This window comes from Nonomuraea zeae (assembly GCF_005889725.1).
In the GTDB taxonomy this organism is placed as follows: Bacteria; Actinomycetota; Actinomycetes; order Streptosporangiales; family Streptosporangiaceae; genus Nonomuraea; species Nonomuraea zeae.
This window is the reverse complement of record NZ_VCKX01000045.1, coordinates 1-56,728: the sequence shown is the minus strand read 5'-3', so window position 1 is coordinate 56,728 and position 56,728 is coordinate 1. Positions and strand designations below refer to the sequence as shown.

Annotated in this window: 51 protein-coding genes and 1 other RNA gene; 31 read left to right on the top strand and 21 right to left on the bottom strand. The window is 71.1% G+C overall.

Annotated features, from left to right (window positions below):
* Positions 1-794, bottom strand: a 794-nt coding sequence (locus ETD85_RS17115; protein ID WP_206058360.1) for an SDR family oxidoreductase, incomplete at its 3' end; no start/stop codon positions are given.
* Between the two features lie 103 nt (positions 795-897).
* On the opposite strand from ETD85_RS17115, the gene ETD85_RS17110 reads away from it, so the two are divergent.
* The 5 genes from ETD85_RS17110 (at position 898) to rhaS (ending at position 6,650) form a co-directional block, all read left to right on the top strand.
* A complete protein-coding gene (locus ETD85_RS17110) occupies positions 898-1,848 on the top strand; it encodes an AraC family transcriptional regulator (protein ID WP_138690705.1) in 951 nt (316 codons plus the stop codon).
* A 143-nt stretch (positions 1,849-1,991) separates the two neighbouring features.
* A complete protein-coding gene (locus ETD85_RS17105; protein WP_138690704.1) occupies positions 1,992-3,488 on the top strand; it encodes a sugar ABC transporter ATP-binding protein in 1,497 nt (498 codons plus the stop codon).
* Positions 3,485-4,525 carry an ABC transporter permease gene (locus ETD85_RS17100; protein ID WP_138690703.1) on the top strand — a complete coding sequence of 347 codons (1,041 nt, stop codon included), beginning with the start codon at positions 3,485-3,487 and terminating at the stop codon, positions 4,523-4,525. Before ETD85_RS17105 ends, ETD85_RS17100 begins: the two co-directional genes overlap by 4 nt.
* A 59-nt stretch (positions 4,526-4,584) precedes the next feature.
* Positions 4,585-5,568 (top strand): ABC transporter permease, encoded by a 984-nt coding sequence (locus ETD85_RS17095; RefSeq protein WP_138690702.1) that lies wholly within the window; start codon positions 4,585-4,587, stop codon positions 5,566-5,568.
* Positions 5,565-6,650 (top strand): rhamnose ABC transporter substrate-binding protein, encoded by a 1,086-nt coding sequence (rhaS, locus tag ETD85_RS17090; protein WP_138690701.1) that lies wholly within the window; start codon positions 5,565-5,567, stop codon positions 6,648-6,650. Before ETD85_RS17095 ends, rhaS begins: the two co-directional genes overlap by 4 nt.
* 42 nt (positions 6,651-6,692) lie before the next feature.
* On the opposite strand, the gene ETD85_RS17085 is transcribed toward rhaS, so the two are convergent.
* On the bottom strand, positions 6,693-7,361 hold the full coding sequence (locus ETD85_RS17085; RefSeq protein WP_138690700.1) for a response regulator: 669 nt from the start codon (positions 7,359-7,361) through the stop codon (positions 6,693-6,695).
* Positions 7,358-8,656, bottom strand: a complete 1,299-nt coding sequence (locus ETD85_RS17080) for a sensor histidine kinase (RefSeq protein WP_206058359.1) — start codon at positions 8,654-8,656, stop codon at positions 7,358-7,360. The genes ETD85_RS17085 and ETD85_RS17080 overlap by 4 nt, the downstream gene beginning before the upstream one ends.
* Positions 8,657-8,791: 135 nt before the next feature.
* On the opposite strand from ETD85_RS17080, the gene ETD85_RS17075 reads away from it, so the two are divergent.
* Genes ETD85_RS17075 through ETD85_RS17065 form a run of 3 tightly spaced genes read left to right on the top strand, consistent with a single transcriptional unit; the run spans position 8,792 to position 12,095 of the window.
* The gene (locus ETD85_RS17075; RefSeq protein ID WP_138690699.1) at positions 8,792-9,709 is read left to right on the top strand and encodes an ATP-binding cassette domain-containing protein; all 918 of its coding nucleotides are present in this window, start codon (positions 8,792-8,794) and stop codon (positions 9,707-9,709) included.
* Positions 9,706-11,277, top strand: a complete 1,572-nt coding sequence (locus ETD85_RS17070) for a DUF1349 domain-containing protein (RefSeq protein WP_138690698.1) — start codon at positions 9,706-9,708, stop codon at positions 11,275-11,277. The genes ETD85_RS17075 and ETD85_RS17070 overlap by 4 nt, the downstream gene beginning before the upstream one ends.
* Entirely contained in the window at positions 11,274-12,095 is an 822-nt protein-coding gene (locus ETD85_RS17065) for an ABC transporter permease (protein ID WP_240779196.1), read from the top strand. Before ETD85_RS17070 ends, ETD85_RS17065 begins: the two co-directional genes overlap by 4 nt.
* 61 nt (positions 12,096-12,156) lie before the next feature.
* On the opposite strand, the gene ETD85_RS17060 is transcribed toward ETD85_RS17065, so the two are convergent.
* Positions 12,157-12,792, bottom strand: a complete 636-nt coding sequence (locus tag ETD85_RS17060; RefSeq protein WP_138690697.1) for a GNAT family N-acetyltransferase — start codon at positions 12,790-12,792, stop codon at positions 12,157-12,159.
* 235 nt (positions 12,793-13,027) lie between these two features.
* Here ETD85_RS17060 and ETD85_RS17055 point away from each other — a divergent pair, with 235 nt between their 5' ends.
* Positions 13,028-13,690: a L,D-transpeptidase family protein gene (locus ETD85_RS17055; RefSeq protein ID WP_170246717.1), complete on the top strand. Its 663-nt coding sequence runs from the start codon at positions 13,028-13,030 to the stop codon at positions 13,688-13,690.
* 25 nt (positions 13,691-13,715) lie between these two features.
* Here ETD85_RS17055 and ETD85_RS17050 read toward each other — a convergent pair whose 3' ends face one another.
* The 5 genes from ETD85_RS17050 to ETD85_RS17030 form a co-directional block, all read right to left on the bottom strand.
* Positions 13,716-15,161: an FAD-binding oxidoreductase gene (locus ETD85_RS17050; RefSeq protein ID WP_138690695.1), complete on the bottom strand. Its 1,446-nt coding sequence runs from the start codon at positions 15,159-15,161 to the stop codon at positions 13,716-13,718.
* 89 nt (positions 15,162-15,250) lie between these two features.
* Positions 15,251-16,843 (bottom strand): NADH-quinone oxidoreductase subunit NuoF family protein, encoded by a 1,593-nt coding sequence (locus ETD85_RS17045; protein WP_138690694.1) that lies wholly within the window; start codon positions 16,841-16,843, stop codon positions 15,251-15,253.
* 61 nt (positions 16,844-16,904) lie between these two features.
* Positions 16,905-17,753 carry a hypothetical protein gene (locus ETD85_RS17040; protein WP_138690693.1) on the bottom strand — a complete coding sequence of 283 codons (849 nt, stop codon included), beginning with the start codon at positions 17,751-17,753 and terminating at the stop codon, positions 16,905-16,907.
* 66 nt (positions 17,754-17,819) lie between these two features.
* Positions 17,820-19,274: a DUF1996 domain-containing protein gene (locus ETD85_RS17035; protein WP_240779195.1), complete on the bottom strand. Its 1,455-nt coding sequence runs from the start codon at positions 19,272-19,274 to the stop codon at positions 17,820-17,822.
* Positions 19,271-19,915 carry a DUF4142 domain-containing protein gene (locus tag ETD85_RS17030; RefSeq protein ID WP_138690692.1) on the bottom strand — a complete coding sequence of 215 codons (645 nt, stop codon included), beginning with the start codon at positions 19,913-19,915 and terminating at the stop codon, positions 19,271-19,273. The genes ETD85_RS17035 and ETD85_RS17030 overlap by 4 nt, the downstream gene beginning before the upstream one ends.
* A gap of 117 nt (positions 19,916-20,032) precedes the next feature.
* On the opposite strand from ETD85_RS17030, the gene ETD85_RS17025 reads away from it, so the two are divergent.
* The 4 genes from ETD85_RS17025 to ETD85_RS17010 all read left to right on the top strand — a co-directional run bounded on the left by ETD85_RS17025 (position 20,033) and on the right by ETD85_RS17010 (position 26,577).
* A complete protein-coding gene (locus ETD85_RS17025; RefSeq protein WP_138690691.1) occupies positions 20,033-20,578 on the top strand; it encodes a sigma-70 family RNA polymerase sigma factor in 546 nt (181 codons plus the stop codon).
* Entirely contained in the window at positions 20,578-20,775 is a 198-nt protein-coding gene (locus ETD85_RS17020; protein WP_138690690.1) for a zf-HC2 domain-containing protein, read from the top strand. Before ETD85_RS17025 ends, ETD85_RS17020 begins: the two co-directional genes overlap by 1 nt.
* 85 nt (positions 20,776-20,860) lie before the next feature.
* Positions 20,861-21,664: a tryptophan 2,3-dioxygenase gene (locus tag ETD85_RS17015; protein WP_206058358.1), complete on the top strand. Its 804-nt coding sequence runs from the start codon at positions 20,861-20,863 to the stop codon at positions 21,662-21,664.
* A 38-nt stretch (positions 21,665-21,702) separates the two neighbouring features.
* Positions 21,703-26,577 carry an NAD-glutamate dehydrogenase gene (locus ETD85_RS17010; protein ID WP_138690689.1) on the top strand — a complete coding sequence of 1,625 codons (4,875 nt, stop codon included), beginning with the start codon at positions 21,703-21,705 and terminating at the stop codon, positions 26,575-26,577.
* Between the two features lie 126 nt (positions 26,578-26,703).
* Here ETD85_RS17010 and ETD85_RS17005 read toward each other — a convergent pair whose 3' ends face one another.
* The 4 genes from ETD85_RS17005 to ETD85_RS16990 form a co-directional block, all read right to left on the bottom strand.
* Positions 26,704-27,549 (bottom strand): ABC transporter permease, encoded by an 846-nt coding sequence (locus tag ETD85_RS17005; protein WP_138690688.1) that lies wholly within the window; start codon positions 27,547-27,549, stop codon positions 26,704-26,706.
* Positions 27,546-28,448 (bottom strand): ABC transporter ATP-binding protein, encoded by a 903-nt coding sequence (locus ETD85_RS17000; protein WP_138690687.1) that lies wholly within the window; start codon positions 28,446-28,448, stop codon positions 27,546-27,548. Before ETD85_RS17000 ends, ETD85_RS17005 begins: the two co-directional genes overlap by 4 nt.
* Before the next feature lie 87 nt (positions 28,449-28,535).
* Positions 28,536-29,018: a Clp protease N-terminal domain-containing protein gene (locus tag ETD85_RS16995; protein ID WP_138690686.1), complete on the bottom strand. Its 483-nt coding sequence runs from the start codon at positions 29,016-29,018 to the stop codon at positions 28,536-28,538.
* Between the two features lie 193 nt (positions 29,019-29,211).
* Complete coding sequence (locus ETD85_RS16990; protein ID WP_138690685.1) at positions 29,212-30,228, bottom strand: DUF8094 domain-containing protein; 1,017 nt, start codon at positions 30,226-30,228, stop codon at positions 29,212-29,214.
* A 47-nt stretch (positions 30,229-30,275) separates the two neighbouring features.
* On the opposite strand from ETD85_RS16990, the gene prfB reads away from it, so the two are divergent.
* Complete coding sequence (gene prfB, locus ETD85_RS16985) at positions 30,276-31,391, top strand: peptide chain release factor 2 (RefSeq protein WP_138690684.1); 1,116 nt, start codon at positions 30,276-30,278, stop codon at positions 31,389-31,391.
* Here prfB and ETD85_RS16980 read toward each other — a convergent pair.
* The gene (locus ETD85_RS16980; RefSeq protein ID WP_138690683.1) at positions 31,377-31,568 is read right to left on the bottom strand and encodes a hypothetical protein; all 192 of its coding nucleotides are present in this window, start codon (positions 31,566-31,568) and stop codon (positions 31,377-31,379) included. The two genes, prfB and ETD85_RS16980, sit on opposite strands and share 15 nt — an antisense overlap.
* Before the next feature lie 202 nt (positions 31,569-31,770).
* Here ETD85_RS16980 and ftsE point away from each other — a divergent pair, with 202 nt between their 5' ends.
* From ftsE to ssrA, 5 genes are all read left to right on the top strand, one after another.
* Positions 31,771-32,460 (top strand): cell division ATP-binding protein FtsE, encoded by a 690-nt coding sequence (gene ftsE, locus ETD85_RS16975; RefSeq protein WP_020541427.1) that lies wholly within the window; start codon positions 31,771-31,773, stop codon positions 32,458-32,460.
* Positions 32,461-32,480: 20 nt separating this feature from the next.
* Positions 32,481-33,389, top strand: coding sequence for a permease-like cell division protein FtsX (gene ftsX / locus ETD85_RS16970; protein WP_138690682.1), 909 nt, complete (start codon positions 32,481-32,483; stop codon positions 33,387-33,389).
* 47 nt (positions 33,390-33,436) lie between these two features.
* Positions 33,437-33,904, top strand: a complete 468-nt coding sequence (gene smpB, locus ETD85_RS16965; RefSeq protein WP_138690681.1) for an SsrA-binding protein SmpB — start codon at positions 33,437-33,439, stop codon at positions 33,902-33,904.
* A 20-nt stretch (positions 33,905-33,924) separates the two neighbouring features.
* Positions 33,925-35,781, top strand: a complete 1,857-nt coding sequence (locus tag ETD85_RS16960; RefSeq protein ID WP_138690680.1) for a penicillin-binding transpeptidase domain-containing protein — start codon at positions 33,925-33,927, stop codon at positions 35,779-35,781.
* Positions 35,782-36,071: 290 nt separating this feature from the next.
* Positions 36,072-36,455, top strand: a transfer-messenger RNA (tmRNA) gene (gene ssrA, locus ETD85_RS16955).
* Between the two features lie 445 nt (positions 36,456-36,900).
* Here ssrA and ETD85_RS16950 read toward each other — a convergent pair.
* On the bottom strand, positions 36,901-37,392 hold the full coding sequence (locus tag ETD85_RS16950; protein WP_138690679.1) for a peptidoglycan-binding domain-containing protein: 492 nt from the start codon (positions 37,390-37,392) through the stop codon (positions 36,901-36,903).
* A 205-nt stretch (positions 37,393-37,597) separates the two neighbouring features.
* Here ETD85_RS16950 and ETD85_RS16945 point away from each other — a divergent pair, with 205 nt between their 5' ends.
* The 4 genes from ETD85_RS16945 to ETD85_RS16930 all read left to right on the top strand — a co-directional run bounded on the left by ETD85_RS16945 (position 37,598) and on the right by ETD85_RS16930 (position 41,521).
* A complete protein-coding gene (locus tag ETD85_RS16945) occupies positions 37,598-38,578 on the top strand; it encodes a winged helix-turn-helix domain-containing protein (protein ID WP_138690678.1) in 981 nt (326 codons plus the stop codon).
* 122 nt (positions 38,579-38,700) lie between these two features.
* The gene (locus ETD85_RS16940; RefSeq protein WP_138690677.1) at positions 38,701-39,564 is read left to right on the top strand and encodes a hypothetical protein; all 864 of its coding nucleotides are present in this window, start codon (positions 38,701-38,703) and stop codon (positions 39,562-39,564) included.
* Entirely contained in the window at positions 39,561-40,202 is a 642-nt protein-coding gene (locus ETD85_RS16935) for a hypothetical protein (protein WP_138690676.1), read from the top strand. Before ETD85_RS16940 ends, ETD85_RS16935 begins: the two co-directional genes overlap by 4 nt.
* 143 nt (positions 40,203-40,345) lie before the next feature.
* Positions 40,346-41,521 (top strand): phospholipase D-like domain-containing protein, encoded by a 1,176-nt coding sequence (locus ETD85_RS16930; protein ID WP_206058357.1) that lies wholly within the window; start codon positions 40,346-40,348, stop codon positions 41,519-41,521.
* 37 nt (positions 41,522-41,558) lie between these two features.
* On the opposite strand, the gene ETD85_RS16925 is transcribed toward ETD85_RS16930, so the two are convergent.
* From ETD85_RS16925 to ETD85_RS16915, 3 genes are read right to left on the bottom strand one after another with little or no spacing between them, the layout of a single operon-like run.
* Positions 41,559-42,812: an RNA polymerase sigma factor gene (locus ETD85_RS16925; RefSeq protein ID WP_449290109.1), complete on the bottom strand. Its 1,254-nt coding sequence runs from the start codon at positions 42,810-42,812 to the stop codon at positions 41,559-41,561.
* Positions 42,809-43,198, bottom strand: coding sequence for a YciI family protein (locus tag ETD85_RS16920; protein ID WP_138690675.1), 390 nt, complete (start codon positions 43,196-43,198; stop codon positions 42,809-42,811). Before ETD85_RS16920 ends, ETD85_RS16925 begins: the two co-directional genes overlap by 4 nt.
* Positions 43,195-43,611, bottom strand: a complete 417-nt coding sequence (locus ETD85_RS16915) for a hypothetical protein (RefSeq protein ID WP_138690674.1) — start codon at positions 43,609-43,611, stop codon at positions 43,195-43,197. Before ETD85_RS16915 ends, ETD85_RS16920 begins: the two co-directional genes overlap by 4 nt.
* A 261-nt stretch (positions 43,612-43,872) precedes the next feature.
* Here ETD85_RS16915 and ETD85_RS16910 point away from each other — a divergent pair, with 261 nt between their 5' ends.
* Positions 43,873-45,294, top strand: a complete 1,422-nt coding sequence (locus ETD85_RS16910; protein ID WP_138690673.1) for a hypothetical protein — start codon at positions 43,873-43,875, stop codon at positions 45,292-45,294.
* Positions 45,291-46,454, top strand: coding sequence for an ARPP-2 domain-containing protein (locus ETD85_RS16905; protein ID WP_138690672.1), 1,164 nt, complete (start codon positions 45,291-45,293; stop codon positions 46,452-46,454). The genes ETD85_RS16910 and ETD85_RS16905 overlap by 4 nt, the downstream gene beginning before the upstream one ends.
* Here the strand turns inward: ETD85_RS16905 and ETD85_RS16900 are convergent.
* Entirely contained in the window at positions 46,399-46,806 is a 408-nt protein-coding gene (locus tag ETD85_RS16900) for a hypothetical protein (RefSeq protein ID WP_138690671.1), read from the bottom strand. The genes ETD85_RS16905 and ETD85_RS16900 overlap by 56 nt on opposite strands.
* A 99-nt stretch (positions 46,807-46,905) precedes the next feature.
* Between ETD85_RS16900 and ETD85_RS16895 the strand changes: the two genes are divergently transcribed.
* The 5 genes from ETD85_RS16895 (at position 46,906) to ETD85_RS16875 (ending at position 53,680) form a co-directional block, all read left to right on the top strand.
* On the top strand, positions 46,906-47,874 hold the full coding sequence (locus ETD85_RS16895; RefSeq protein ID WP_138690670.1) for a GlxA family transcriptional regulator: 969 nt from the start codon (positions 46,906-46,908) through the stop codon (positions 47,872-47,874).
* Positions 47,875-47,941: 67 nt separating this feature from the next.
* The gene (locus tag ETD85_RS16890; RefSeq protein WP_138690669.1) at positions 47,942-49,489 is read left to right on the top strand and encodes a serine/threonine-protein kinase; all 1,548 of its coding nucleotides are present in this window, start codon (positions 47,942-47,944) and stop codon (positions 49,487-49,489) included.
* A 25-nt stretch (positions 49,490-49,514) separates the two neighbouring features.
* Positions 49,515-52,478 carry an AfsR/SARP family transcriptional regulator gene (locus ETD85_RS16885; RefSeq protein WP_138690668.1) on the top strand — a complete coding sequence of 988 codons (2,964 nt, stop codon included), beginning with the start codon at positions 49,515-49,517 and terminating at the stop codon, positions 52,476-52,478.
* Positions 52,479-52,551: 73 nt separating this feature from the next.
* A complete protein-coding gene (locus tag ETD85_RS16880) occupies positions 52,552-53,154 on the top strand; it encodes a hypothetical protein (protein ID WP_138690667.1) in 603 nt (200 codons plus the stop codon).
* Positions 53,138-53,680, top strand: a complete 543-nt coding sequence (locus ETD85_RS16875; protein WP_138690666.1) for an OmpA family protein — start codon at positions 53,138-53,140, stop codon at positions 53,678-53,680. Before ETD85_RS16880 ends, ETD85_RS16875 begins: the two co-directional genes overlap by 17 nt.
* A gap of 93 nt (positions 53,681-53,773) precedes the next feature.
* Here ETD85_RS16875 and ETD85_RS16870 read toward each other — a convergent pair whose 3' ends face one another.
* Both ETD85_RS16870 and ETD85_RS16865 read right to left on the bottom strand, forming a co-directional pair.
* Positions 53,774-54,913: a S1C family serine protease gene (locus ETD85_RS16870; RefSeq protein ID WP_138690665.1), complete on the bottom strand. Its 1,140-nt coding sequence runs from the start codon at positions 54,911-54,913 to the stop codon at positions 53,774-53,776.
* Positions 54,914-54,931: 18 nt separating this feature from the next.
* The gene (locus tag ETD85_RS16865; protein WP_138690664.1) at positions 54,932-56,374 is read right to left on the bottom strand and encodes an AMP-binding protein; all 1,443 of its coding nucleotides are present in this window, start codon (positions 56,372-56,374) and stop codon (positions 54,932-54,934) included.
* A gap of 80 nt (positions 56,375-56,454) precedes the next feature.
* On the opposite strand from ETD85_RS16865, the gene ETD85_RS64660 reads away from it, so the two are divergent.
* Positions 56,455-56,728: hypothetical protein (locus tag ETD85_RS64660; protein ID WP_206058356.1), on the top strand; the 274-nt coding region annotated here is incomplete at its 3' end.

Genomic DNA, 56,728 nt, shown 5'->3' with positions numbered 1-56,728 from the left:
GGGGTGGGGGCGGTGCGGAATCGGGCGGCGTGCTCGGCGACCCATTCCCCGAACGTGCTCGGCGCGCTCTTCGTGACCTCCTCGACCGTCCCGGTGACGGGGGCCGGGCGGGTCACCAGGTCGTGCTGGGCCTGGAGGATGCCGTCCACGGCCTGGGGAGGCCAGCCGGTGGCCAGCAGCTCGGCGCGGGTGTGCTCGGGGGAGACCTCCAGCCAGCGCGCCGGCAGCCCCGTGATCTCGGAGATGACGCGGACCTGGTCGGCCTGGGTGATCGGCTCCGGTCCTGTCAGCTCGTGGACGGCGCCGTGGTGCCCGTCGTCCAGCAGCGCCCGTACGGCCACCGCCGCCACGTCCCGCTCGTGGATCAGGGGCATGGCGGCCGGCCCGTGCGCGCCGCGTACCACTCCCGCCCTGACCTGCCTGGCCCACCGCAGGGTGTTGGCCGCGAAGGCGTGCGGGCGCAGGACCGTCCACTCCAGCCCGGACTCCTCGATCAGCCGCTCGACCTCGCGTTCGTGGTCGCGTACCGCGGCGGAGGAGAGGTAGACCACCCGGCGGGCCCGCCCGGCGATGGCCTCGATCACTTCCCGCGCGCCCTCAGCCGTGGCGAACGGCCACACCAGGAACACCGAGCCAACCCCGTCGAGTGGCAGTGAGGCGGGCTCCCTCAGGTCTGCTCCAGGGCTGGAGCTCCTGGACAGCGCCCTGACCTCCGCGCCCTCCGCCCGCAACTGCCGGGCCACTTCGCCGCCCACCGTGCCGGTCGCCCCGGTCACCAGAATCGTGCTCACCATGCACTCCCTTCATCAAGAAACAACCGTAGGAGTAGCTGGCGAGATGGCCAATGCGTGTGAGACGCGGAATTCATGCGCGATCGTCTTGTGAGAGGATCCCGTCATGGACGTACTCAGCGACGTGATCGCCCTCATGCGCACCGGCCGGGCGCGCTCGGCCCGGGTCGAATGGCAGGCGCCCTGGGGGCAGCGGTTCCCGTCCGTGCCGGGCTCGGCCGGGTTCCAGGTCGTCCTGCAAGGGTCGGCCTGGCTGCTGCCGCCTGACGGCGAGCCGATCGCGTTGTCGGTGGGCGACGTGGTCTTCTTCCCGCACGGTCACGGCTGCGTTCTGGCCGACTCGCCGTCCACCCCCGTGGCCGAGCCCGAGTGCGACCCGCTGGACGACGGGCTGGGCCTGTTCGCCTCGGCCTCGATCGACGGCCCCGCCACCACGGTGCTGCTGTGCGGCGGCTACCGGCTCGACCCCGGCATGGCCCACCCGATCCTGCGCGAGCTGCCCGACGTGATCCACCTGCCGGCCAGGCTCGGCCTGCACGCCGAGCTGCGCGCGGCCGTGGAGTCCTTGGGCGCGGAGATCCGGCATCCGCGGCTGGGCGCGGACACGGTGGTGACGTCCCTCCTCGACATGCTGCTGCTCTACATCCTGCGGGCCTGGTTCACCACGGAGCCCGGCCACTGCGAGGTCGACGGGTGGGCCCAGGCGCTGACGGACCCGGTCGTCAGCGTGGCGCTCGACGCCATCCACAGAGACCTCGCCCATCCGTGGACGGTCGAGGAGCTGGGCGCGCGGGCGGGGCTGTCGAGAGCGGCCTTCTCCCGCCGGTTCAGCACGCTGGTCGGCCGGCCGCCGCTCGCCTACGTCACCTGGTGGCGCCTGGCCACGGCGGCCCGCCTCCTGCGCGCGTCCGGCGCGCCGCTGGGCGAGATCGCCACCGAGGTCGGCTACGGCTCGGAGTTCGCCTTCGCCAACGCCTTCAAGCGGGAGCACGGGATGGCTCCCGGGCGTTACCGCCGCGAGGTCTGCCCGCCGGCGGTGTTTTCTTCCCGTGAGTGATGGGGTTAAAACGTAACAAATCAGCGCAGGTGAAAGGGCGAGAGCGTATGCGGAAATCTCCTCGTAACCAACCATTGACGCCGGGGCGTTGGCTGATCTACCGTCCTCCCACCGCTTAAAACGATTTTTCCGGGAGTGCGGCGATGGAAGTATCTCCCGTTCTATCCCTCTTACGGGTCAGCAAGGCGTTCGGCGCGGTCCAGGCCGTACGCGAGGTGTCCCTGGACCTGTTCCCCGGCGAGGCGCACGCGCTCGCCGGGGAGAACGGCGCGGGCAAGTCCACGCTCGTGAAGATCCTCTCCGGCGTGCACCGGCCGGACTCCGGGCGGATCCTGCTGGACGGCGAGCCGGTGGAGTTCGGCGGCCCCGCCGACGCGCAGCGCGCCGGAGTCGCGGTGATCTACCAGGAGCCGACCCTGTTCCCCGACCTGTCGGTCATGGAGAACATCTTCATGGGCCGCCAGCCCCGCTCCCGCCTCGGCATCGACCGGCGGGCCATGCGCGCGAGCGCCGCCGAGCTGTTCGCCGGGCTCGGCGTGCGGCTCGACCCCGACCAGCCGGCCCGCGGCCTGTCGATCGCCGACCAGCAGCTGGTCGAGATCGCCAAGGCGCTGTCCCTGCGGGCCAGGGTGCTCGTCATGGACGAGCCGACCGCCGCCCTGTCGGGCAAGGAGGTGGCCCGGCTGTTCGGCGTCGCGAAGGCGCTGCGCGAGCAGGGGTGCGCGCTGCTGTTCGTCTCGCACCGGCTGGAGGAGATGTTCGAGCTGTGCCAGCGGGTCACCACCCTGCGCGACGGCGCCTTCGTGGCGAGCGACCTGATCTCCGGCATCACCCCCGACGACCTCGTACGCCGCATGGTCGGCCGGGATCTGGACGCGCTCTTCCCGAAGCAGGAGACGGACGCCGGCGAGGTGGCGCTCCAGGTGCGTCGGCTCACCCGCGAGGGCGCCTTCACCGACGTGTCCTTCGAGGTGCGCCGCGGCGAGATCGTCGCGCTGGCCGGGCTGGTCGGGGCCGGGCGCAGCGAGGTGGCGCGGGCCGTGTTCGGGATCGACCGGTGGGACGCGGGCAGCGTGGAGGTGGACGGGCGGCGGCTGCGGCCCGCGAGCCCGACGGCCGCGATGGCGGCGGGCCTGGCGCTGGTGCCCGAGGACCGGCGGCAGCAGGGGCTCGTCATGGACCTGTCCATCGAGCGCAACATCGGGCTCGCCGGGCTGGCCGCCGTACGCAGGGGGCCGCTGATCTCCCGGCCGGCCGAGCGGGAGCGGGCCAGGGACTGGGCGGTGCGGCTGCGGCTGAAGTTCGGCCGGCTGACCGACCCGGTGAACGTGCTGTCCGGCGGAAACCAGCAGAAGGTCGTGCTGGCCAAGTGGCTGGCCCGCAAGCCGTCCGTGCTGATCGTGGACGAGCCCACCCGGGGCATCGACGTGGGCACCAAGGCCGAGGTCCATCGCCTGCTGTCGGAGCTCGCGGCCGGCGGGGTGGCGGTGCTGATGATCTCGTCGGAGCTGCCCGAGGTGCTGGGCATGGCGGATCGGGTGCTGGTCATGCACGAAGGGCGGCTGGTCGCGGAGATCGGCCGGGCGGAGGCGACGGAGGAGAGCGTGATGGCGGCTGCCACCGGGCGGGGTGCCGGGTGACCGCGACCGCGGCGGGCGCGGAGACCCGCCGTGGCAACGGCGGGCGGCGGCTGGTCGACCGGGTGGCCCGGGTGCGCGAGCTGGGCATCGTGGTCGCGCTCGGCGTGCTGTTCGGCGTGACCGGCGCGGTGAACCCGAGCTTCCTGACCTACGCCAGCCTGCGCGACATCCTGCTCAACTCCGCGATCGTGGCCATGCTCGCGGTCGGGCAGACCCTCGTCGTCATCACCAGGAACGTGGACCTTTCGGTCAGCTCGGTGGTCGGGCTGACGGCGTTCGGGGGCGCGCTGGTCCTGGCCGACGATCCGGGCGTGCCGATCCCGGTGGTGATCGCCGGGTGCGTGCTGCTCGGCGCGGTCTGCGGGGCGGTCAACGGCCTGCTCGTCGGCGTGGCCAAGGTGCCCGCGCTGGTGGCCACGCTCGGCACCCTGTACGCCTTCCGCGGCATCGACTACGCCTGGGCGGGCGGCCGGCAGGTGAACGCCGCCGACATGCCCGAGGGCTTCCTGTCCCTCGGCACCCGCTCGGTGCTCGGGATCCCGCTCCCCGCGCTGGTCGCCCTGGCCGTCCTGCTGGTCGTCGGCTGGATGCTGCGCAACCTGCGGGCCGGTCGCGAGCTGTACGCCATCGGCTCCAGCCCCGAGGCCGCCGTGCTGGCCGGGATCAGGGTGCGGCGCAGGATCGTCGCGGCCTTCGTGGCCAACGGGGCCCTGGCCGGGCTGGCCGGGATCATGTGGGCGGCCCGCTTCGGCACCGTGGACGCCACCGTCGCGACGGGCAAGGAGCTGGACGTGATCGCGGCCGTCGTGGTGGGCGGCGTGGCGATCTTCGGCGGCAGCGGCACGGTGTATGGGGCGGCGCTCGGGGCGCTGCTGCTGGCCGGGATCACGAGCGCGCTGGCCGTGCTGCGGGTGGACGCGCTCGCGCAGACGGCCATCAACGGCGCGCTGCTGATCGCCGCCATCGTCCTCGACCGGGTGCTCGCGCTGCGGGTCGCCGCCGCACTCCGCCGCAGGAGGTTCCACGATGCCCGCTGATCGGCCCTGCGTGAGCGAGGGTCCCGCTGACCGGCTCCGCGCGCCCGGGAGGTTCGTCGATGGCCGCTGACCTCGCCAGGGTGGCCCGCCGGTGGGAGGGGCTGATCCTCGTCCTGCTCGTGGGCGTCGTGCTCTGGGCCTCGCTCGGCGTGGACGGCTTCGCCAACGGCTCCAACGTCTCCTTCCTGCTCCTCGACACCACCGAGATCGCCCTGATGGCGCTCACCATGACGCTGGTGATCGTGGCGGCCGAGATCGACCTGTCGGTGGCCTCCACGCTCGGCCTGTCCTGCGCGGTGCTCGGCTGGCTGTGGAACGCGGGGCTCCCGATCGAGGCGATCATGCCGATCTGCCTGCTGGTCGGCGCGGCCTGCGGGGCCGTCAACGGCCTGCTCGTCACCCGGCTGGGCCTGCCCTCGCTGGCGGTGACGATCGGGACGTTCGCGCTGTTCCGCGGCCTGGCGTACGTGATGCTCGGCGACCAGGCGGTGGCCGACCTGCCCCCGGCCTACACGAGCCTCGCCACGGCCGCGCTCGGCCCGGTCCCGCTGGCGACCCTGCTGGTCGTGGTGCTGGCGGCGGTGGCGGCCGTGGTGCTGCACGCGACCGGGCTCGGCCGCTCGATCTTCGCGCTCGGCTCGAACGTGGACGCCGCCTACTTCTCGGGCATCCGGGTCAAGCGGATCAAGCTCTGGCTGTTCGTGGCCTCCGGGGTGATGGCCTCGCTGGCCTCCCTCGTCTACACGTTCAGGTACGCCAGCGCGCGGGCGGACAACGGCGTCGGCCTGGAGCTGGCCGTGGTGGCCGCCGTACTGCTCGGCGGGGTGTCCATCTTCGGTGGCCGCGGCACGCTGCCCGGCGTCCTGATGGCGGTGCTGCTGCTCGGCGTCGTACGCAACGCGCTGATCCTGGCCGACGTGGCCAACGAGGTGCTCAACTTCGTGACGGGACTGCTACTCGTCGCATCCGTGCTGGCGCCGAACTTGGGGGCGTTCTGGCGGCGGCGCACAACTCCACAAGTGGAAGGGAAGTCCGTTTCATGACAACGCGCACCCCTTGGCGGCCCACGGCGCTCATCGCGGGACTCGTCCTGCTGACCGCTTCCTGCGGTGGTGGCACCACGAAGAGCGACGTGGCGCAGCAGTCCTCCGCGCCCGCCGCCACCGCCGCGTCGTCGGCCGCGGCCGATCCGAACGCCCCGCTCAAGCAAGGACTGAAGATCGCGTTTCTGCCCAAGCAGGTGAACAACCCGTACTTCACGATCGCCGACAACGGCGGCATCGAGGCCGCCAAGGAGTTCGGCGGCGAGGGCAAGGAGGTCGGCCCGTCCGACGCCAGCGCGTCCTCGCAGGTGTCCTACATCAACACGCTGATGCAGCAGAAGCAGGACGCCATCGTGATCTCCGCGAACGACCCCAACGCGGTCGTCCCCGCGCTCAAGCAGGCCAGGGCCGCCGGGATCAAGGTCGTCAGCTACGACTCCGACACCGCCGCCGAGGGCCGTGACGTGTTCGTCAACCAGGCCGGCGCCGAGGACCTCGGCCGGACGGAGGTGCAGCTCCTGGCCGAGCAGATCGACCACAAGGGCAAGATCGCCGTGCTCTCGGCCACGCCGAACGCGACCAACCAGAACACCTGGATCGAGTTCATGAAGGACGAGCTGAAGAAGCCCGAGTACAAGGACATGGAGCTGGTCAAGGTCGCCTACGGGAACGACGACGACCAGAAGTCGTTCACCGAGACCCAGGGCCTGCTGCGCTCGTACCCGGATCTGGCCGGCATCATCTCGCCCACGACCGTCGGGATCGCGGCCGCCGCCCGCTACCTGTCGGACTCCCCGTCCAAGGGGAAGGTCAAGCTGACCGGCCTGGGCACCCCCAACCAGCTCAGGAAGTTCGTCAAGGACGGGACCATCGAGGCGTTCGAGCTGTGGAACCCGGCCGACCTGGGCTACCTGGCCTCGTACGCCGCCGCCGCGCTGGCCTCGGGGCAGATCACCGGCGCCGAGGGCGAGAAGTTCAAGGCGGGCAAGCTCGGCGAGTACACCGTCGGGGCCAAGGGCGAGGTGCTGCTCGGCAAGCCGACCGTGTTCAACAAGGACAACATCGACAAGTTCGACTTCTGACCACGGGCGGCGGTCGTGGGCGCGCCCCGGGTCAGGGCGCGCTCACGGCCGGCCGCGCGGCACGACCAGCCCGGTCTCGTACGCGGCCACCACGGCCTGCGTCCGGTCCCGCAGGCCGAGTTTGTTCAGCACCCGGCTCACATGCGTCTTGACCGTCTCCTCGGTGACCGTCAGCCGGGCCGCGATCTCGGGATTGGACAGGCCCTCGGCGACGAGCCGCAGCACCTGCGTCTCGCGCGGGGTGAGCGCGGACAGCGCCTTGGCCGGCGCATCGGACCTCGGGCCGAAACGGGTGAACTCGCTGATCAGCCGGCGCGTGACGGCCGGGGCGAGCAGCGCCTCACCTGCGGCGATGACGCGGACCGCGTCGAAGAGCCGCTCGGCGGTGACGTCCTTGAGCAGGAAGCCGCTGGCTCCCGCGCGCAGGGCGTCGTAGACGTACTCGTCCAGGTCGAACGTCGTCAGGATGAGCACCTTCGGCCCGCCGTCGCCGGTGAGCCGCCTGGTGGCCTCGATGCCGTCCATGACCGGCATGCGTACGTCCATGAGGACCACGTCGGGCGCGAGCTCGCGGCAGATCCGCACCGCCTCGGACCCGTCGGCGGCGGTGCCGACCACCTCGAAGTCCTGCTGGGTGTCGAGCAGCTCGGCGAACCCGGTGCGCACGACCAGGTGATCGTCGGCGATGACGATCCGGACCACGGCGCTCATCCGGCTTCCTCGCCCCGCCCCGGCAGCCGGGCCTCGACCAGGAAGCCGCCACCGGGCGCCGGGCCGGTGCGCAGCTCGCCCCCGACGGCCACGGCGCGCTCGCGCATCCCGGACAGGCCATGACCGCCGCCCGCGTCCACGGAGGCCGGCCCCGGGCCGTTGTCCCTGACGGACAGGCACAGCTCGGCGCCGGTGTAGTCGAGCTCCACGTCCACCGCGGCGCCGGGCGCGTGCCGCCGCGCGTTGGTGAGCGCCTCCTGGACGATCCGGTACGCGGCCAGCTCCACGCCGGGGTCGAGCACCACGGGCGAGCCGCGCAGGATCAGGCGGGTGCTCGTGCCCGACGCCTCCCGAGCCTCGTCGATCAGCTCGTTGAGCTCGTGGAGGCGCAGGCCGGGCTGGGGCCGCCAGGCCGCCTCCGCGTCGGCGTCCGCGCGCAGCACGCCGAGCAGCCGCCGCATCTCGGTCAGCGCCGCCCTGGCGGTGTCGCCGATCGCCAGCAGCCGCTCCTGGCCCGCCGCCGGCATGCCGGGGACGGCCAGCCGGGCGGTCTCGGCCTGCACGGCGACCATGGAGATGTGGTGGGCGACGACGTCGTGCAGCTCCCTGGCGATGCGGGCGCGCTCGCCGCGTGCCGTGTGCTCCAGCAGGGTGTCGGCGATGACCTGGCGGGCGGCGGTGTCGGCGAGGGACCGGCCGCGCACGCGCACGGCGATGCCCGCCAGCGCCGCCGCCGTCGCCAGGCAGGCCAGGAGCAGCGAGTAGGCGCGCAGCCGCCCGCCCGGCTGATCGGCCGCGCCGAGCATCATCGCCAGCAGCGGGTACGGCACCGTGACGAGCACGGCGGCCACCGGAGATCCGTGCCGGCCGAACCGGTAGCCGGTGACCAGCTGGGCGACCAGGCCGGCCGCGGTCAGCGAGTGGAAGGCCAGCATCGACAGCACGCTCGCCCCGGAGGTCAGGAGCGCCGCGGCGACCGGCTGCGCCCACATGAGCGGCAGCGGCAGCGTCGTGGCCAGGGCCAGCAGCGGGAAGACCAGGAAGAGCAGGGGCGCGCCCGAGTCGCCGGCCTCCGGGGCGTCTCCCGAGGGGACGGGCATCGTGCCCACCGGCACGCTCTCCGTCTGCCCGAGCGCCGTCGCGCCGCCCGCCTGCGTGATCGACTCCACCACGGCCAGCAGCGCCAGCAGCACGCCGGCCGCCATCGGCAGATGAGCGGTCACGAACGGGAACGCGGCGGCAGCCCGGCGTGCCCACCCGGCCAGCCTGCCGCTCCGCTCCAGCGCTCGCTCCACGAAACCCATTGTCACGGGCTTACGGAGTCCTGGCATCCCTTGTGTGAGGGATGGGGCGTAGCTGGAGCCAGTGACGCGGCAGATCACTCCGCCGCGTGACGACCGCGACCGCCGCCGCTGCCTAGTCTGCCTGGCGTGGAAGCAACCATCGAAGTCACCGGCCTGCGCAAGCGGTTCGGCCGGACCCAGGCGCTGGACGGCATGTCCTTCACCGTGCTGCCGGGTCAGGTCACCGGGTTCGTCGGGCCCAACGGCGCGGGCAAGTCCACCACGATGCGGGTGGTGCTCGGCCTGGACTCGGCCGACGAGGGCAGCGCGCTCGTGGGCGGGCGGCCGTACGCGAGCCTGCGCCGCCCGCTGAGTCACGTCGGCGCGCTGCTGGACGCCGGCGCGCTGCAGCCCAGCCGCACCGCGCGCAACCACCTGCTCTGGCTGGCCCACTCCCAGGGGCTGGGCGCCGGGCGGGTGGACGAGGTGATCGAGCAGGCCGGGCTGGCGACGGCCGCCCGGCGCAAGGCGGGCGGCTTCTCGCTCGGCATGCGGCAGCGGCTCGGGATCGCCGCCGCGCTGCTCGGCGATCCTCCGGTGCTCATGCTGGACGAGCCGTTCAACGGCCTCGACCCCGAGGGCATCGTGTGGATCCGCGGCTTCCTGCGGTCGCTGGCCGCGGAAGGGCGTGCCGTGCTGGTGTCCAGCCATCTGATGAGCGAGCTCCAGGACACCGCCGGCCATCTCGTGGTGGTGGGCAGGGGCCGGGTCGTCGCGGACACCAGCGTGGCCGACCTGATCACGACCGCGTCCCGCGACCGGGTGACGCTGCGCACGGGGGCCCGCCCGGAGGCGATGTCGGTGCTGGCCGGCGCGGGCGCCACGGTGACCGTGACGGACCGCGACACGCTCATCGTCTCCGGGCTGGCGGCCGAGCACATCGTGCGGCTGCTCGGCGCGCAGGGGGTGGCCTTCTCCGAGGTGTCCGCCCACCGCGCCACGCTGGAAGAGGCGTACCTGGATCTGACCAGGGACGCGGTCGAGTTCAGGGGGGCGGCGCGATGACCGCGGTCACCCCCTATCGGCCGCGCCAGGCGGCCGGGCGCGACGGGTTCGCGCAGGCGCTCCGCTCGGAGTGGACCAAGCTCCGCACGGTCCGCGGCTGGGTGCTCGGCCTGGCGGTCTCGACCCTGCTCATCGTGCTGCTCGGGCTGATCTTCGCGGCGGGCAGCCAATCCTCCTGCAGCGCGGGGCCGATCGAGGTGCCCTGCCCTCCTTCGCCCACCGGGCCGGGCGGTGAGACGGTGGAGGACCACTTCTACTTCGTGCACCAGCCGCTGGACGGGGACGGCAGCATCACCGTACGCGTGAGCTCCCTGACCGGCCAGCTGCGCAAGCCGGACGCCACTCCCGGGGTCAGGAACGTCGTCGCCGGCGTCGTGCCCTGGGCCAAGGCCGGGGTGATGATCAAGGAGAGCACCCGGCAGGGCTCCACGTACGCGGCGGTGATGGTCACCGGCGAGCACGGCGTGCGGATGCAGCACGACTTCACCGAGGACGTGGCGGGGCTTCCCGGCGGCGTCTCGCCGTCCGCGCCGCGCTGGCTGCGGCTGACCAGGACCGGCGACACGATCACCGGCGAGGAGTCGGCCGACGGCGAGCGGTGGACGGAGGTGGGCACGGCCCGCCTGGCGGGGTCGCCGAAGAAGGTCCGCATCGGGCTGTTCGCCGCCTCGCCCGGCGATCTGACCGTGTCCCGCAACCCGCTCGGCGGGTCGTCAACGGCCTCGCGCTTCGCCGAGGCCACCGCGGTCATGGACCGGGTCACGCTGCGCGGACCGGCCGCCGGCGGCACGTGGAGCCGTGACGACATCGGCGTCACCATCGGCCCCGACGGCCGGCCGCACCATCCCGGGCGTTCCGTCCTGTCCGGCGGCACGTTCACCGTCACCGGGGTCGGCGACATCGCGCCGTTCTCGGAGGGCATGCCGATCGAGCGCCTGCTGATCGGGACGCTGATGGGGCTGATCATGGTGATCGTGGTGGCGGTGCTGTTCGTCACCGTGGAGTACCGGCGCGGGCTGATCCGCACCACCCTGATCGCCGGCCCGCGACGCGGCCGGACGCTGGCGGCCAAGGCGGTCGTGGCCGCCGCGGCGGCCTTCGCCTGCGGGACGATCGGGGCGGCGGTCACGGTGCCCGTCGGCCAGCTCATGCTGGCGGCCAACGGGAACCTGATCGCCTCCACGCCCCTGCTCACCGAGCTGCGCGTGATCGCCGGCACCGGAGGGCTGCTCGCGGTGACCGCCGCCTTCGCCCTCGGCCTGGGCTTCCTGTTCCGGCGCAGCGCCATGGCGGTCGTCGCCGCCGTCGCGGCCTTCCTGGTCCCGTACGTGCTCGCGACCGCGTCCATCCTGCCCGACGAGGCGGCGCGGTGGCTGCTGCGGGTCACGCCCGCGGCCGGGTTCGCGATCCAGCAGAGCCTGATCGAATATCCGCAGGCGAGCGCGCGCTATGCGGCGGCGGAGGGTTACTACCCGCTGCTGCCGTGGGCGGGTTTCGCGGTCACGTGCGCCTACGCGGGCCTGGTGCTGGGCCTGGCCGCGTACCGGCTGCGCGGGAGGGACGTATGAGCCGGGGCGCGCGGGGACGCGACGCGGCGGGGGACCGGTCCTTGCGGTGGGCGGTGCGGGCGGAGTGGACCAAGGTGCGCACTCTCGCGGGGCCGGGGTGGCTGCTGGCCTCGGTCGTCGTGCTGACCGTGGCCCTGAGCGCCGTGGCGGCGGCCGTCGTGCCCTGCGCGTCGGCGGGGTGCGGCCAGGACGCGACCAGGATCAGCCTGGTCGGGGTCCAGCTCGGTCAGGCCATGGTCGCCCTGCTGGCCGTGCTGATGGTCTGCGGCGAATACAGCACCGGCATGATCCGTACGAGCCTCACCGCGATGCCGCGCAGGGCGACCGGCCTGGCCGCCAAGGCGGTCGTGGTCACCGGCCTGACGGTGGCGGCCGGGACCGTGGCCGTGCTCGGGTCGGTGCTGGCCGGGCGGCTGATCCTGCCCGGCAGCGGGTTCACGCCCGCGCACGGCTACCCGCCGCTGTCCCTGGCCGACGGGCCGACGCTGCGCGCCGCCGCCGGCTCGGTCCTGTACCTCGTGCTGATCGCCCTGCTCAGCCTGGGCCTGGCCACCGCCGTCCGCGACTCGGCCGCCGCCACGGGTGTCGTGCTCGGCCTGCTGTACGCGTTCCCGTTCGTCAGCCTCATGGTCCGCGACCCTGACGTGCAGCTGTTCCTGTGGCGGATCTCCCCGACGAACGCCGGGCTGGCGGTGCAGGCCACCACGGATCTGGCCGGCCTGCCCATCGGGCCGTTGGCCGGCCTCGGCGTGCTGACGGCCTGGGCGGTGGCGGCGCTCCTGGGCGGCGGGCTGCTGCTGCGGCGCCGCGACGCCTGACCGCCTTTTCTGGGCTCTCCGGGACTTTCCTGGCCGCCCTCTTCGGGCCCGGAGGGGCCGGTCAGGTGTCGAGGCCGAAGAGGGGGAGGCAGGCGGCCAGGTTGTGGATCTCGAAGCCGGGCGACTCCGTCCAGTCCTCCCTGGCCAGGCGGAAGCGGTGGGTGACGACGGGCTTGCCCTGGCGGTCGTGCATGGCGAGCCCGTCCTCCCGGTAGCCCAGCTTCCTCGTCACCGCCAGCGAGGCATGGTTGTCCTCGAACGCCTCCGTCACCGCGTAGCTCGCGCCCAGCCCGGCGAAGGCGAGGTGGAGCACCGCCTTGCGCATCTCGGTGCCGATGCCCTGGCCCTGGAAGCGCCGGCCGAGCCAGGAGCCGGTCCCGGCCTCACGGGTGACCAGGAAGCTCTTGGCCGAGATGCTCTGCGTGCCGATGATCTGCCCGTCGTGCACGACGACGAAGTCGATCGACCAGTTCGCCGGGGCGAACTCGCCCCACATGCGGAAGTGGTACTGGATCGTGCTCCTGGCCCGCCCGGCCGGGTCCGTGTCCGTCCAGGGGAACAGGAACGGCATGTAGCCCGGCTCGTGGATGCCCTCCGACGCCCGCTCTCCCAGCTCGTCGAGGTCGTCGAGTGAGGGGTGGCGCAGCTCCAGGCGCGGCGTGGTGACGGACAGCTCGGACAGTGGCCAGTTACGCATGCCACCAGATCCTGTCAGGCGCCCGGCCCGGCCCGCGACTGCTTTTCCTGGAACTTGGCGCATAAATGCGACATGCCCGCTTTTATTGGTATTCGCTAATTCGCCTGGCCTTTTGCCCGGCAAAAGCTCTTACGAGAGATGAATTGACGGCGAACTGGGTAGGCACCGAATTATGATCATAAAATTTCGAAGAATCGTCGCTTTCGCCGTGGGATGTGGTCTGCCGATCCTGACTATGGTGCCCGCACACGCTGAACGGAAGGCCGAGGAGCCGGCCGGCAGCGAGTCGGTGGTGCTGCGGCCCGGCGATCACGGAGAGTCCGTCAGGCTGCTGCAACGGCGCCTGCACGCGGGCCACTACTACTACGGCCGGATCCACGGCGTCTACGACGAGCAGACGAAGTTCGCGGTCTGGGCCCTGCAGAAGAACCGGCGGATGCGGCCCAAGGAGGCGGTGGGCCACGAGGTCTGGCATGCGCTCGGCAAGCCGCCCCGCTTCCGCCCCCTGGTCCCGAACGGCGGCGCGGACCGGGTGGAGATCAACCTGCGCGACCAGTTGCTCACCGTCTTCCGGGACCGCCGCCCGGTGCTGTTCTCGCACATCTCGACCGGGGCCGAGGTGCACTACTGCGACAACGGCCATTGTGGCAACGCCATCACGCCGGTGGGCGACTTCCGCGTGACCAACCGCGCGCCGGGCTGGACCACGGGCGCGCTCGGCTCGATGTACAACTCGCTCTACTTCGTCGGGGGCATCGCCATGCACGGCTCCACGAAGGTGCCGCTGCAGCCCGCCTCGCACGGCTGCGTACGCCTCCCGCTGACCACGTCGAAGCGCCTGTACGAGATCGTCAAGATCGGCGAGCCCGTGTACGTGCGCGGCAGCTATTCACCGTGACCGGAGGGAGCCTGCGCGCGCGGACCTACACGCCCTGCGGCAGCCGGAACAACCGGTCGGGATCGTAGGTGGATTTCACCTCGGCCAGCCGCGCCGCGTTCGGCCCGTAGTACGCACTCCGCCAATTCTCCAAATCGGGGTCAATGTAATTCACATATGCGTGATCCCCGAAATGTCGGGACATGTCGCTGTGGAGTCGCCGCAACCAGCCGCGATCAGTCCCCTCCGCGTAATACTGCACGCTGTACATCGCAGCCCGATGCGGAAAGGCGGTGGCCGCCGGGGCCACCTGCCCGACCGCGCCCCCCATCGCGTCCAGCAACACCGAGTGCCGCCCGCCGCGCTCCAGGCCGTTCACCAGTGCCCGCACGCCGTCCGCGGGCAGCGGCCGGTAGGCCAGGTGCGACTTGGCGGAGAACGCCGCCCGCGGCATCCGACGGCACTCGGCGATCGACATCGACGAGCAGCCGCCCATGAACTTCATGGCGTCCAGGTAGGGGAGCGTCCGGACCCAGCGTGCGGACGGCCGCCCGACCTTCTCCGCGAAGGGCGCCAGCAGCCGGTCGAGCGCGGACCTGCTTCCCGCGTACGAGCCGACGACCTGCACTTCCAGCCCGCCCGCCGACCTGCCCAGGTGCAGGGACGACCACAGCTCGCGGGGCGCCGACGGCCCCCACGACTGCCAGGCGCGCACCGCCGCCCGCGCCCGCGACCACGGCCAGCGCAGGGAGAAGACGGTCAGCTCGCGCGCCTCGTGGGTCCTGAAGGTGAACGACACCACGACGCCGAAGTTCCCGCCGCCACCGCCGCGGCAGGCCCAGAAGAGCCCGGCGTGATGCCCGGCGTCGGCCGTCAGCAGCCGGCCGTCGGCCGTGACCAGGCGTACGGACTCCAGGGCGTCGCACGTGAGGCCGTGCTGCCTGGACACCACCCCGATCCCGCCGCCCAGCGTGAGGCCGCCGATGCCGACCGTGGGGCAGGTGCCGGCGGGGATGCTCACGCGGTGGCGGGAGAGCCGGTCGTAGACGTCGATCAGCTTGGCCCCGGCGCCGATCGTGGCCCGCCCGCCCGCGTAGGCGACCGAGCTCATCCTGGACACGTCGACGACCAGGCCGGTGCCGGTCGACCAGCCCGCGTACGAATGGCCGCCCGAGCGGCTGGTGACCGGCACGCCGGTGGCCCGCGCGAACGCCAGGCACCTGGACACGTCGGCGGCGTTCGCGCAGTAGGCGACGCCGCCCGGCCTGACCCGGTCGAAGGCCGGGTTGTACAGGCGGCGCGCCCCGGCGTAACCGGCGTCGCCGGGCAGCACAAGAGTCCCCGCCAGCTGCCGCCGCAGCCGCGCCCAGTCGGGCGGCGGCGCGTGACGCGCCGGCCCCGAGCGGGCCGGCGCGGAGACAGCCGACGCGGAGACAGCCGATCCGGCCAGCGGGGCCAGAGCGGCGGCATGCAGAAAATCGCGGCGGTCCAAGGACGCCTCCCCTGGATGATCGTGGTGAGCCCGATCGGTGAGACGCCCGGACAAGCCGCCCGGTTGGTCACATGTCCATCACTTCGGGATCACCCGGCTGTCCCTCCGAATCCGGCGGCGTTCTGGGCGGACGGGGAGCCCACCCTGGTCAGCCGGGGCACGCTCGTCCCGGCCTTCTTGAGCACTCCGTCCTTGACCAGGCGCAGCGGCGACCCGACCGGCTTGGGCCCGTTCCCGCTCGACTCCGAGAGCCGCAGGGCGAGCGCGGGGCACATCTCGACCGCCCGGCGCGCCTCCTTGGCCATGAAGCCGGGGACGTTCCTGAACGACGGGAAGCCGTAGTCGTCCAGGTCGACGAACTCCGGCAGCAGGTGGGCGCACAGCCCGTGCCCCTGGCAGCGGGACCAGTCGACCTCCAGCCGGTACTCGACCTCGGCCTCGCGCTCGGGCATCGGCAGCACGCCGCGCACCGGCCGGCCGCACGAGCCGTGCTCCAGGTGGAGCGCGATCTCGCTCTCGAACGCGTCCAGCGCCGACAGCACGAACTTGGCGGTGCCGTCGGGGTGGAAGCACGCGCCGCGCCGCTCGACCACGCGGACGCAGCGCCGTACCGCGTCCACCGAGCCCGTGCCCTCGGCCAGCGCGCACAGGGCCCTGGCCACGTCGGGCAGGCCGAGCCGGCACGGGCCGCACTGGCCCGCGGACTCGGCCGCCAGATAGGAGGCCACCCTGGCGGCCTCGCCCAGCGGGCAGGTGGACTCGCCGAGCGGGACGATGATCCCGGCGCCCAGGGTGGCGCCGGCCGCCTTCATGCCCTCGCGCGAGATCACGGCCATCTCGGCCTCGTCGGCCGACAGCCACGCGCCGTGGTAGCCGCCCACGAGCACGCCGTCGCCGACCTCCGCCTCGCACAGGGCGAGCACGTCGGCCAGCAGGGTGCCCGTCGGTGTCTCGATGACCGCGCCGTTGGCGGCGCCGCCGCTGACGGTGAGCAGGATGGTGCCGGGCTCCTTGCTGGTGCCCACTTCGGCGTACTTCTCCGGCCCGTACTCCGCCAGCAGCGCGAACTGGGCGTAGGTCTCCGTGTTGGACAGCAGGGTCGGCAGGCCGTCCACGCCACTCGTGGCGGCCCGCTTCTTCCTGCCGGGCGGGATGCCCTCCTCGCCGTTGACGGCGCGGACGAGAGCGCCGCCCTCTCCGGAGATGAACCGCTCCTTGATCCCGACCACCCTGATCGGGACGCGGCTCTCCGCGCCGCCCGAGATGTTCGCGTTCCTGCGCTCGGCCACGGCGGCGGCGACGGACGCCTCGGCGACCTCGCCCCCGGCCGTGGCGACGACCACCTCGCGCGCGCCCAGCGCCTCGGCGGCCAGCACCGCGCCGTCCAGCACCAGGTGCGGATTGCGGGTGAGCAGCATGGCGTCCTTGGAACTGGCCGGCTCGCCCTCGGCCCCGTTGACCAGGACGACGCTGTCGCCCGAGCCCGCCGCGTCGGCGACGGCCCGCAGCTTGCGGGCGAACGGGAAGGCTGCGCCGCCCCGCCCTCGCATGTCCACGTCGTTGACCTGCGAGATGAGGTCGCTCAGCTCGCGAGGCTCCATGACGCCGTGAAGCGTGCGGTGGGCGGGCAGGTCGAGCCGCCTGCAGTGGTCGAGCCCGGCGGTCAGCCGGGCAGGACCCATGCGTAACACCCGTGGCACTCTGGCCGGAATCACAGTCGCCCCCTGAGGAACGCGGTCGCGTTCATCCAGCCTCCCGGTATCTGCGCCGCGCCTCGGCGAGGCTGACCGGTGCGTTGACCTTCGCGGCCGCCGCGGCGGCCGCGTTCACTGAAGCCGCCTTCTGCGGCCTTTCCACTGGTACGCCGGAAGCCGGCATGCCCGAAGCCATGGCCGGCGCCACCGCGGGTGCCTGGATCTGCTCGGCCACCATCGGCGGCCGGCGCAGCGTGGCCAGCACGCGCACGATCAGCGCGGAGCCGACCGCCGCCAGGCAGGCCACGTAGGACCAGGCCACCCAGCCGGCCGGCGGACGGCCGGCCGTCAATCCGTGCATGATCCCGATCGGCCAGGCCAGGTACGCGGCGGAGTGCAAGATCCGCCACATCCACGGCTTGGTCCTGACCGCGAAGCGCCCCCTCAGCATTCCCGTCACCACGGCCACGACCATCAGGTCGAAGGCCAGGGCGCCGAGTCCCACGTAGAGCCCGGCCACCGGCACGACCGCCGCCCCCAGCGGTACGTGCCCCAGGCTGATCATGAGTGTGATGTGCGTCACCAGGTAGGCCAGCCCGATGAACGCGGTGGCCCGGTGCGCGAGCTGCGCGCGCACCCGGTTGGCCGGTGACAGGAAGACGCGTTCGGTGGTGAGCAGGCCGAGCGCGATCGTCGCGGTCAGCAGCACCAGGGCGAACACGCCCGCGTAGAACTCGAGGAAGCCGACCCCTTGGCCGAGCAGCGCGACGCCGCGTTCCGTCCTGGTCAGCGCGAACGCCGACAGCAGGATGGCCGTGATCGAGGCGCTCGCCCCCAGCCGGACGCTTCGGGAGTCCAGCTTGGTGGGGGCGTGCCTGGGGTGTCGTCTGTGGAGCATCTATTTCCCTCCAAGGTCGGGTGAGGGTGCGACTCGGAAGGCGAGTGCCCGCAGGGGCGGTTCAGGTCAGCAACGGCGGCCCCGGTTGATGCATGAGACGACGAACTGCATCAGCCGATCGGGCATGACGTTGGCGAAGTCGGCGTGGTCGGTCACCGGGTTGTGCTTCTGTTCCGGGAAGGCGTCCACGGCGTACGAGGGGCCCTGCGGCACGGAGTACGCGAGGGTCATGCGAAGTGCGGGAATCGCTCGGGTGCCCTGCGGGCAAGCACCACCCTGGCCGGGGAAGACCACGTGCGTGCGGTGGTTGGCGCTGTCGGTGTTCTGGCCGTCCCAGCAGCTAGGGAAGTCCAGAATACGAAGAACCTGACTACCGCGCGGGCAAAGCGTGTATTTGTCGGGACTTATGCGATTTTGGAATCCCGAGCAGCTCCAGCCGGCGCGGGCGTTGGCGGTGCCGTTCGTGGCCGCCTTGGCGTCACCGGTGATGATCCTGATGAACCTCGGCATCGCGACCACCCTGGAAGTGGCGTTGCCGCGGAACTGGAGCGTCACGGAGCGGGCCCGCAGCACCTGGCCGACGTTGCCGTCCGGGTCCTCGGTGTTCACGTCCACCTTGCGGTCTCTGAGGACCGGCCAGAAGTACGTGGACTTGTCGCCTTGCCGGCAGGTCGTCCCCGCGGCGGCCAGGCTCTCGTCGGTGGAGAAACCGTCCGTCGACAGGTTGCCCACGTAGTCGTGCAGGTGGTGCGCCCCGTTGCTCACGCCGGGGGCGACGATGAAGTTGTCGGGGTTGTTGTGACCGTTGCGGTTCGTCCCGCACTGGGAGACGAACGAGCCACGGGAGCCGTTCCTGCCGGCGCGCGCGTCGAGCTGGACGGGCTGGACGTCGCGGATGCTGACGAAGTCTTCGACGAACGGGCCCAGGTCGAGGCACTCGTCGTGCTCACCGGTGGCCGTGGGGGAGGCGCTGGGGGAGGCGGAGCCCGTCGGGGACGCGCTCTGCGACGGCTGGCCGGTCGCGTCGTCGTCGGGGTTCTGGGTCTGGCTGGCGCTCGGACTGGGGGTCGGGGTCCGCGTCTGGCGGCCGCGCCGCGAGAACGTCGAGGCGGTCTCCTCCGCCTCAGGGTCCTGGGCCGGGTCCAGCACCGCGGCGCCGCCGCCCTGACCCGTCTGGTCCTGCTGGTCGCCGGTCTGCTGATCGTCCTGCTGCTGGCCGGTCTGCTGGTCGTCCTGCTGCTGGCCGGTGTTCTGCTCTTCGGGGACCTGCTGGTCCTGCTGCTGGTCCTGGTTCTGGTCCTGGTTCTGCTGGTCGTTCTGGTCCTGCTGGCCGTTGCGGTTCCGGCGCTGCTGCGCCGTGGGGGACGCGCTGGGTGACGCGCTGGGCGACGCCGTGGCCTGGGCCGGGTCGCAGTGGTCGGCACGGGCGGGGCCGGCGCCTATGACGGCCGCGGACACCAGTCCGCCTGCCGCCACGGCCAAGGCGGACATGGCCGCGGCCATGCGTCTGGATCTCCTCATGTGTGTCTCCTCTTTTCGACCGCCAGTGCGACGGGTGGAGCGGGTGAGGGCGTCGGGGCTTCGGGAAGCTCGTTGTGATCGACCAGGCCGGTGGACTCGAGAAGAGACATGTGGCGCATGACGAAGTTGATGCCTTCTTGGGCAAACTTCCTGATCTCGGAGTTCCGGGTCCCGGCCCGTACGCCCGCCACGACGGTGAAGACCTTGCCGTGCGCGGCACGCAACAGGTTCGCGAAGTCCTTGTCGAACGCCGGGCCGCTCTCCGAAGCGAGCTGGGCCATCCAGCGCTGCTGGTCGGCGTTGGGCTCGTCGGGGAGAGCCACGCCGAGCTTGCCGGCGACCTGGCGGGTGATCTGGTCCAGCTTCATGTGATCTTTCATGATCAGCTGGCCGACTTCCTTGACGCGCTGGGACTCGGCGCGGGTCTCCGCGTACTGGCCCGCGGGCATCTCCCAGAGGCCGGCCTGGCGCACCTTGATCAGCAGATCGCGGTCGGCGGCCGTGAGGGGGCCGGACGACGTCTGCGTCCACTGGGCGGCGGCCGGATCGATCGACGGAGGCATGACCAGCGCGATCGTCACCGCGGCCGCGAGGACGAACCCGCCGAGCATGAGCACCTCGCCGCGCAAAAGCCTGTGCATGGTCGGAGGTACGCGGGCGTCCTCGGCCTGGTTCACCTATGGCCGGAGATAGTTAGAAATGACTGGAGTTATCGGAGTGGCTACCGGACTGATAACGAAGGTGTAAAGATGTGCCCCGTGCTAGGTCACCTCGACGGCAGGTTCGAGAGTGCGGATGCCGAGGCGGAGCATCGCATCGCGGTGCTTTACCAGGAGTTCGGCGGCCCTCTGCTGCGACACGTCCGCAAATCCACAGGTAATGACCTTCAGTGGGCCGAAGACGTGGTGCAGGAGACGCTCGTCCGGGCCTGGCGAAACTCGGCAAGACTGCAATGGGAACCAAGCCTCTTATGGGCGTGGCTGCTGACAGTGGCCCGCCGCATCGTTATCGACGGACGTCGACGCAAGAGCGCCCGGCCTCACGAGGTCGAGCCGCCCGAAGTCGACATGATGGCGGTGCCTGACGGCTCGGAGCGGGCCCTTTCGGCGATCGTGGTCGCCGACGCGCTCCGCAGCCTGTCCGAAGAACACCGCGAAGTCATTGAGCAGACCTACCTCCGAGACCGTACGATAAGTGAGGCGGCGGAGATTCTGGGGATACCGCCGGGCACGGTGAAGTCCCGGCTCTACTACGGGATCCGGGCTCTCCGCGAACTGCTGCGGGACAAGGGGGTAGCCGGCTGATGCATGACGGGGTGGCCGCCTATGTCCTCGGTGTCCTCGACGAAGAGGAGCACGAGGCGTTCGAACGCCACCTCGACACGTGCAAGCAGTGCCAGGCGGAGCTCATCGAGCTGGCCGAGCTCCCTGAGGAGCTCGACGACCTCAAGAACGCCCCCTCCGCCTCCGGTGACGATCCCCCGATGTCGATGTCACGTTGACGTCAATGTCCTTTTCGGGTGATATCGGTACGGCGAGGCATGCGCCCGGTGAACCAGCGCCGGGCGTCTTTGGGGGAGGTGTTCGGTGGGCATCGACGGCGATGCGCCCGGTCCCCCGCATCGGCGGTTCGGTGAGGAGGGCGGCCGGCTGTCGTACGGCGGCTATCTTCGCCTGCCCGCGCTTCTCGCACAGCAACAGCCGCAGTCGGAGGCTCCCGACGAGCTGCTCTTCATCACCATCCACCAGGTCTACGAGCTGTGGTTCAAGCTGCTGCTCCACGAGCTGGAGAAGGCCCGCGAGGTCATGTTCTCGGGTGAGCTCTGGCAGGCCAGGCATCTCTTCCAGCGGGTGCATGCGGTGGAGCGGGTGCTGATCGAGCAGGTCGAGGTCCTGGAGACGATGACGCCCCAGGACTTTCTCGAGTTCCGCGCGAAGCTGGCGCCCGCCAGCGGGTTCCAGTCCGTGCAGTTCAGGGAGCTGGAGTTCCTGTCGGGTCTGAAGGACGAGCGCTATCTCGGCAGCTTCCGCCATGCCGGCGAGGCCGAGCTGGCCAGGCTGCGCCGCAGGCTCGACGAGCCCACCCTGTGGGACGCCTACCTCGCCGCCCTCTCCCAGCGTGGCCTGCCGGTCTCCGACGACGAGATCATGGACACGCTGCTGGCCGTGGCGAGAGACCGCGGATCCTACGACGATCTGTGGCAGCTGGCCGAAGACCTCCTGACGCATGACGAGACCGCCGCCCAGTGGCGGATGCGTCATGTCCAGATGGTCGAACGCCAGATCGGCACCAAGTCGGGCACCGGCGGCTCGACGGGTGCCCCTTATCTGCGCGAAAGAACGCGTTTGCACTACTTCCCGCTGTTGTGGGAACTAAGGGCCTGGCTATGAACAGCTATGGCAAACCCTCACAAAGGAGTGAGAGCGAAATGCCGCTCGACGAGGCCAAGGATGAGCTGCTCCAGCGAGCCGCCGAGAGTTGCGCGGTCAGCAGTGAGCACGTGAGCACCGAGGAGGCGCTGTCCTTCCTGCGGTTCTACTATCGGTATGTCGCGCCGGAGGACCTGCTCGACCGCAACCCCGTTGACGTCTACGGCCCCGCCATGTCGCAGAAGCAGCTGGCCGAGGTCCGCCCCCAGGGCCGGGCCGTGGTCCGGGCCTACACCCCCACGCTGGAGGAGAACGGCTGGGACCCCGGCCACTCCGTGGTGGAGGTGGTCACCGACGACATGCCGTTCCTGGTCGACTCGGTGACGATGGAGCTCGACCGGCATGATCTGGGCACCCACCTGGTGGTCCACCCGCAGATGCGGGTGCGCCGTGACATGACCGGCCGGATGCTCGGCCGCGGCCAGGAGGATGTCACCGGCCAGATGCTGGTCGAGTCGTGGATCCACGTCGAGATCGACCGGCAGTCCGACCCGGGGGTGCTCAAGGAGCTGGAGAACGACCTGCAGCGGGTGCTCACCGACGTGCGGCACGCGGTCGAGGACTTCAGGAAGATGCGGGCGCTGGCCGTACAGACCGCGGAAGACCTGAGCATGAACCCGCCGCCGCTGGAGCCCGCGGAGGTCGAGGACAGCCTCGACCTGCTGCGCTGGCTCGCCGACGGGCACTTCACCTTCCTCGGCTACCGCGAGTACCGGCTGGAGCACACCGACGAGGGCGAGACGCTGCGCGCCATGCCGGGGGCTGCGCTGGGCATCCTGCGCGACGACAAGGTGGGCTCCGACAGCTTCTCCGCCCTGCCCGCCGAGGTGCGCGCCAAGGCCCGCGAGAAGCAGCTCCTGATCATCACCAAGGCCAACTCCAGGGCCACCGTGCACCGGGCGACCTACCTCGACTACATCGGCGTGAAGCTGTTCTCGCCCGAAGGCGAGGTGATCGGGGAGCGGCGCTTCCTCGGCCTGTTCACGCACGTCGCCTACAGCGAGTCGATCTCGCGGATCCCCGTGCTCAGGCGCAAGCTGGCCGACGTGCTCGGCCAGGCGGGCCTCGCGCCCGACAGCCACGACGGCAAGGACCTCATCGAGATCCTGGAGACGTTCCCGCGCGACGAGCTGTTCCAGACCTCGATCGACCAGCTGCTGCCGATCGCCCTGGGCGTGCTGCGGCTGCGCGAGCGCAAGCAGGTCAAGCTCTTCCTGCGGCGTGACGACTACGGTCGCTACATCTCGTGCCTGATCTACCTGCCGCGCGACCGCTACACCACCAAGGTGCGGCTGAAGATGCAGGAGCTGCTGCTGAAGGCCCTGGGCGGCAGGTCGCTGGACTACAGCGCGATGATCGGCGAGTCGGTGCTGGCCCGGCTGCACGTGGTCGTGCGGGGCGAGCGCGGCAGGCAGCTTCCCCAGCCGGGCGTGGACGTGGAGGAGCTGGAGGCGCGCCTGGCCGCCATCACCCGCTCCTGGGAGGACGATCTGGCCACCGCGCTGGGCGAGATGACCTCTGAGGAGGAGGCGCCCGCGCTCACCCGCCGGTACGTCTCGGCGTTCCCCGAGGGCTACAAAGCGGACTTCCCGCCCAAGGTCGCCGTGGTCGATCTGCGCCGGCTGGAGCAGATCGTCAGCGCGGGCGACGACCAGGAGGTCGGGATCAACCTCTACGAGCCGTACGACGCGGCCGAGGGGGAGCGGCGGCTCAAGATCTACAAGGTCGGCTCGCCGATCTCGCTGTCCCAGGCGCTGCCGCTCATCCAGCGGCTCGGGGTCGAGGTCGTGGACGAGCGCCCCTACGAGATCGACAGGGACAACGACCCCGCCACCAAGAACGCCTGGATCTACGACTTCGGGCTGCGGTACACGCCGTCGGACGAGGTGGACAGGAACGACTTCAAGCGGCTGTTCCAGGAGGGGCTCACCGCGCTCTGGCAGGGGCGGGTGCAGGCCGACAACTTCAACGCGCTCATCCTGCGGGCCGGGCTGACCTGGGAGCAGGTCGAGATCCTGCGGGCCTACGCGAAATACCTGCGCCAGGCCGGCAGCACGCACTCGCAGCTCTACATGGAGCGGGTGCTCACCGGCAACGTCCGGCTGGCCCGGCTGCTGGTGCGGCTGTTCGAGGCCAAGCTCGATCCGCGGCGGGCCGACGACGTGCGGGCCGATCTCGTGGAGGCGCTCAACGAGGAGATCCTGGGTGCGCTGGACGAGGTGGCCTCGCTGGACGAGGACCGGATCCTGCGGGCGTACCTGGAGATGATCCAGGCGACGCTGCGGACCAACTACTTCCAGACCGTCGACGGGCGGCGCAAGGACTACATCTCGCTGAAGTTCGACCCCGAGGCGATCAGCGTGCTGCCGTTGCCGCGGCCGAAGTACGAGATCTTCGTGTATTCGCCGCGGGTCGAAGGCGTGCATCTCCGGTTCGGAAAGGTCGCGCGGGGCGGTTTGCGGTGGTCTGACCGAATGGAGGATTTCCGCACGGAAATTCTCGGGCTGGTCAAAGCCCAGATGGTGAAAAATACCGTTATTGTCCCGACGGGGTCTAAGGGCGGATTTGTAGTTAAGCGTCCGCCTGTGTCCGGAAAACGGGAGGACCTGCTCGCCGAGGGCGTGGCCTGCTACCGGACTTTCATCTCCGGCCTGCTGGACATCACGGACAATCTCGTGGACGGCAAGGTCGTGCCGCCGCCCGACGTCGTCAGGCTCGACGGTGACGACCCCTACCTCGTGGTCGCCGCCGACAAGGGCACCGCCACCTTCTCCGACATCGCCAACAGCGTGGCCAAGGACTACGGCTTCTGGCTGGGCGACGCCTTCGCCTCCGGTGGCTCCATCGGCTACGACCACAAGGCCATGGGCATCACCGCGCGCGGCGCGTGGGAGTCGGTCAAATACCACTTCCGCACCATGGGCCTGGACGTCCAGACCACCGACTTCACGGTGGCCGGGGTCGGCGACATGTCCGGTGACGTGTTCGGCAACGGCATGCTGCTGTCCGAGCACATCCGGCTGGTGGCCGCGTTCGACCACCGGCACATCTTCGTGGACCCCGCACCCGACGCCGCCGCCTCCTACGCCGAGCGGCAGCGCCTGTTCGAGCTGCCGCGCAGCTCATGGGAGGACTACGACACCAAGCTGATCTCGCCGGGTGGCGGCGTCTTCCCCCGTACGGCGAAGTCCGTCCCGATCACGCCCCAGATGCGCGAGGCGCTCGGCATCCCCGCCGGAGTCACGTCGATGGCCCCGAACGACCTGATCAGCGCCATCCTGCGGGCCCCCGTGGACCTGCTGTGGAACGGCGGCATCGGCACCTACGTCAAGGCCACCGCCGAGTCCAACGCCGACGTGGGCGACAAGGCCAACGACGCGCTCCGGGTCAACGCCGGCGAGCTGCGCTGCAAGGTCATCGGCGAGGGCGGCAACCTGGGCTTCACCCAGCTCGCCCGGATCGAGTTCGCCCTGAACGGCGGGTTGGTCAACACCGACTTCATCGACAACTCGGCCGGCGTGGACACCTCCGACCACGAGGTGAACATCAAGATCCTGCTCGACCAGGTCGTCCGTGACGGCGAGCTGACCGACAAGCAGCGCAACCAGGTCTTCACCTCGATGACCGACGAGGTCGCCGACCTGGTGCTGCGCGACAACTACGCCCAGAACGTGGTCCTCGACGCCACCCGCGCCCAGGCCGTGGAGATGCTCCACATCCACTCGCGCTACCTGCGGCGGCTCGAACGGGACGGGCTGGTCAACCGGGAGCTGGAGTTCCTGCCCTCGGACAAGACGCTGGCCGAACGCCGCCAGGCCCGGCTCGGGCTGACCGGGCCGGAGTTCTCCGTCCTGCTGGCCTACACCAAGCTCGTGGTCGACGCCGAGCTGCTCGGCTCCGACCTGCCCGACGACCCCTACCTGGCCTCGTGGCTGGTCTCGTACTTCCCCTCCGCGCTGCGCGAGCGCTTCAGGTCCTACATGGACGTGCACCCGCTGCGCCGCGAGATCATCACCACCTGCGTGGTGAACGAGCTGGTCAACTCCATGGGCACGACGTTCATGTTCCGCTTCGGGGAGGAGACCGGGGCCTCGACGCCGGACATCGTCCGGGCGTACCTGGTGGCGCGCGAGGTGTTCGACCTGCCCAGCTTCTACCGGGCGGTGGAGGCGCTGGACAACAAGGTGGACACGGCCACCCAGATCGCCATGCTCCTGGAGGCCCGCAAGCTGGTCGAGCGCGGCACCCGCTGGCTCCTGGTCAACCGCCGGCCGCCGCTCGACCTGGCCGGTTCCGCCGGCTTCTTCATGAAGGGCGTCAACGGCCTGATCGCCCACATCCCGAAGCTGCTCACGGGGCCGGACCTGGCCGCCTACGAGGAGCGCCGCGACGCCTTCCAGTCCAGGGGGGTGCCGCTGGAGCTGGCCGAGCGGGTGGCCGGCATGGTGCCCGCGTACTCGACGCTGGACCTGGTGGAGGTCTCGTCCCTGACGGGGCGGCCGGTCAACGAGGTGGCGGAGGTCTACTTCGACCTGGCCGATCGGCTCCAGTTCGCCCGGCTGCGCGAGCGCGTCATCGCCCTGCCCAGGGACAACCGGTGGAACTCGATGGCCCGCTCGGCGCTGCGCGACGACCTCTACGCCGCCCACGCGTCCCTGACCCGTGACGTGCTCGCGCACAGCACGCCAGGGCTGCCTCCGGAGGAGCGCCTGGAGCGCTGGTCCGAGTCCAACTCGGCGGCGGTCTCGCGGGCCAGGCAGACGCTGTCGGAGATCTGGGAGAGCGACCACTTCGACCTGGCCACGCTCTCGGTGGCGCTGCGCGCGATCCGCACGCTGGTCTCCGCCAGCAACCTCCCGCACACGGAGGCGTAGCGGGGCCCGTTCACGGCCTTCGCGAGGGGACGGGCCCGCCGGTCGAACGGCGGGCCCGCCGCCCGCGCCACCATGCCCTGCGGGATGCCTCGGTGCGCGGCCCGGGACGCCTTCGCGCGGGGGAGGTCAGCCGACCCGCTGGAGTGCCTTCTCGCGGCGCGCGGCCACCGTGGAGCCCGACTCCCTGCGCGCCATCCTGCGCAGCACGACCGGCGCCAGCAGCAGCCCGAGCACGGCCCACGCCCCCAGCACGCCCACGGTCTCCAGGTGGCGCCAGGACTCGCCGATCTCCACGCCCGCCGCCGCGTCCGGCAGCAGCGCGGAGCGCATGCCGAGCCCGAGCCAGTAGATCGGGAAGACCTGGGCCACCCACTGCAGCCATTCCGGCAGGGCGGTGATCGGGTAGAAGACGCCCGAGATCGCGATCACCCCCAGGACCGGGAGCTGGAGCACGCCCTGCGCCCGAGCGCTGGTGAAGATCGAGCCCAGGACCGCGCCGATGGGCAGGGTCGCCACCAGGCCCAGCACCAGCACCCAGGCCAGGGTCGCCCAGCCGCCGGGGCTGAGCTCCAGCCCGTCCACGAGGAAGAGCCCCGGGACGAGGAAGATCGCGAGGTCCGCGAGTGTCCCCCCGGAGACCGAGACGACCTTGCCGGTGAGGTAGCCGCGCATCCCGTCCGGCGTCGCCTTGGCCCGCAGCAGGGTGCCGTCCTCGCGCTCGGCGGTGAGCAGCTGGCTCATCGTGACCAGGCCGAACGCCGCGTTCATCCCCAGGATGCCGGGCAGGGCCAGGGTGCCGAGCAGCAGCCCGCTGGACCCGAACGCGGTGTCCCGCATGAAGAACATGGCGGTCAGCATCAGCACGGGCCAGAAGAAGTGCGAGAACAGGTCGGCGCCGTTGGTGAACGACTGCCGCAGCTCGATCAGCCCGCGGGACCAGCCCGCGCGCAGCGCCGCCGTGGTGGGGCTCATCGGCTCGCCTCCGGCTCCGACTCGGCCTGGCGCACCAGGGCCAGGTACGTCTGCTCCAGCGAGGCCCGGTGCACCTCGAGCTCGCGGATCTCGTCGTCGTGCCGGCGGAGCAGGTCGCGGACGAAGCCGGTCGAGTCCGCCGTCCTGTGCGTGCGGCGCTCGCCGCCCTGGACCCAGCGCACCTCGTCCTCGCCGGCGATCCGCCGCGCCAGCTCGGCCGCCGAGCCGTCGGCGATGATCCGGCCGCCGTTCAGCACGATGATGCGGTCGGCGAGCTTCTCGGCCTCGTCCAGGTCGTGCGTGGTGAGGACGATCGTGGTCTCGTGGCCGCCGACCAGGCCGCGTACGAGGTCGTGGAACTCGTGGCGGGCCTGCGGATCGAACGCGGCCGTCGGCTCGTCCAGGAACAGCAGCTCGGGCCGCCCCACGATGCCGATGGCCACGTCCAGCCTGCGCCGCTGGCCGCCGGAGAGCGTCCTGATCTTCTTGTCCGCCTGCCCGGCCAGGCCGACCGCCTCGATGAGCTCGTCCGGATCCCACGGCCGGGGGATCGCGGCGGTCCCGTAGGCGGCGTAGTAGCGGCCCAGGTGGGCGAGGAGTTCGCGGACCCGCCACTTGCCGTGGTCGCGCCAGGACTGCAGGACCACCCCCAGCCGGGCCCGCCAGCGCTCGTCGCCGCGCGCCGGGTCGGCGCCGAGCACGCTCACGCGTCCGGCCGAGCGCATCCGGAAGCCCTCCAGGATCTCGATCGTGGTGGTCTTGCCCGCCCCGTTCGGTCCCAGCAGGGCCAGCACCTCTCCGTGCCGGGCCTGGAACGTCACGTCGTGCAGGACGTCGGCCGGGCCGTAGCGCATGCGCAGCCCGTTGACGTCGAGCACGACCTGCTGGACTGGTGCCATGAAGGCTCACCTCTCATCGGCATGAGGGCATGCCGAGTACGCCACGCGGCCCGCGACGGCCGGATGGGAAGGGGGATGGTCGGCCGGTTACCAGCTCTCGTTCGCGGTCGTCGCCCGGACGCGGGCGATCAGCTCGGCCCGGTCGGCGCCCGCCTGGGCGAGCGCGCGCGGCACCGTGCCCACCTCGGCCTCCAGGATCCCGAGCAGCACGTGGGCGGGACGCAGGTCCTTCTTGCCCGTGGCGGCGCCGAAGCCGCGTTCGAGCGCGAGCTTCAGCGAAGCCCCCATGCCCACGCGGCGCTTGTGGTCGGGCGTCGCGGGGGGACCGCTGAAGGCGGCGAGGGACACGCCCGCCGCGTTGAGGCTGTGCTCGAACTCGCGGTCGAGCGCGTCCCTGATCGCCTGCCGGTCGAGCCCGGCCGCCAGCAGGACCCGCCGGGCGGCGGTGTCCTCGTGTCCGGCGATGGCCAGCAGCACGTGATGCGCCTCGACCGCCGCGGACCCGTCCTGCCTGGCCTCGCGCTCGCCCTGGAGGACGAGCGCGTTGATGTAGTGGTCGATGGCGCTCACCGGCGCCTCCCGCGAATGTCCGGCATATAAGCAACCGTAGTTGACTACCTTGGAGCTAGTCAACTCAAGTTGCTAAGGCGGGGATGAGGGGAGGGTGGCGTACGGCGTCAGGGGTGGAAACCCGTCACGCCCGGCCGTGACGGGCGGCGGCGCGGGCGGGCCGTGCCGTGCCGTCGTGTCGGGAACGGATGGGTCAGGTGCCGGCGGCGCGGGTGAGCGCGCCCTGGTGGGCGATGACGGCGGCGGCCTTGGGCTCGCTCAGGGGCGGGACGGCGGTGACGTACTGGTGGGTCTCGGTGAGCTTGAGGCTGAGGGGCACGGTCGAACCGCTGATCGCCCAGCTCGCCTCCTGCGGCACGGAGATCTTGTACGTCGTGTCCACCAGGTTGCGCGTGGTCGAGTTTCGCGAGAGCGAATACTGGATCAGCGCTCCGCCGTCCTTGGTCCGCAGCGCGTAGACCGGGAAGTTGTCGGCGCTGAAGATCGAGTCGTAGCTGTAGCCGTCCTTCTTGGCCCGCGCCCGGAGCGAGGCGATCTGCTCGGCCACGTCCGTCGTGAAGGGCCCCGGCGCGAGCAGCCCGGCCGTGACCCCGGCGGACCCCGTCTCGGCCACGCTGGCGTGCACGGGCCCCATGAACTGCGGGCTGATCGTGACGCTCTTGTCGTCGGCCGCCACCGCCGTGGCGTAGCCGTCGGCGTCCAGCTCGATCTCCGGCAGCTCCTGCCCCGGCAGGAGCTCGGCCACGGAGCTGATCCGCCACTCGTCGGACTTGGCGAACGTCAGCAGCGCCGGCTGCCCGTTGCGGGTCGCCAGCGCGCTGAACCAGAGCGCCTGCTCGCCCACCTTGAACTTCGGCACGAACAGCGTCGGTGACCCCCACCGGTAGCGCGGCGGGGCGTAGTCGGCCGACAGGTAGGCGGCCCGGGTGAGCTCCGCCTGCCCGCCGGTCGTCAGGTCCAGGGCCGGCGCCAGGCGGCCCTGGATGCTGCTCTTCGCCCGCAGCATGTCGTCGGTGACGGTGATCTCGCTGAACTCCTTGGCGGCCTCGGCGGGAGTGAGGGCGTATTCGACCGCCGAGGGCGAGGGGGCCGGCGAAGCGGCGGCCGCGGCCTTGCCGGGCGGCGGCTGGGCATTGCCGGTGCAGGCGGTCGCCGTGGCGAGCACGCCCGCGGCGAGCGCCAGCATCTTCCGCCGACCGTAAGCACGCACCTCGCCATGTTATTCGGGCCGGCGAGGGTCGCGTACTCTTGGGAGACGTGGCAGGCATCGATCCGGCAGAAGAGATCAACGAGCTCGCGGGCACACTCCGCAGCATCCAGGACGTGCTCGACCTCGACGCGATGCGCAAGCAGATCGAGGAGCTGGAGCAGCAGGTCGCCGCGCCCGACCTCTGGGACGACCCTGAGCAGGCCCAGAAGGTCACCAGCAAGCTGTCCCACCTCCAGGGCGAGCTCAACCGCGTCGAGAGCGTCTCGCGCCGTCTCGACGACCTCTCCGTCCTCTACGAGCTGGCGGCCGAGGAAGGCGACGACGACACGCGCGCCGAGGCCGACAAGGAGCTCGTGACGCTGAAGTCGGACATCGGCGCCATGGAGGTCCGCACCCTGCTCTCGGGCGAATACGACGCCCGCGAGGCGCTGGTCACGATCAACTCCCAGGCGGGCGGCGTCGACGCCGCCGACTGGGCCGAGATGCTGCTGCGGATGTATCTGCGGTGGGCCGAGCGCAAGGGTTACGGCACCGAGGTCTACGACACCTCCTACGCGGAGGAGGCCGGCATCAAGTCGGCCACGTTCACGATCAAGGCCCCCTACGCCTACGGCACGCTGCGCGGCGAGCACGGCACCCACCGGCTGGTGCGCATCAGCCCGTTCGACAACCAGGGGCGGCGCCAGACCTCGTTCGCCGGGGTGGACATCGTGCCGGTCGTCGAGCAGACCGACCACATCGACATCAACGAGGACGATCTGCGGGTCGACGTCTACCGCTCGTCGGGTCCCGGCGGCCAGGGCGTCAACACCACCGACTCGGCGGTGCGCATCACGCACCTCCCGACCGGCATCGTGGTGTCCTGCCAGAACGAGCGCTCCCAGCTCCAGAACCGCGCCTCGGCGATGAACGTCCTGCAGGCCAAGCTCCTGGAGCGCAAGCGGCAGGAAGAGGCGGAGAAGATGTCGGAGCTGCGCGGCGCGACCACCACGTCGTGGGGCACGCAGATCCGCAACTACGTGCTCCACCCCTATCAGATCGTGAAGGACCTGCGCACGGGCACCGAGGCCGGCAACCCGTCAGCGGTCCTCGACGGCGACCTCGACGAGTTCATCGAGTCGGAGATCCGCTGGATGCGCCGCCAGGAGTCAGAGACCGCTTAGGTGCTTGAGCACCAGGGTCACGAACAACAGGACGACCAGCAGAAGGGCGATGAGGGCGGGTGACAGCCCGGCGAAGCCGTGGTTGTGCATCCGCTCGCGGTTGGCGCGGCAGAGGGAGCAGCGGCCCTCGATCACTGGGTGGGCGCACTGCGCGCATACGAGGTGTTCACAACTCATGACAGCCCCAAGTCTAGCCGCACAATCGTTTTGTTTCCGTTATGGACGTTCCATGCCAGTCTTCCCCCTAGACTGTCGTCTGGCCAATCGGAACGTCGATCATTGGTAAAGAAGACGCCCCCGCTCGGCCAGCGGCGGGAAGTGGGCATGTGCCACCCTCGCTTCCGTCCTGACCCCTAGACTGGCATGCCGTGATGCTCTCGTGATCCATTTCGATAATGTCACCAAGGTCTACGCGAACCAGAACCGGCCCGCTCTCGACCACGTATCTGTAGACGTGGACAAGGGCGAGTTCGTGTTCCTCGTCGGTCCCTCGGGATCAGGCAAGTCCACGTTCCTGCGTCTGGTCCTGAAGGAGGAGCGGCCCAACTCCGGTGCGATCCACGTCGCCGGCAAGGATCTGGCCCGCCTCTCCAACTTCAAGGTGCCGCACCTGCGCCGCCGCATCGGCTGCGTGTTCCAGGACTTCAGGCTGCTCCCGAACAAGAACGTCTACGAGAACGTGGCGTTCGCGCTCGAGGTCATCGGAAAGCCACGGCGGTTCATCCGCAAGGTGGTTCCCGAGGTCATCGAGCTGGTCGGCCTGGAAGGCAAGGCCCACCGTATGCCCGACGAGCTGTCCGGCGGCGAGCAACAGCGCGTCGCCATGGCCCGCGCGTTCGTCAACCGGCCGATGATCCTGCTGGCCGACGAGCCGACGGGCAACATCGACCCCGCGACGAGCATCGGCATCATGAAGGTGCTCGACCGCATCAACAGGACTGGCACCACGGTCGTCATGGCCACGCACGACGCGGCCATCGTCGACTCCATGCGCAAGCGTGTCGTGGAGCTGGAGGACGGCAAGATCGTCCGGGACCAGTCGCGTGGCGTGTACGGCCAGGCGTACTGACAGGGAGCTGCAGACAGAACATGCGGGCGAATTTCATCTTCTCCGAGGTCTGGATCGGCCTCCGTCGCAATTTGACCATGACCATCGCGGTCGTCATCACCGTGGCGGTGGGCATGGCGATGCTGGGCGTCGGCTTGATGATCAACGCCCAGGTCGGCATGATGAAGGGCTACTGGGACGACAAGGTCGAGATCTCGGTCTTCCTGTGCAACAAGGGATCGGCCATGCCGGCGTGTAACGGCAAGGCGATCACGACCGCGCAGACCCGGGCGCTCGAGGCGCACATCAAGGGCACCCAGGGCGTCAAGGAGGTGTTCTTCGAGACCCAGGCGACCGCGTACAAGAACTTCCAGGAGTCCTTCCAGGCCAGCAAGGCTCTCGTGGACGCCACCAAGGTCGAGGACATGCCCCAGTCGTTCCGGGTCAAGCTCGAAGATCCGGACAACTACGAGCCCGTCGTCCAGGCCATGCAGGGCCAGCCGGGCGTCGCCCAGGTGACGGACCAGAAACAGCTGCTCGGCCCGTTCTTCGCCATGCTGGACAAGCTCGCCTTCTACGCGCTGGCGGTGGCGATCATCCTGGTGCTGGCGGCGGCCCTGCTGATCGGCAACACGGTCCGGCTGTCGGCGTTCAACCGGCGGCGGGAAACGGGCATCATGCGGCTGGTCGGCGCGTCGAACCTGTACATCCAGCTGCCCTTCGTCATGGAAGGCGTCATCGCCGGCCTGGTCGGCGGCGTCTTCGCGGCGGTCATCCTGATCGTGACGAAGGTGTTCCTGTTCGAGGAGCTGGGCAAGTTCTTCGGCGGTCCGACGGCACAGCTGGGCTGGAACGACGTCGCCCAGGCCATCACGATCACCATGGCCATCGGTGTCGTGATCTGTGTGCTCGCCTCGTTCGTCACGCTCCGCCGCTACCTCAGGGTGTAGCCGTGCGCATGGGACGTCCTCGCCCCGGCCGCCGGTAAAGTCGAAGCATGCCACGTGAGACCGGGCGGAAGCTCATCGCCCAGAACAAACGCGCTAGGCACGACTACCACGTCGAGGACACCTTCGAGGCGGGGCTCGTGCTCCAGGGCACCGAGGTCAAGTCGCTACGCGAGGGCCGCGCCTCGCTCGTCGACGGCTACGCCAGCATCGACGGCAACGAAGCGTGGCTGCTCAACGTCCACATCCCCGAATACATGCAGGGGACGTGGACCAACCACACGGCGCGCCGCAAGCGCAAGCTGCTGCTGCACCGCAAGGAGATCGACAAGCTCGCCGCCAAGACGAAGGAGGGCGGGCTCACGATCGTGCCGCTCGCGCTCTACTTCAAGGACGGCCGGGCCAAGGTCGAGATCGGCCTGGCCCGCGGCAAGAAAGACTGGGACAAGCGCCAGTCGCTTGCGGAGGCGCAGGCGAAACGGGAGATGGCCCGGGTCGTGCGGCACCGTAACCGATGAGAGCGACGGCACCGTAACCGATGAGACGCGCTCGCCGCACCCTCGCCGCGACCGCCACCCTGGCGGTCGCGAGCACGATGCTGACCGGCTGCTTCGAGGAGCCCTCGCCGCACGACGCGGTCCGCGACTTCCTCGTGGGCTGGCAGTCGGAGGACTACGACCTGGCGGCGGGCCGCACGGACGGCGACCTGGCCACCGTGCGCAAGGCGCTGTCCGACGCCAAGCTCGAGCTTGACGCGGCCTCGTTCCGCTTCAAGATCGAGCGCGTCAGCGTGACAGGCGAAGAGTCCAGGGCCGACTTCCACGCCGAGGTCGACCTGGGCGAGAACAACCCGCTCTGGGAATACGACGGGATACTGCCGCTCCACCTGGTCGACGGCACCTGGAAGGTGCGCTGGTCACCCTCCGTGCTGCATCCGCAGCTCAAGGAGGGTCAGCGGTTCGCGGTCGACACCGAGCCGGTGGAGCGCCAGCCGGTGGTCGACAAGGACAATGATCCGCTGCAGAGCGACACCTACCTCTACGTCGTCGGCGTCTACCCGTCGAAGCTGGGCGACCAGGCCGAAGACGTCGTGGCCAAGCTGTCCGAGGTGACCGGCTACGCCCAGGACCGGCTGCTGAGTCGCATCAGGTCCTCGCCGCCCGGCAAGTTCGTGCCGCTGGTCACCTTTGGGCGCTCGCGCTACGAGGCCATGAAGTCGAAGCTCACGGCCATCACCGGGATCGAGACGCAGCCGCAGAAGCAGCCGGTCGATCCCGACGCCCCCCGCCAGATCGTCGGCAGCGTCAGCGCGCTGACCCCGGAGAGCGAGCAGAAGCTCGGCGGGCCGCAGCGGGCCGGCGACTCGGTCGGCAAGAGCGGCCTGCAGCAGGCATACCAGGACTACCTCACCGGCTCCACCGAGACCAAGGTGATCACCCTTGACCTCAAGACCGGCAAGGAGGTCGCCCGGCTCAAGGAGTGGCGGGGCCGGCAGAACGTCTCGGTGAAGACCACCATCGACCGGGCGATCCAGAACGCGGCCGAGGCGGCGGTGGCCGACACCGACACGAGCGCGCTGGTGGCGGTGCAGCGCGACACGGGCGAGATCCGCGCGGTCGCCACCAAGAACATGCACCAGGAGAAGGACGCGCTGGCCGGCAAGTTCCCGGCCGGCACGGCGTTCTCGATCGTGGCCGCGGACGCGCTGCTCAAGAGCAAGGTCAGCCCCAAGCAGCGGCTGGCCTGCCCGCAGGAGCGCACGGTGGGCGGCGCCAAGTTCGTCCACACGGGCCAGACCGACGGCGTGACGTCGTCCGGCACCTTCCAGGAAAATTTCGCCAAGGGCTGCGTCACCGCGCTGGCCTCGCTGGCCCGCCGCGTCACGGCCACCGACCTGGCCAAGAGCGCCACGTCGTTCGGCGTGGGGCTGCCGTGGCGGCTGCCACTGAAGTCGTTCAGCGGTTCGCTGCCCAAGCTGCCCACCGACGCCGACAAAGCCAAGGCCATCGCGGGCCAGAACGTCGAGGTCAGCCCGCTCGGCATGGCTCTGGTGGGCGCCGCGGTGGCCTCCGGCACCTGGCGGCCGCCGGTGCTCGTCACCGACCCCAAGTCGCCCGATCCGGCGGCCGAGGTCGTGCCTGCCGTCCAGCCGGCTCCGGTCCCCGTTGACCCGCGGGTCCTCACGACGCTGCGGACCATGATGCGGGCCGGCGCGGCCGGCACGGTCGCCCAGGCGGGCCGGGGCAAGGTCTACGGCGTGAAGTCGACCGCGGGCGGCGGGCTGACCTGGTTCGTCGGCTGGCAAGGGGATGTGGCCATCGCGGTGCTGGTCAAGGACTACGACGCCGGAGCGGTGGCCGGCAGCTTCTTCGCCGGCCTCGGCAACTCGTCGTGAAAATTTCGTGACGCTGAGCAACCATCGGGGCTCCCGGTGGCGTCTTACAGAGTGACTGGGCCCGCTCGGGGGGTTGCGGATCCAGTCGCCGTGATGAGATAGGACTTCATCTCGGGGGAAGTCCTGCCGTCCGGACCGGCTCGACCCTGCCGGTCGGCCCCCGGGAGCGCGTGCTGCTGTGCCGCGCTCCCGGGGGTTTCGGCATGGGAATTAAGTTGGCGTTGAGGGCGTTGTCCCATGTACATTCAGTGTTGCTCATCCCTTCGCGGGGATGTGTTGACAACTGCACAGGGGGTGACTGGCTTCGACTTCGACTTTGCAAGCCAGGTGAAGCGGGCCGAGGACTGCGGACATAACCTCGTTAATCCTGTGACCGCAAACAACAAGTGCCAATTCCAAGCGCACTGTGGTGGCCCAGGACTCCCTGGGTCTCGCTGCCTAAGCAGCGAAACCACTGTCAGCCCGGGAGTGCCTTCGGCCCGGTGTCTGGCATCGCTAGAAGGCTCAACCGATCGACCCGGCCACGGGGGCGATCGGGAAACCAAACAGTGGCTGAGCCCGTCGGCGACTCGCCTGTGTGATCGCCGGGGCTGAGAAAAGCACAACAGGCTGCGCCCGGAGAAGCCCTGACTTGGGGTTGAAGGACGCGGGTTCGATTCCCGCCACCTCCACCACTTTCAGACCGCCTCTTACCTGCTCACGTAGGTAAGGGGCGGTTTTTTGTGTGCCTGTGCCCAGGTGTGGGCGGTGACGTCAGGCGCCGGGATGGCTGAGGATGATGACGAAGGCTCCTCCACCTCCAGCCGCCGTTGAAGTGCTGCGTGGTCATCCACGCGCGTGCGTCTTCGCTGAGCGCGGTGATGATGTGGTCGGCCTCCGTGGGGTGTCGCATGAGACGCTGCTCGGGGTCGCGGCCTCCTTTCAGCCGCCACCGGAGGTCGTCCGCAGTCAGCTCCTCGTCGAGGGGCTGTACGACGCTCCAGCAGAGGCTACTGGTACCGCTGGAAGAGGAGGCTGCGGTGGTGCTCGATCACGCGGTTCAGTGTGCGGTAGGCCGCCGGGGTGGCCATCCCCTGCGGCGCGGGTGCGTGCTCTGGACCATGCCGTCCGGCGTCCGGCTCACTGGCTGCGGAACGAGCAGAAGTTCTGTTCCACGTTCTGGTGAAGCATCGTGCTCCGGGTCTTCGGGCCCGCGTAGCCGTCCACGACCAGAGACGCGCCCAGACCGTTGTGGTAACGCTGGACGCTCTTCACCGCCTCGCGGGTCTTCGAGCCGTACTCGCCGTCCACGCTCAGCACGCTGGTGACCGCGTACGGGGGCACGTGGTTGCCGATGGTATACCTGATCGCGCTGTAACAGACGTTCAGCGTCTCCTGGAGTTGGGATATCGCCTCGCGCTGCCGGGCATCGCCGTTCGTGTTGAGTCGCATGTCGCAGTTGATGTCGCCGTTGTACGTGGGATAACGGATACGACCTGAGCTCGTGTCGGAGACGGAGCTGACCGTGTTGCAGTAGACCCACGCCGACGCCGGCGGGCCGATCACGATGAGGCCGGCGAATGTGGCGCTGCCGACCGTCCCGACGACGACGCGTCTTACCAGATCTTTCATGGCTCTTCCTTCTGCGCCCGGCTGATTGAATGCGCGGTCAGGCAAGCATCGGATGCGCTTCTCATGCGGGCAACGAAATTCGGTGCAGGGCGAATATGCCAGGTCAGCGCCGGAAACTCGGCAGTTGCCGAGCTGCCGTGGGTCTGCGTTAATACAGATCTGGGGGCGTGCTCTATGACGGGGTTTCACGGGGGGCGCGGATCCGATGTTGAGGATCTACTTCACCAGCGACGACATCATGCGCACCAGAATCGCTCCTGAGCCTGATCCGCTGTGGGAGCTGGTGCTCAGCCTGCAAATGCTGCGGCCTCAGCGCGGAGACCTGTTCTTCGCCACGTGGCGCAGGCTGGCCGGCCGGGCCCTTCGGAATGCGCAGCTCGGCGAGATATTGAGCCTGCTGCTCGCGCTGACGCCGAATGTGGGCTACTTTCCGGACTTCCTCAATCCCGCGGAGGCGGCGCGGGGCGTGGAGCACGGGTTGGAGGCGATCCGCCGCACGCCGAAATCTCATCTGCACCGGGATCTCCGTGTCCTGGCCGCGTACCGGAAATTGCCCGGCGCGGCACGGGGGCTGGCCAATGGCGAGCCCGGTTTGCTGGTCGCTCTTACGGAGGCCATGCGAGCCTGCTACGACCTGATTGTGACGCCGTACAAAGGCTGTATCGAAACGGCGCTCGGCCGGGATCGGCGTATGCGGGGGGACGCGCTGGCGCGGCACGGGGTCGAAGGACTGCTCGGCACCTTACGCCCGATGGCGGTGTGGTCGGCGGGCGAATTACGCGTCCCAGGTCACCGCGATCAGGAATTGCATTTGAACGGGCGCGGGCTGCGGCTCGTGCCCTCCTATTTCTGCGTCTCCGGTCCGTTGACGATGCTCGATCCGGGGCTGCCGCCCGTGCTCATCATCCCGGTGCCGCACGGGCCGGGCACCGTGCCGGGGGAGACCGGGCCGGGAGCGCTCGGCATGCTGATCGGGGTCACGCGGGCGGGGGTGCTGGAGGCGATCGGCGTGGGCGACGGGGTGACGACCGGTGAGCTGGCTCGGCGGACGGGCATCTCGGCGGCGTCGGCCAGCGAGCACGCGACAGTGCTGAGGGAGGCGGGGCTCGTCTTCAGCATCCGCGACCGCAACCGGATGCTCCACAGCCTGACTTCGCTCGGGCATGCCCTGCTGAATGGCCGCTGACCCCCCGGCGCCTCGGAAGCCTGCGGCCGTACATCGGGAAGACCTTCCGTTCCGTAACCAAACATTGCTTTGCGTATGCTTAGGTGTTCTTTGACATTTCCTGTGTCGGATGGGGTTGAAGGGTGTCAAGGTACGGCTGGCGTCACTCGGTGTTCGCGCCCGTGGTGGGCGTGGTGCTCTCCGCGCTGCTCATGGTGGGCGGATTGGTGGAAACGCTCCTGGTGTCCGTGGGCGCGGCCACGGCGCCGGTGGCCGCGGAGGTGGTGGTCACGCTCATCATCGCGGTGTTCGTGACCACGGTGCTCAGGATCGTCCGCGCCATACCGGACATCCGGCGGGAGGGCGCCGCGACGGCGCGGGCGGTGGCGAACGTCCAGGCCGTGACGCCGAGCGACGACACGCTGGTGGGGCGGCGGCTCAGGCTGTTCAAGGAGGCGGCGGAGGCCGGGAACGACTGCGAGGCCGTGCTGAGCGCCCGCTCCGCGCTGGACGAGAGCGAGATGGCCAACAAGCACCACCTCGACCACGCGCTGATCTGGGCGCTGCCGGTCTTCGGGTTCATCGGCACGGCGCTGACGATGGGCGCCATGGTCAGCTCGTTCTCCAACGCCCTGGACAGCAAGGGCGACCCCGGCGTCCTGATCGCCGCGCTCAAGCAGCACGTGCTGCCCGAGCTGGCCTCGGCGTTCGGCGTGACGCTGATCGCGCTGTTCCTGAGCGTGCTCGCGTTCGGGGCGATGGCCCTGGTCGAGCGGGCGGAGCGGACCGGGGTGGTGGCGGCCGACGAGGTGTTCCTGGTCTACATCGCGCGGCTGCCGGCCAAGCAGGCGGCCCCGGCCATGCACGGGCTCACCCAGGAGCTGGCCCAGTCGAGGGGCAGGACCGAGGAGCTGGTCAAGGGCCTCGACGCGTTGCGCACGGCGGTGGAGCGGCTGAGCGCGGCCGAGAGCCGGCCACAGAAGTACACCCTGGTGAGGGATCAGTGAGGAGGCGGCCCGCCAGGTCGTTCTCGCCACCGCTCGACCTGCGCTTCATCGACCTGTTCATGGCCATCGTGCTGGCGCTGTCCTTCGTCGCGATCATGCTGACGGTCGTGGCGCGGATGCTGCCGACCGAGGCGGCCACGCCGCCCCCGCGCCAGGAGACGAGGCAGGAGACGCGCCAGGAGCTGCGCCAGAGCGTGGCCCAGCTGAAGCAGCAGCTCGACGCCGCCGTGGCGGCCAGGCAGAAGGCCGAGGTGGAGCTGAAGACGGCGCAGGCGCAGTTCGCCGACCAGACCGCCTTCGCCCTGCCCTGGTGGCTGATCGGGTTCTGTGCCCTGCTCGGCGTGCTCGCCGTGTTCATGAGCTGGCGGATCCGGCTGTGGAACAAGGGCAATCTGCCGCGCCTGCGAAGCTGGCTGATGGTCACGGTGGCGGTCGCCGCGGTGACGATGGTGATCAGGTCGCTGAGCGACGCCGACGGCTATCTGCTGCTCGCCGAGATCCCCTGGTGGGCCGCCGCGGCCCTGTGCCTGGGGCTGCTGCTGGTCGCGTACGTGCTGATCACCGACATCCGGGAGAGCCGCGCCACGCTCGGCCAGATCCGGGGGCGCTCGGCGGGTGGATCGGCCCCCGCTCAGTAGCGGATGCGGGGAGCAGATGTTCGCTGATCGTTCAGGGCGCCGACGGCAGGCGGTCACGGCGATCCGAGGTGACGACTCCAACATCAATATCGGCTGCCCGTAAACAAGATCCGGGCTGGCCGTTACGTATGAGGAGTTCTGGCATGCCGAGCAAGTTCCTGTCCGTCCTGACGATGGGCGCCGCGGCCGCCGCCGTGCTCGCGAGCGGCGCCGGTACGGCCTCCGCCGCCCAGGCGTCCACCTGTGCCGACGCCCCGCGCGGGCCGGTCGTGACCGGAGCGGTGTTCAGCGAGCCGGTGGGCGGCGACCCGGCCGCCATCGTGCGCGAGCTCTGCGGGCTGGTACGGCAGACGCCCGCGGGCGCGACCATCCAGATCGCGCACTTCGTCATGTCGGGCACGGCCGGCACGGAGTTCGCCGCCGAGCTGGTGAAGGCGCACCAGCGGGGGGTCAAGGTGCGGGTCATCCTGGACGGCGACACGCGGGGCGCGGCCGTCGCCACCCAGCTCACGACCGAGCTGGGGACCGACGCGGCCGGCGACTCGTGGGTGCACGTCTGCACGGGACCGATGTCGGGCGGCACCGCGGCCTGCATCGGGGACAAGGGGCAGCACAACAAGTTCTACCTGTTCTCGCGGGCGGGCCGGGCCTCCGACGTGGTCGTGCAGTCCTCGGCCAACCTCACCGACCTGAACTCCACGACGTACTGGAACAACGCGGTCGTCCTGCCCGGCAACCGGCGGCTCTACGCCGCCTACGACGCCTACTTCGGCGACCTGGCGGCCGAGCGGAAGAACCTGGACTACAACCGCGTCGTCCAGACGGGCTCGCGCGGCGGCTCGGTACGGGCCCACTTCTTCCCCCGCGCGCAGGGCGATCCCATCGTCGAGTACCTGGACAAGGTCTCCTGCCGGGGCGGGACGAAGATCCGGGTCGGCATGTCCGAGTGGGACACCTACCGCATCGCCATCGCCGAGCGGCTGCGCGACCTGGCGGGCGACGGCTGCGGGGTGCAGATCGTGTACGGGATCATGGACGAGGAGGTCAAGGCCGTCCTGACGGCGCAGCCGCGCGTCGAGCTGGCCACCCTGGGGTCGGGCAGCGCGCTGCCCGGGCGCATCCACTCCAAGTACCTGCTGGTGGAGGGCTCGTACGACGGCGAGCGCGACGCGCGCCGGGTGTTCACCGGCAGCCACAACTACAACGAGACGTCGCTGCGGCGTAACGACGAGACGCTGCTGCAGCTCAACGACAAGGACGTCTACCGGCAGTACGTGGCGAACTTCGACCGGATGCGGGCCGCGGCCGGGGCCGCCTGAGCAGCCGAACCTCCCGGCGCAGCAGGTGAGTGCCGCGTCAGCGTGGCCGGTCGAGGCGGGCGGCGCGGGTCAGGAGGTAGCGCTGTTCGGGCAGGCTGGTGGTGCTCCTGGCGGCGGCCCGATATTCGGCCGCGGCCGCCGCCGGCTCGCCCGCCTCCTCCAGCAGGTGCGCCCGGACCGCGGGCAGCCGGTGGTGGCCGGCCAGCCGCTTGTCGGAGGCCACCGTCTCCAGCAGGGCGAGCCCGGCGGCCGGGCCGCGCAGCATGGCCACCGCCACCGCCCGGTTCAGCGTCACCACGGGATTGTCGCCGAGCCGGTCGAGCACCTCGTAGAGCGCGACGATCTGCGCCCAGTCGGTGTCCTCGAAGCGCCCGGCCTCGGCGTGCACGGCGGCGATGGCGGCCTGCAACTGGTAGGGGCCGGGCCGCCGGCGGGGGAGGACGCCGGTCAGCAGCGCGATGCCCTCCTCGATCTTCGCCCGGTCCCACAGGCCGCGATCCTGCTCGGCGAGCGGCACGAGCTCGCCGTCCACGCCGGTGCGGGCGGGCCGGCGGGCGTCGGTGAGCAGCATCTCGGCGAGCAGGCCGCCGGCCTCGGGGACGTCGGGCAGCAGCCCGTGCACCATGCGGGCCAGGCGGATCGCCTCCCCGCACAGCTCGCCCCGGTGCAGCCACTCGCCCGCCGTGGCCGTGTAGCCCTCGTTGAAGATCAGGTACAGGACGTGCAGGACGACGTCGAGCCGGCGGGCGCGATCCCCGTCGTCAGGCATCCGGAACCGGCCGCCCGCCTCCAGGATCCGCTTCTTGGCGCGGCTGATGCGCTGCGCGACCGTCGGCTCCGGCAACAGCAGGGCACGGGCGATCTCGGCGGTCGTGAGGCCCCCGACCGCGCGTAAGGTGAGCGCGACCTGCGCGGGCGGATTGATCGCGGGATGACAGCACAGGAAGAGCAGCAGGAGCGTGTCGTCCGCGTCCCCCGAGGGAGCGGGCGCGTCCGCCGCGGGGGCCAGGAGCTCAGCGGGCGGCGTACGCGCGGCGTCCTGCTCCTCCCGCCGGCGGCGGGCCTGCTCGCTGCGCAGCAGGTCGGTCATGCGGCGCCCGGCGACGGTGGTCAGCCAGCCCGGCGGGTTGTCCGGCACGCCCTGCACCGGCCACTGGGTCGCGGCGGCGAGCAGCGCCTCCTGCACGGCCTCCTCGGCGAGGTCGAAATGGCCGTAGCGGCGGGTGAGCGCGGCGAGGACCTGTGGCGCCAGCTCGCGCAGCAGGCCCTCGACCCCCTGGGGCAGGTTCACATCTCCTGACCCGAGCCGTCCATCACGGGCCGCAGCTCGACCCGGGTCCGTACGATGCCGGCGAAGCGGGCGGCCAGCTCCACGGCCCGGTCGTGCGAGGCCACGTCGATCACCCCGAAACCGGCGAGCACCTCTTTGGCCTCGGCGTACGGCCCGTCGGAGGTGACGGGCCGGCCGTCGCGGATCTCCACGGTCATCGCGTGCGAGGGGTCGGCCAGCCCGTAGCCGGTGACCATCTCCCCGGAGTCCGCGAGGTCGGCGTAGAAGGCCGACATGGCGCGGAAGTGCTCGGCCACCTCCTCCTCCGACCACGTCGCCTCGCCCGCGCCGAGGCCGAGGGTGTCCCATGCGGACACGTCGCCGAACGTCATGATCATGTACTTCATCGGGCCGGTCCCTCCACACGCGTCATGCCGGACTCGTAGCCCCCGCCCGGCCACTCCCACGCGCCGGTGTTGCGGACGCCCTCAGAGTCGAACTTACCGATGAATCTGGCGGGTGAGCCGACATCGCCGAACCAGATCGTCAGGGTGTCACCCGACAGCTCGTAGACGTACTCGAGGATCTCGCCCCCGCTGCCGAAGAAGTGCGAGCGCAGCCGACCGCTCTCCGCGTCGTGGCCGATATATTCGACACCGCGGGTGACCTCGCCGTCGTTGACGAGATCGACGTGCTGGACGAGGAAGGCGCCCCCGTCCATCCACTCGTAGCGGACCGTCCCCGACAGGCCGGGGCCGTCGACGGCCCAGGTGCCGACCAGGGGCTGGAGGCTCTGCAGGGTGCTGGTGGTCGCGTTCATGACGGTCTCCTGATCGGATCGGCGGGTGCCTTCATCCCCTCTGTCGGAGCCGCGACGGCGGTCTCGACAAAGCCGGCCGTCTTTTTTCCGGAGGGTGCGCCGTGGGGGTAAATCCCGTCGCACCGTACGGAAAGCGGCTGTAAGGTCCGGAAGCAGACTGGCCGCGGGACTTCGGCATGACTTCCGGAAACCGCCTGTAAAGCGTCTCTTCGCTGCTCGTGCCTCCATTCCCCGGCCAGTCCGCGACATCCGGGGGAGCCGATGGACACCTACACCGACCTGATCGAGTGCGAGGACGTGCTGCTCTTCGCCAACGCGGCGATCACCTCGACCGGGCAGCGCGAGTTCCACAGCGCGGCCGGCGAGCAGCGGCTCTCCCTCGACTTCCTGCACCGCTACATCCACGGCAACTACCCCGACCTGTACGCGGCGACGCTGGCGCTCGACATCAACGACCACAACGCCGCCCTGATCATCGCCACCCTGCTCAGCCACCCCGGCCAGGGCGACGGGCGGTTGATCGCCAGGCGGCTGGCCAGGATGAGCCCGCCCAGGGTCTACCGGCTCTTCCGCCGGCTGCGGCACGACGGCGTCAACAACCGGCGTACCAGGGCGCTGATCCGCGACTGGCTGGCCGCGCGGCCCGACCTGGCGTTCGACGCGGTGAAGTACCGCTCGGCGCTGAAGTCGGCGGTGCGGCACGCCCACCTGCGGCCGGCCGGCGAGCTGGGCGCCTTCCTGTTCGAGCCGTTCAGCCGCGCCCGTTACGAGACGCCCGTCCTGGAGGCGTGGCGCCGCGCGCACTATGACAAGACCGCCCTGTACGACCTCCCGTACACCGTCGCCGAGGGCTTCGCCGCCCGCCACGGGATCGGCCGGGAGACCTTCCTCGACCGCATCGCGCCCAGGCTGACCAGGCTGGAGCGGCTGCGCCTGACGGAGTCCGCCGACCGGGCCGGCGTGCGCACCGAGGCGGACATGGCCGCGCTGCCGCTGGTCAGGGTGGCCTCGTACGTGCTGTCGCGGCCCGCGGACGTGCGCACGCGGCGACGGGCCGAGCTGGTGGGGGCGCTGCGCTCGGCGGCGGCCAGGACGGCCGGATCGCGGGCGGGCACGTGGGGGAGGGTCGTCGCGGTGCTCGACGACAGCTTCTCCTCCTTCGGCTCGCCGGTGAAGCGCCGCCGGCCGCTGGCGGTCGCGCTGGCCTGCCACTACCTGCTGGAGGCGCTGGCCGGCTCCTACCGCGGCCTGTGGCTGTCGCGCCGGACCGACCCGCTCCAGGCGCGCCCGTCCGGGCCCACGCCGCTCGGGCGGCGGATCATCGACGCGCTCGAACACCGTCCGGACCTGCTCGTCATCGTCTCCGACGGCTGGGACAACGCGCCGCCCGGGCTGGCGGGCGAGGTGCTGCGCGTCTGGCGGCGCAAGCTCGACCCCGGCGGCGAGGTCGGCATCGTGCACCTGAACCCGGTGTACGACGCCGACGAGTTCGACGTGCGCCGGCTGTCCGCGATGGTGCCGACGGCGGGCATCCGCGACGTCGAGGACCTGCCGGCGCTGGTGGAGCTGGCCAAGTTCGCGGAGGGGCGCACGGGGCTCGGGGAGCTGCGCGCGTACCTGGCGGACCGGGCGGCGCTGCTGGACGACGGACAGGCTGCGGGGCAGGGGACGGACGAGCGATGATCGACTTCAGCGGGCTCGACACGCGGCCCGCGCAGACCTGGGGCGCGCTGCGCCTGGTGCCGCTCGTGCGCCGCACGCCCGTCGAGGACCTGCGGCTGCACGCCAAGGTGTACGGCGACGAGCTCACCATGGTGTCGCTGCCGGACGACACCGTCTACACCGCGTACGTGCCGCACGCCTTCGTCGCGTCGTGGAGCGACGACGGCACCCCGGCCGCCGCGTACGGCACGCAGCTCGGGCAGCCGCTGCGCCACATGGGTGTCAGGAACCGGCACAGGATGGCCCGGCGCGTGGACCGGAACCGGCTCAGGTTCCTGCCGCTGCACCTGGCCGTGGAGGGCTTCCTCGCGCTGCACTTCGGCGGCCCGGTGATCGCGTGGGATGAGTGGTCGCGCCAGGCGATCAACCACGGCCTGTCGCCCAGGGCCGAGGACGCCTACTCGGGCGCGCAGGTGCGGGGGCTCGACGACGCGCTCAAGGTGTTCGAGATCTACCCGGGGCAGTGCGGCCTGCTGCTGTACGCGAGCGACTCGCTGGCCAGCGCCTTCGTGGTGCCGCACCCGGAGGACTACCGAGCCCTGCACCCGACGCTCATCCGGGACCTGTACGGAGAGCTGGTCCACGACTATGCCCTGTTCTACCCGGCCAGGGACTTCCCCGCCGTGATCGACGACGCCGCGGTCTCCTCGCTGGCCGACCTGCGGGCCCAGGCCGAGCGGCGGGAGGAGGAGTGGGCCGAGTTCCACGACTCGGTGATGGCCGCCGCCCTCCTCCGCGCTCCCGCGCGAGTGGAGGAGGTCTACCGGATGGGCCGGTTCACGCTGAGCCGGTTCCTGCCCTCGTTCGAGCGGAAGGCCGAGAACCACATCGGCGAGACGATCACCGACGCGGACGGGCGGCTGGCGTACCTGAAGACGTTCCGGCTGTCGGTGGCGCAGACCAGGCGCGGCCACCTGCTGAGCGAGCTGGCCGCGCATGACTGGAGCCTGCGCGACACCGCCGAGGCGCTCGGGATCGAGCCGCGCGCGCTGGGGATGCGGCTGGTGCAGGCCGGGTTCGGGCACCTGCTGCGGCAGGACGTGCTCGACGGCTTCCGCAAGTCGCTCAGTGAGCGCAGCCGGCGTACTCGTCGAGACGGCGCAGCATCGCCGCCAGCATGAGGGGGAACATGGCGACGTGCGAGACGACCATCAGCGCGTCGCCGTCGATGACCCCCAGCCACAGCAGCGGAAAGAGCGGCACGACCGGCGCGAACATGACGGCGCACATCTCCAGCGTCGGGGCCCAGGCGTGCCCGCGGAAGCGCATCCACGCGGCCATGCCGACGGACATGTTGAAGGCCATCGAGAGGTACCAGAGCTCCGGCTGCGCGGCGTGGGAGACGCCGAGGCCGACGGCGGACTGCAGCAGGCCGAGCAGGATCATCCCGGCGAACATGGAGATCACCATCTCCACGTAGTGAAGGGCGAACTTGCCCCAGCGGCGACCCGTACCCGAGGTTGTCGTTGTCATGTCCTGACTGTCGCGGGCGCGGCGAGCCCGTGCCAAGGAAGGCGGCGAGGGAGGTCCGGAAACTTGGGTTCTCGGTCCTTCGGACCTACAGTCGGTGCCATGGACGTACGACGGGTCGTGATCGTGGCGTACGAGGCGGCGGAGCTGCTGGAGATCGCCTCCGTCACCTCGACCCTGGAGAGCGCCAACTGGCACGGCGCGCTGCCCTACTACGAATACCGGGTGGCCACCCCCGGCGGCCACCCCATCACCACCGCGACCGCGCTGACCCTGGACGCGCAGCTGGCGCTGGAGCGGGTCACCGGGCCGCTCGACACGCTGCTGGTGGCGGGCGGCATCGGCCACGAGGACGCCGCGGGCAACCCGCTGGTGGTCGGCCACGTGCGCCGGCTGGCCAGGGAGAGCCGGCGGGTGGCGTCCGTCTGCACGGGATCGTACGTGCTCGCCGCCGCGGGCCTGCTCGACGGGCGGCGGGCCACCACGCACTGGATGCAGGCGCAGACGATGGCCGCCCGCTTCCCCGACGTCATCGTGGACCCCGACCCGATCTTCATCCGCGACGGCAACGTCGCCACGTCCGCGGGCATCACCGCCGCGCTCGACCTCACGCTGGCCTTCGTCGAGGAGGACAACGGCACCGAGCTGGCCAGGACCGTGGCCAGGAACCTGGTCACCTACTTACAGCGGCCCGGCAACCAGGCGCAGATGAGCATGTTCGTCAGCGCGCCCTCACCGGCGAACAGCCTGGTCAAGCGGACCCTCGAATACATCGGCGCCCACCTGCGCGACGACCTGAGCACCGCCACGCTGGCGGCCGAGGCGGGCGTCAGCGAGCGGCACCTCACCCGGCTGTTCATCAAGCACCTGGGGGAGACGCCGGGACGGTACATCCGGCTGGCCCGTACCGAGGCCGCCGCCCACCTGCTGGCCTCGACGTCGCTGCCGATGGCCTCGGTCGCGGTGCGGTGCGGGTTCGGCACCGCGGAGACGCTGCGGCAGGCGTTCGTCGACCGGTACGGGATCCCGCCCTCGCGATACCGGCTGACCCAGGCTCCCGCGGCCGGATGAGCCGAGCGGGCTCCCGCAGGCGCACGCGGCGGGTGGGACACGCCGGGGTCTGGCTAGTGTGTCTGCGATGAGCGATGACCGGGTCATTGCCGGGTACGCGCTGCGGCGCCTGCTCGGCCAGGGCGGCATGGGCGAGGTGCATCTCGCCGCCACGCCCACCGGTGGCCTGGCCGCGGTCAAGATCATCCATCCGGGGCTGGCCCGGGATCCGGCCTTCAGGCGGCGCTTCGACCGGGAGGTGGCGGCGGCGCGGCGGGTGGCCAGGTTCTGCACCGCGCCGGTGCTGGACGCGGGGATCGACGGCGACGTCGCCTACCTCGTCACCGAGTACGTCAGGGGGCCCGACCTGGCGCAGGCCGTCCACGATCAGGGCCCGCTGTCGGGCGCGAACCTCGAAGCGCTGGCGGTGGGCATCGCGACCGCGCTGAGCGCCATCCACGGAGCCGGGGTGATCCACCGCGACCTCAAGCCCTCCAACGTGCTCCTCTCGCCGCTCGGCCCGCGCGTGATCGACTTCGGCATCGCCCAGCTCGTGGACAACGACGTGCTGGCCAGTCAGGCGATACTCGGGACGCCCGCGTTCATGGCGCCCGAGCAGGTGCGCGGCGAGCCGCTCACGCCCGCCGCCGACGTCTTCGCCTGGGGCGGGGTGATCGCGTTCGCGGGGACGGGGCGGCTGCCGTTCGGCGGCGGGGCGCCCGCTGAGGTGCTCTACCGGATCACGCAGGAGAGGCCCGCGCTGGACGGGCTCGACGAGGGGATCAGGCAGGTCGTGGAGCGGGCGCTGGCCAAGGATCCCCGGGCACGGCCCACCGCCCAGCAGTTGCTCGCCCAGCTGGTGGGCGGCACGCGCCTCGCCACGGCCACCGAGGTCGTCGAACGCACCTGGACCGGCGCGGGCATGGCCGGCCCGCCCCTCGTGACGCCCCCTCCGCCCGGGGTGGGCGGCCCGGCCGGCGCTGCGGGGAAGCGGTCCAGGCGGTGGTGGCCGTGGGCCGCGGGTGGCGGCGTGCTCGCCGTGGCCGCCGCCGCGGTCCTGGTGACCGTGCCGGGGCTCTGGCAGCCGAGCCTGCCGTACGAGGCCGGCTTCGGCGACTCCTGGGCGATCGGCACGACGGATGGCGGCGACGCCCGGCTGTCGGGCTCCGGCTACGAGCTGACGGTCAATCCCGAGTGGCGGCTGTGGAAGTCGGCCCCACGTCAGGAGCCCGATGGCGGTGTGATCGTCAGCGCGAAGGCGGCACTTGAGGAGGGGGCCGGGGAGTACGGTGTGTGGTGCCACGGCTCGGCGCGCTCAGGAGAGCGCTACGAGTTCGGGGTGAGCGACTCGGGCGACGTCACGATCGTCAAGCGCCGCACGGGCACGCGTGGCCAGACCCTGTACGGCCCGGCCAAGGCGCAGGACGCGGGCACCGGCCGCATCGTGGCGGAGTGCGGCCAGAGCGGGGGCAAGGTGACGTTACGCATGTGGCTGAACGAACGTCTGGTCGCCGAGGCGTCCGACGCCGACACCCCCTACGGTCCCAGCGAGGCCGGCGTCTACGCGGCCGCCGGCGCGGGGGCGTCCGCGCGCGTCCGCTTCGACTCCTTCGCCATCAAACCGGTGGGCGAGTGAGCGGGCCCGCGATGCGGAGGGGTGCGTGAGCGTGCGCTTCGGCGTGCTCGGGCCGCTGCGCGTGCACGGCGGGCAGGCGCCCGGCCCCGCCAAGCACCGCACGCTGCTGGCCGCGCTGCTGCTGTCGGCCCGCGTGCAGGTGCCGGTCGAGCGGCTGATGTCGGTGGTCTGGGACGACCGGCCGCCGGCGTCGGCGGAGTCGGTGCTCAGGGTGTACGTGAGCGCGCTGCGCAAGCTCGTCGAGGGCATCCGTACGGTGCCGGGCGGCTACCTGATCGATGTGGACCCGGAGGACGTCGACTGCCATCGGTTCGAGACCCTGGTCGCCGGGGCCAGGCAGGCGAGGGCGGCCGGGCGGGTGGCGGAGGCGGCCGACGGATACCGGGCGGCGCTGGGGCTGTGGCGGGGGCAGGCGCTGGCCGACGTGGAGTCGTCGGTGCTGCGCAGGGCGCACGCCGTGCCGCTGGAGGAGCTGCGCCTGACCGCGCTGGAGGAGCGCGTCCAGCTGGATCTGTGGCTCGGGCGGGGCGCGGAGGTGGTCGGGGAGCTGCGGGCGCTGGTCGGCGCCCATCCGCTGCGGGAGCGGGCCTGGGTCCGCCTCATCGAGGCCCTGCACCAGGCCGGGCGCAGGTCGGAGGCGCTCGGGGCGTACCAGGACGCGCGGCGGACGCTGGTCGAGGAGCTGGGCCTGGAACCGGGCGCCGAGCTGACCGCCGCCCATCAGAGGGTGCTGACGGGCGCAGAGGACGGGCCGCCGCCGCCCGGCGTCCATGAGCTCTCGCCAGGGGGCGGGCAGTATCGGGAAGCGCTCGACGGCGGGGAGCCGGTGGACGAGCTTCCACCGGATATTTCGGACTTCGCCGGGCGGCAGGACGCGCTCGACTGGATCACGCGGACGGCGGCCGTGGGCGCGGCGCACGAGGGCGCGGTGGACGTGCGCGCGCTGGCGGCGCCCGTTCACCTGGTCCTGCACGGCCCGCCGGGCTGCGGCAAGTCGGCCCTGGCCGTGCACGCCGCCGCCCGCCTCCGGCTCCCCGGTGGCCGGCTCTACGCGGCGCTCGGTGCCAGGCCGCCGGGGGCGGTGCTGGAGGACCTGCTGCGTTCGCTGGGCTGCCCGGACGGCGCTGTGCCGCCGGGGCTGGACGAGCGCGTACGGCTCTACCGCAGCATGACGGCCCGCAAGCGGCTCCTCGTCGTGCTGGACGACGCCGCCGACGAGGCCCAGGTCCGCCCGCTGCTCCCGACGGGGCCGGGCAGCCTCACCCTGGTGACGAGCCGGTCGTCGCTGGCCGGGCTGGAGGCGGCGCGGGCGTACGAGCTGGGGGTTCTCGGCCGGGACGAGGCCGTGGCCATGCTCGGCGGGGTGGCGGGGCACGAGCGGGTACGCGCCGAGCCCGAGGCCGCCGCGCGCATCGTCGAGCTCTGCGGCCACCTGCCGCTGGCCCTGCGCATCGCCGGATCCCGGCTGGCCAGGAAGCCCGGCTGGACGCTCGCGCACCTCGCGGGCCGGCTCGGGGACGAGCGGCGCAGGCTGGACGAGCTCAGCGCCGGCGACCTGGCCGTGCGGGGCAGCCTCGCGCTCGGTTACCGCGGCCTGCCCGACCCGGAGCGGCGGCTGCTGCGCGGGCTCGGCGCGCTGTCGGCGCCCGACTTCGCGCCCTGGGTGCTCGGCGCCGACCTGGAGCCGCTGGCGGAGGCCGGGCTGCTGCAGTCGCGCGGCCTGGACGAGGCCGGCCAGGAGCGCTACGGATGGCACGACCTGACCAGGCTCTACGCCGCCGAGCGGCTGGCCGAGGAGGACGGCGGGGCCGCCGCGGTGCTGGCGGCGCGGGCGGGTACGATCCTGGAGCGGACCAGGCAGGCCAGGACGTCCCTGCTCCCCGCCGAGCCCGGCACGGGCCGCACGGAGGTCCACCCGCCGGCACAGGCCCCGGAGGCCGCCGGCCCCGGCCGGAGCCAGGACCCCTGGGGCCCGGCCGGCACCGGAACGGCTCGGGGGGCTTCGCTGCGGACCGGCTGGTTGCGGCAGGAGTCGCGATGGCTGAGCGCCGAGCGCCGGTTCCTGGTCGCGACCGTCGCGGACTTCTACCACGCGGGCCTGTACGAGGCCGCGTGGCGGCTGGCGTTCTACCTGACGCCGCTGTTCGAGCTGGGCGCGCACCACGACGACTGGCACACGGCCACGGCGACCGGGCTCGACGCGGCCAGGGCGGCGGGGCACCGGCACGGCGAGGCGCTCCTGCTGCGCGGCCTGGCGGATCTGCACCTGGCGGAAGGCCGCACCGACGCGGCCGCCGCCGCCCTGAGAGCGGCCCAGCCGCTGGTCGAGGGGCTGGAGCTGGCCAGGCTCACCCTCCGGCTCGGCCTCGTCCAAGCCCGCCAGGCGCGGGGGACCTCGCAGCGGGCGGAGGCGGAGCGGGCGTTCGTACGGGCGCTCGGCGTGTTCGAGGAGGCGGGCGACCGGCGCGGCCGGGCGGACGCGCTGCGCGCGCTGGGCGCGTTGCGCGGCGACGAGGGCCCGCTCAACGAGAGCCTGGCCGCCTACCAGGAGCTGGGCGATCCGCGCGGTGAGGCGGAGGCGCTGCTGGACCTGGCCAGGCTGCACCTCGCCGCCGGACGGCACCCGCAGGCCCGCGACTGCGCGGAGCGGCGCCTGCGCGTCAACCGCCGTCTCGGCGACCGGCTGCCCGAGGCGGCGGCTCAGCTCGTACTGGCCGAGATCGCCAGGGCGGAGGGAGCCCCGGGTGCGGCGGTGGACGCGGCGCGGGCGGCGGTGGAGACGTTCACCGCGTACGGCGACCGCAGGAACGCCGCCCAGGCCCTCCTGTCGCTCGCCAGGGCGGCAGCGGACCGCCAGGATTTCGACGGCGAAGTTGATGCGCTTATGCGTGCTATGGGAGAGTTTGACGGCCTCGGCGACGAACACGGCAAGGCAGAGGCCGATCAGCTCGCGCAGGACGCTCGCAGGCGGCGTGGTCAGCGGATATAGCCGACTATGCGGATCCTGAACATCGCGTCCCTACGGTGAGAGCCACATCCCGAACGACGAAGGTGATCACATAATGCGAAAGACGATCGCGCTGGCTGTCGCGGCCGTCGCGCTGTCAGGTTGCGGCATGCTCCCTGGTCAGCCGGGCGGTGGTGGCGAGGAGAAGCAGTCGCAGACCGCCGCGGCGCAGTCGCCCGCGACGGCGACCGCCTCGGCCGGGCCCGAGCAGAGCGCCCCCGAGCAGAGCGCTCCCGCGCAGGAGACCAAGGCGATCGCCTCCCGTGCGGCCAAGGTGGGCGGGGGCGACAGCTACGGCGCGGCCCGCGTGGACATCACCTCGCTCAAGCGCCAGGGCCGGACCATCAGCCTCAACTGGACGATCACCGCGACCGACGGCAAGGTCAACATGCACAACGGCATGGGCGGTGGCTCGCTCGACTACACGGTCTCGGCCGTCTCCCTGATCGACCCCGTCAACGCCAAGCGCTACCGCGTGGCCCGCAACGGCACGGGCGAGGACGCGGAGTGCGTGTGCTCGGGCACCCAGGGGCAGTTCCTGGAGGCGGGGGAGGCGTCCTCGCTGTACGCGGTGTTCGCCGCGCCTCCGGCGGACGTCACGAAGATCAACATTGAGATGCCGATGATCGGCGTGTTCACCGATGTTCCGATCTCTTAGCCTCGCGCTGACGCTCGTCCTGGCGCCGACGCCGCAGCCGAGCACGCCGCCCGGCGCGACCGGTGCCGTCGAGGACCTGGTGCTGCCCGTGGAGGACATCATCGGCGAGGTCGAGTCGCTGGACGGGACCGAGAGCGAGAGCAAGCAGGGGCGCCAGGTGACGGTGGCGTTGACCAGCGACGTGCTGTTCGCGCTGGACAAGTGGCAGCTGACCGCCAAGGCCCGGCAGCGGCTCAAGCAGGTGGCCGAGAAGGTCACCGCCGAGGGCGCGGGTGGAGTGGTCAAGATCGAGGGGCATACGGACGACCAGGGCAGCGACTCCTACAACGTCACGCTGTCGCAGCGGCGGGCGCAGGCCGTACAGACGGTCATGCGCGGGCTGCTGGGCGGCGCGGGCGTCACCCTCCAGGCGCGTGGGTACGGCGAGAGCCGCCCCAAGCTGCCGAACCTGGTGGACGGGAAGCCCGTGGAGAAGAACCGGGCCAAGAACCGCCGGGTGGAGATCGTCTTCACCGCCAAGCAGTGACCCCCGCACGGCGGGCCGGTGTTTGTGACCGGCCTCGTGCGGGTGACCGGCCCGGTTCGGGGACCGGGCCGGTGGGCTGGCGACGGGCAGGGGCTACTCGCCCGGGAGCTGGCTCATGGTCACGATGATCGTCTCCTTGGTGCCGTTCGCGCGGATCACCCCCACGCGGGCCCGCTGACCGGGCTTGAGCGCGGTGAGGGTCTCCGACAGGCTGGCCATGGTCGGCGTCTGCTCACCGTTGATCGAGACGATCACGTCCCCGGCCCGGATCCCGGCCTTCGCCGCGCCTCCGTCCGGCTCCACCCGGGCCACCGCCACGCCGGTGGGCTGGCCGTCGGCGCCGATGATCGTGCTGCCCCTGATGCCCAGCGCGGCCCGGTGGCTGTTGGTGACCCTGCCGTCCTTGACGATCTGGGCCGCGATGTCCCTCGCGGTGTTGCTCGGGATCGCGAACCCGATGCCGGGTGCGGTGCCCCCGCCGAGGTCCGGGTCCGTGGCCGCGAGCGTCGGGATGCCGATCACGTTGCCGGACAGGTCCACGAGCGCGCCACCGCTGTTCCCCGGGTTGATGGCGGCCGAGGTCTGGATCGCGCCCGCGATCGTGGCGCCGGGCGAGCCCGGGTTCTGCGGCTCCGTGACCGTGCGGCCCAGCGCCGAGATGATGCCGTTCGTGACGCTGCCCGACAGGCCCAGCGGGTTGCCCATGGCGAGCACGATCTGCCCGACCCGCAGGTTCGACGAGTCGCCGAACGTGGCCGGGCGCAGCCCCTCCGGATCATCCACCTTGATCACCGCCAGGTCCCCGGCGCTGAACGATTTGACCAGCTTGGCCTTGCGCGGCGCGCCGCCGGTGGCGAACGTGACCTCCATCTCGGTGGCCTGGCCGACCACGTGAGCGTTGGTGACGATGTGCCCGGCGGAGTCGTACACGATGCCGGACCCCAGCCCCACCTTGGTGGTGATCTGCACGATGGATGGCAGGACGTCCGTGATGACCTTCTCGTACGCGGCCTCCAGCGGCTGCACCGCGGCGGGCGGGCTCTCGGACGGCGACGGCGTCACGGTCGTCGCCGTGGCGGTGCCATCCGGCGAGCGCGAGCCGGTGGCGGTGCCCGTGGGTGAGCCCGTGGGCGAGCCGGTGGGTGAGCCCGTGGGCGAGCCGGTGGACGGCGGAGGGCCGCAGCCGGCGAGCAGCAGTACAGCGGCGGCCAGTCCCGCGACGATCTCCCTCATGGGAGATGTGTGCCCACCTCAGCCTGAAAGATACGTTTCGCGAACATTCCGCCTGCTCAATTTGCCTGTCGGCGTGCGCGGCAGCGACTCCCGATATTCGATCACCCGGGGGTGTTTCAGCCTGGCCAGCCGGGGTGCGCAGTGGCGCAGCAGCTCCGCAGTCAGCTCGTCGCCGCCCGCCACGCCGGCCTCCGGCTGGACGAGAGCCACGACCTTGTGCCCCCACTCTGGGTCGGGCACGCCGATCACCGCCACGTCGGCCACCGAGGGGTGTTCGAGCAGCGCCGCCTCGATCTCCGCCGGATAGATGTTGACCCCGCCGGAGATGATCAGGTCCGTCCGCCGGTCCAGCAGGAACAGGTAGCCGTCCTCGTCCAGGTAGCCGATGTCACCGGGCGTGTACGCCCGCCCGCGCATCGCCGCGGCCGTCTTGTCCGGATCGCCGTGGTACTCGAACCTGTTGATCCCGCCGATGTACACGAGCCCGGGCAGGCCGGTCGCCACCTCCTGGCCGTCTTCCCCGATGATCGTGAACGCCATCCCGTCCAGCGCCTTGCCGACCGTGCCCGGCCTGGCCAGCCATTCCTGCGACGACACCATGGTCGCGACGGCCGCCTCGGTCGAGCCGTAGTACTCCCACAGCACCGGCCCCAGCCAGTCGATCATCGCCTGCTTGGTGGCGGGAGGGCACGGCGCGGCCCCGTGGTAGAGGTGGGTGAGGGACGACAGATCGTACGACTCCCGGTCCGGCACGGCCAGCAGCCGGTGGAACATCGTGGGCACCATGAACGCGTTCGTCACCCGACACCGCTCGATCAACCCCAGCACGGAGGCGGCCTCGAACCGCTCGGGCGCCACGATCGAGTGCCCGAACTGCAGCGCCATCATGGCCTGCCCGTACGGCGCCGAGTGGTAGAGCTGCGAGCACACCAGGTGCACCCCGCCGGGCGGCAGCCCGAAGTGCCGCCAGCTCTTGCGCATCAGGATCGGGTACAGCTCCTCCGGCGTCAGGTCCAGCAGCCGCCGGCGGACTCCCTTGGGCCGTCCCGTGGTCCCTGAGGTGTAGAGCATCATCGACCCGGCCCGCCGGTTCGCGGGCGCGCTGTCCGGCTGCCCGGCCACGAGCTCCTCGACGGTCGCAGCCCCCGCCGAAGCTTCCGGCCGGATCACCACCTTGGCCCCGCAGTCGGCCACGATGTAGTCGATCTCCTCGGCGGTGAAGTGCCAGTTGACGGGAACGAGGTACGCGCCGATCTGGTACGTGGCCAGCATCATGGTGACGGCGTCGAGCCCGTTCTTCAGCACGGTCACCACGCAGTCGCCCGGTCCGGTTCCGCGCGAGGTCAGGCCGTTGGACGCCCGGTTGACGCGGGCCAGCAGCTCCCCGTAGGTCGTGCCCTCGTCACCGAGGAGGGCAGGGCGTTCAGGGTCGTTGGTCGCGATCTCGTAGAAACCCCTCATGTCCGCAGACCCTACAGAATTAGATTCTGCTGGGGGAATAGAGGAATTATCCTGCGCTGTCGTGACGTAATCTCAAGGCCATGGCGGACGTCGGCGACCAGAGACCTTCATACGATTCACCCACCACCCCGTTCCGCAAGATCGTCCTGCCCGCCGAGGAGACGATCAAGATCTCTCGGCCGCCCGCGCCGGGCCCGTCCAGCCCGATAAAGCCCCCGAACGAGGCACCGGGCCAGCCCCAGAACCAGCCCCAGAATCAGCCGCAGAACCAGCCCCAGAACCAGCCGCAGAATCAGCCCCAGCCTGACTCGCAGAACCAGGGACCGCGGCAGCCGCCCTGTCCCTTATACCCAT

Bases quoted from the DNA above. Each gene is read 5' to 3' on its own strand.
- ETD85_RS17030 (WP_138690692.1), bottom strand. From the start codon at position 19,915: ATGCACAGGCTTTTGCGCGGCGAGGTGCTCATGCTCGGCGGGTTCGTC.
- ETD85_RS16980 (WP_138690683.1), bottom strand. From the start codon at position 31,568: ATGAGTTGTGAACACCTCGTATGCGCGCAGTGCGCCCACCCAGTGATC.
- ETD85_RS16870 (WP_138690665.1), bottom strand. From the start codon at position 54,913: ATGAGGGAGATCGTCGCGGGACTGGCCGCCGCTGTACTGCTGCTCGCC.
- ETD85_RS17005 (WP_138690688.1), bottom strand. From the start codon at position 27,549: ATGAGCCCCACCACGGCGGCGCTGCGCGCGGGCTGGTCCCGCGGGCTG.
- ETD85_RS17045 (WP_138690694.1), bottom strand. From the start codon at position 16,843: ATGGGTCCTGCCCGGCTGACCGCCGGGCTCGACCACTGCAGGCGGCTC.
- ETD85_RS16930 (WP_206058357.1), top strand. From the start codon at position 40,346: ATGCCGAGCAAGTTCCTGTCCGTCCTGACGATGGGCGCCGCGGCCGCC.
- ETD85_RS17105 (WP_138690704.1), top strand. From the start codon at position 1,992: ATGGAAGTATCTCCCGTTCTATCCCTCTTACGGGTCAGCAAGGCGTTC.
- ETD85_RS17020 (WP_138690690.1), top strand. From the start codon at position 20,578: ATGCATGACGGGGTGGCCGCCTATGTCCTCGGTGTCCTCGACGAAGAG.
- ETD85_RS16905 (WP_138690672.1), top strand. From the start codon at position 45,291: ATGATCGACTTCAGCGGGCTCGACACGCGGCCCGCGCAGACCTGGGGC.
- ETD85_RS17060 (WP_138690697.1), bottom strand. From the start codon at position 12,792: ATGCGTAACTGGCCACTGTCCGAGCTGTCCGTCACCACGCCGCGCCTG.
- ETD85_RS16945 (WP_138690678.1), top strand. From the start codon at position 37,598: ATGTTGAGGATCTACTTCACCAGCGACGACATCATGCGCACCAGAATC.
- smpB (WP_138690681.1), top strand. From the start codon at position 33,437: ATGCCACGTGAGACCGGGCGGAAGCTCATCGCCCAGAACAAACGCGCT.
- ETD85_RS16900 (WP_138690671.1), bottom strand. From the start codon at position 46,806: ATGACAACGACAACCTCGGGTACGGGTCGCCGCTGGGGCAAGTTCGCC.
- ETD85_RS16915 (WP_138690674.1), bottom strand. From the start codon at position 43,611: ATGAACGCGACCACCAGCACCCTGCAGAGCCTCCAGCCCCTGGTCGGC.
- ETD85_RS17095 (WP_138690702.1), top strand. From the start codon at position 4,585: ATGGCCGCTGACCTCGCCAGGGTGGCCCGCCGGTGGGAGGGGCTGATC.
- ETD85_RS16875 (WP_138690666.1), top strand. From the start codon at position 53,138: ATGTTCCGATCTCTTAGCCTCGCGCTGACGCTCGTCCTGGCGCCGACG.
- ETD85_RS17040 (WP_138690693.1), bottom strand. From the start codon at position 17,753: ATGCTCCACAGACGACACCCCAGGCACGCCCCCACCAAGCTGGACTCC.
- ETD85_RS16910 (WP_138690673.1), top strand. From the start codon at position 43,873: ATGGACACCTACACCGACCTGATCGAGTGCGAGGACGTGCTGCTCTTC.
- ETD85_RS17065 (WP_240779196.1), top strand. From the start codon at position 11,274: ATGAGCCGGGGCGCGCGGGGACGCGACGCGGCGGGGGACCGGTCCTTG.
- ETD85_RS16880 (WP_138690667.1), top strand. From the start codon at position 52,552: ATGCGAAAGACGATCGCGCTGGCTGTCGCGGCCGTCGCGCTGTCAGGT.
- rhaS (WP_138690701.1), top strand. From the start codon at position 5,565: ATGACAACGCGCACCCCTTGGCGGCCCACGGCGCTCATCGCGGGACTC.
- ETD85_RS16865 (WP_138690664.1), bottom strand. From the start codon at position 56,374: ATGAGGGGTTTCTACGAGATCGCGACCAACGACCCTGAACGCCCTGCC.
- ftsX (WP_138690682.1), top strand. From the start codon at position 32,481: ATGCGGGCGAATTTCATCTTCTCCGAGGTCTGGATCGGCCTCCGTCGC.
- ETD85_RS17035 (WP_240779195.1), bottom strand. From the start codon at position 19,274: ATGAGGAGATCCAGACGCATGGCCGCGGCCATGTCCGCCTTGGCCGTG.
- ETD85_RS17010 (WP_138690689.1), top strand. From the start codon at position 21,703: ATGCCGCTCGACGAGGCCAAGGATGAGCTGCTCCAGCGAGCCGCCGAG.
- ETD85_RS16920 (WP_138690675.1), bottom strand. From the start codon at position 43,198: ATGAAGTACATGATCATGACGTTCGGCGACGTGTCCGCATGGGACACC.
- ETD85_RS17110 (WP_138690705.1), top strand. From the start codon at position 898: ATGGACGTACTCAGCGACGTGATCGCCCTCATGCGCACCGGCCGGGCG.
- ETD85_RS16960 (WP_138690680.1), top strand. From the start codon at position 33,925: ATGAGACGCGCTCGCCGCACCCTCGCCGCGACCGCCACCCTGGCGGTC.
- ETD85_RS17000 (WP_138690687.1), bottom strand. From the start codon at position 28,448: ATGGCACCAGTCCAGCAGGTCGTGCTCGACGTCAACGGGCTGCGCATG.
- ETD85_RS16890 (WP_138690669.1), top strand. From the start codon at position 47,942: ATGAGCGATGACCGGGTCATTGCCGGGTACGCGCTGCGGCGCCTGCTC.
- ETD85_RS16950 (WP_138690679.1), bottom strand. From the start codon at position 37,392: ATGAAAGATCTGGTAAGACGCGTCGTCGTCGGGACGGTCGGCAGCGCC.
- ETD85_RS17055 (WP_170246717.1), top strand. From the start codon at position 13,028: ATGGTGCCCGCACACGCTGAACGGAAGGCCGAGGAGCCGGCCGGCAGC.
- ETD85_RS17070 (WP_138690698.1), top strand. From the start codon at position 9,706: ATGACCGCGGTCACCCCCTATCGGCCGCGCCAGGCGGCCGGGCGCGAC.
- ETD85_RS17085 (WP_138690700.1), bottom strand. From the start codon at position 7,361: ATGAGCGCCGTGGTCCGGATCGTCATCGCCGACGATCACCTGGTCGTG.
- ETD85_RS16895 (WP_138690670.1), top strand. From the start codon at position 46,906: ATGGACGTACGACGGGTCGTGATCGTGGCGTACGAGGCGGCGGAGCTG.